At 70.3% G+C, this 57671-nt stretch carries 46 protein-coding genes and 1 riboswitch (1 of these 47 running past the window's edge); of the genes, 33 read left to right on the top strand and 13 right to left on the bottom strand.

Going from position 1 to position 57671, the window contains the following annotated elements; genetic code table 11:
- Positions 1–518, top strand: partial view of a type IIA DNA topoisomerase subunit B gene (locus BGM09_RS36640; RefSeq protein WP_188286080.1) — the 3' portion only. The gene continues 1603 nt to the left of window position 1, outside the view; only the last 518 of its 2121 coding nucleotides appear in the window; its start codon lies beyond the left edge, outside the window; it ends in the stop codon at positions 516–518.
- Between the two features lie 94 nt (positions 519–612).
- Here BGM09_RS36640 and BGM09_RS36635 read toward each other — a convergent pair whose 3' ends face one another.
- Together BGM09_RS36635 and BGM09_RS36630 are read right to left on the bottom strand one after the other, a co-directional pair.
- The gene (locus BGM09_RS36635; RefSeq protein ID WP_188286079.1) at positions 613–1728 is read right to left on the bottom strand and encodes a tyrosine-type recombinase/integrase; all 1116 of its coding nucleotides are present in this window, start codon (positions 1726–1728) and stop codon (positions 613–615) included.
- Between the two features lie 21 nt (positions 1729–1749).
- Entirely contained in the window at positions 1750–2244 is a 495-nt protein-coding gene (locus BGM09_RS36630; RefSeq protein ID WP_188286078.1) for a helix-turn-helix domain-containing protein, read from the bottom strand.
- Between the two features lie 137 nt (positions 2245–2381).
- On the opposite strand from BGM09_RS36630, the gene BGM09_RS36625 reads away from it, so the two are divergent.
- The 6 genes from BGM09_RS36625 to BGM09_RS36600 all read left to right on the top strand — a co-directional run bounded on the left by BGM09_RS36625 (position 2382) and on the right by BGM09_RS36600 (position 9083).
- A complete protein-coding gene (locus BGM09_RS36625) occupies positions 2382–2588 on the top strand; it encodes a helix-turn-helix transcriptional regulator (protein ID WP_188286077.1) in 207 nt (68 codons plus the stop codon).
- 139 nt (positions 2589–2727) lie between these two features.
- The gene (locus BGM09_RS36620; RefSeq protein ID WP_188286076.1) at positions 2728–4005 is read left to right on the top strand and encodes a DUF3631 domain-containing protein; all 1278 of its coding nucleotides are present in this window, start codon (positions 2728–2730) and stop codon (positions 4003–4005) included.
- Between the two features lie 397 nt (positions 4006–4402).
- Positions 4403–5221, top strand: a complete 819-nt coding sequence (locus tag BGM09_RS36615; protein WP_188286075.1) for a DUF2637 domain-containing protein — start codon at positions 4403–4405, stop codon at positions 5219–5221.
- A 380-nt stretch (positions 5222–5601) separates the two neighbouring features.
- Positions 5602–6273 carry a plasmid mobilization relaxosome protein MobC gene (mobC, locus tag BGM09_RS39080; protein WP_188286146.1) on the top strand — a complete coding sequence of 224 codons (672 nt, stop codon included), beginning with the start codon at positions 5602–5604 and terminating at the stop codon, positions 6271–6273.
- Positions 6270–8000: a mobilization protein gene (locus tag BGM09_RS36605; RefSeq protein ID WP_188286074.1), complete on the top strand. Its 1731-nt coding sequence runs from the start codon at positions 6270–6272 to the stop codon at positions 7998–8000. The genes mobC and BGM09_RS36605 overlap by 4 nt, the downstream gene beginning before the upstream one ends.
- A gap of 162 nt (positions 8001–8162) precedes the next feature.
- Positions 8163–9083, top strand: a complete 921-nt coding sequence (locus tag BGM09_RS36600) for a phosphotransferase enzyme family protein (protein WP_188286073.1) — start codon at positions 8163–8165, stop codon at positions 9081–9083.
- 8 nt (positions 9084–9091) lie between these two features.
- Here BGM09_RS36600 and BGM09_RS36595 read toward each other — a convergent pair whose 3' ends face one another.
- Complete coding sequence (locus BGM09_RS36595; protein WP_188286072.1) at positions 9092–10465, bottom strand: sporulation protein; 1374 nt, start codon at positions 10463–10465, stop codon at positions 9092–9094.
- 233 nt (positions 10466–10698) lie between these two features.
- Between BGM09_RS36595 and BGM09_RS36590 the strand changes: the two genes are divergently transcribed.
- The 7 genes from BGM09_RS36590 (at position 10699) to BGM09_RS36560 (ending at position 16213) form a co-directional block, all read left to right on the top strand.
- Positions 10699–11226 (top strand): ATP-binding protein, encoded by a 528-nt coding sequence (locus tag BGM09_RS36590; protein WP_188286071.1) that lies wholly within the window; start codon positions 10699–10701, stop codon positions 11224–11226.
- A gap of 117 nt (positions 11227–11343) precedes the next feature.
- On the top strand, positions 11344–11724 hold the full coding sequence (locus BGM09_RS36585; protein ID WP_188286070.1) for a hypothetical protein: 381 nt from the start codon (positions 11344–11346) through the stop codon (positions 11722–11724).
- A 182-nt stretch (positions 11725–11906) separates the two neighbouring features.
- Positions 11907–12350 carry a DUF6907 domain-containing protein gene (locus BGM09_RS36580; RefSeq protein ID WP_188286069.1) on the top strand — a complete coding sequence of 148 codons (444 nt, stop codon included), beginning with the start codon at positions 11907–11909 and terminating at the stop codon, positions 12348–12350.
- 17 nt (positions 12351–12367) lie between these two features.
- Positions 12368–13165: a diaminopimelate epimerase gene (dapF, locus tag BGM09_RS36575; protein ID WP_188286068.1), complete on the top strand. Its 798-nt coding sequence runs from the start codon at positions 12368–12370 to the stop codon at positions 13163–13165.
- Entirely contained in the window at positions 13162–14250 is a 1089-nt protein-coding gene (locus BGM09_RS36570) for an ATP-grasp domain-containing protein (protein WP_223188105.1), read from the top strand. Before dapF ends, BGM09_RS36570 begins: the two co-directional genes overlap by 4 nt.
- 23 nt (positions 14251–14273) lie before the next feature.
- A complete protein-coding gene (locus BGM09_RS36565) occupies positions 14274–14807 on the top strand; it encodes a C39 family peptidase (protein ID WP_317453033.1) in 534 nt (177 codons plus the stop codon).
- A gap of 14 nt (positions 14808–14821) precedes the next feature.
- Entirely contained in the window at positions 14822–16213 is a 1392-nt protein-coding gene (locus BGM09_RS36560; protein ID WP_188286067.1) for a UDP-N-acetylmuramoyl-tripeptide--D-alanyl-D-alanine ligase, read from the top strand.
- Positions 16214–16940: 727 nt separating this feature from the next.
- Here the strand turns inward: BGM09_RS36560 and BGM09_RS39075 are convergent.
- A complete protein-coding gene (locus BGM09_RS39075) occupies positions 16941–18311 on the bottom strand; it encodes a Shedu anti-phage system protein SduA domain-containing protein (RefSeq protein WP_188286066.1) in 1371 nt (456 codons plus the stop codon).
- A 239-nt stretch (positions 18312–18550) separates the two neighbouring features.
- Here BGM09_RS39075 and BGM09_RS36550 point away from each other — a divergent pair, with 239 nt between their 5' ends.
- The 8 genes from BGM09_RS36550 (at position 18551) to BGM09_RS36515 (ending at position 30566) form a co-directional block, all read left to right on the top strand.
- Positions 18551–20317: a hypothetical protein gene (locus tag BGM09_RS36550; RefSeq protein ID WP_188286065.1), complete on the top strand. Its 1767-nt coding sequence runs from the start codon at positions 18551–18553 to the stop codon at positions 20315–20317.
- Between the two features lie 415 nt (positions 20318–20732).
- The gene (locus BGM09_RS36545; protein ID WP_223188104.1) at positions 20733–22697 is read left to right on the top strand and encodes an ATP-dependent nuclease; all 1965 of its coding nucleotides are present in this window, start codon (positions 20733–20735) and stop codon (positions 22695–22697) included.
- Positions 22698–22702: 5 nt separating this feature from the next.
- On the top strand, positions 22703–24454 hold the full coding sequence (locus BGM09_RS36540; protein ID WP_188286063.1) for a UvrD-helicase domain-containing protein: 1752 nt from the start codon (positions 22703–22705) through the stop codon (positions 24452–24454).
- Between the two features lie 1463 nt (positions 24455–25917).
- The gene (locus tag BGM09_RS36535; protein WP_188286062.1) at positions 25918–26397 is read left to right on the top strand and encodes a DUF1453 family protein; all 480 of its coding nucleotides are present in this window, start codon (positions 25918–25920) and stop codon (positions 26395–26397) included.
- A gap of 8 nt (positions 26398–26405) precedes the next feature.
- Entirely contained in the window at positions 26406–27548 is a 1143-nt protein-coding gene (locus tag BGM09_RS36530) for a sensor histidine kinase (RefSeq protein ID WP_223188103.1), read from the top strand.
- Entirely contained in the window at positions 27545–28255 is a 711-nt protein-coding gene (locus BGM09_RS36525) for a response regulator transcription factor (RefSeq protein ID WP_317453032.1), read from the top strand. Before BGM09_RS36530 ends, BGM09_RS36525 begins: the two co-directional genes overlap by 4 nt.
- A gap of 95 nt (positions 28256–28350) precedes the next feature.
- Positions 28351–28848, top strand: a complete 498-nt coding sequence (locus tag BGM09_RS36520) for a DUF485 domain-containing protein (protein ID WP_188286060.1) — start codon at positions 28351–28353, stop codon at positions 28846–28848.
- Positions 28845–30566, top strand: coding sequence for a cation acetate symporter (locus tag BGM09_RS36515; protein ID WP_223188102.1), 1722 nt, complete (start codon positions 28845–28847; stop codon positions 30564–30566). Before BGM09_RS36520 ends, BGM09_RS36515 begins: the two co-directional genes overlap by 4 nt.
- Before the next feature lie 7 nt (positions 30567–30573).
- Here the strand turns inward: BGM09_RS36515 and BGM09_RS36510 are convergent, their stop codons facing one another.
- Together BGM09_RS36510 and BGM09_RS36505 are read right to left on the bottom strand one after the other, a co-directional pair.
- Positions 30574–31266: a response regulator gene (locus BGM09_RS36510; RefSeq protein WP_188286059.1), complete on the bottom strand. Its 693-nt coding sequence runs from the start codon at positions 31264–31266 to the stop codon at positions 30574–30576.
- Positions 31263–32990, bottom strand: coding sequence for a sensor histidine kinase (locus BGM09_RS36505; protein WP_188286058.1), 1728 nt, complete (start codon positions 32988–32990; stop codon positions 31263–31265). The genes BGM09_RS36510 and BGM09_RS36505 overlap by 4 nt, the downstream gene beginning before the upstream one ends.
- A 251-nt stretch (positions 32991–33241) precedes the next feature.
- On the opposite strand from BGM09_RS36505, the gene BGM09_RS36500 reads away from it, so the two are divergent.
- The 3 genes from BGM09_RS36500 (at position 33242) to BGM09_RS36490 (ending at position 36133) form a co-directional block, all read left to right on the top strand.
- Complete coding sequence (locus BGM09_RS36500) at positions 33242–34057, top strand: ABC transporter ATP-binding protein (protein WP_188286057.1); 816 nt, start codon at positions 33242–33244, stop codon at positions 34055–34057.
- Positions 34047–34952 carry an ABC transporter permease gene (locus BGM09_RS36495; protein ID WP_188286056.1) on the top strand — a complete coding sequence of 302 codons (906 nt, stop codon included), beginning with the start codon at positions 34047–34049 and terminating at the stop codon, positions 34950–34952. The genes BGM09_RS36500 and BGM09_RS36495 overlap by 11 nt, the downstream gene beginning before the upstream one ends.
- Positions 34953–35050: 98 nt before the next feature.
- Positions 35051–36133, top strand: a complete 1083-nt coding sequence (locus tag BGM09_RS36490; protein WP_188286055.1) for an ABC transporter substrate-binding protein — start codon at positions 35051–35053, stop codon at positions 36131–36133.
- 16 nt (positions 36134–36149) lie between these two features.
- On the opposite strand, the gene BGM09_RS36485 is transcribed toward BGM09_RS36490, so the two are convergent.
- Both BGM09_RS36485 and BGM09_RS36480 read right to left on the bottom strand, forming a co-directional pair.
- Complete coding sequence (locus BGM09_RS36485; RefSeq protein WP_188286054.1) at positions 36150–37094, bottom strand: sucrase ferredoxin; 945 nt, start codon at positions 37092–37094, stop codon at positions 36150–36152.
- 167 nt (positions 37095–37261) lie between these two features.
- Complete coding sequence (locus BGM09_RS36480) at positions 37262–39706, bottom strand: DNA topoisomerase (ATP-hydrolyzing) subunit A (RefSeq protein WP_188286053.1); 2445 nt, start codon at positions 39704–39706, stop codon at positions 37262–37264.
- A gap of 265 nt (positions 39707–39971) precedes the next feature.
- Here BGM09_RS36480 and BGM09_RS36475 point away from each other — a divergent pair, with 265 nt between their 5' ends.
- From BGM09_RS36475 to BGM09_RS36460, 4 genes are all read left to right on the top strand, one after another.
- Positions 39972–41348, top strand: coding sequence for a M16 family metallopeptidase (locus BGM09_RS36475; RefSeq protein ID WP_188286052.1), 1377 nt, complete (start codon positions 39972–39974; stop codon positions 41346–41348).
- On the top strand, positions 41345–42730 hold the full coding sequence (locus BGM09_RS36470; protein WP_188286051.1) for a M16 family metallopeptidase: 1386 nt from the start codon (positions 41345–41347) through the stop codon (positions 42728–42730). Before BGM09_RS36475 ends, BGM09_RS36470 begins: the two co-directional genes overlap by 4 nt.
- A gap of 244 nt (positions 42731–42974) precedes the next feature.
- Positions 42975–43142: riboswitch (cyclic di-AMP (ydaO/yuaA leader) on the top strand.
- Between the two features lie 15 nt (positions 43143–43157).
- A complete protein-coding gene (locus BGM09_RS36465; protein WP_188286050.1) occupies positions 43158–44021 on the top strand; it encodes a M23 family metallopeptidase in 864 nt (287 codons plus the stop codon).
- A gap of 192 nt (positions 44022–44213) precedes the next feature.
- On the top strand, positions 44214–44915 hold the full coding sequence (locus BGM09_RS36460) for a GntR family transcriptional regulator (protein ID WP_188286049.1): 702 nt from the start codon (positions 44214–44216) through the stop codon (positions 44913–44915).
- Between the two features lie 124 nt (positions 44916–45039).
- On the opposite strand, the gene BGM09_RS36455 is transcribed toward BGM09_RS36460, so the two are convergent.
- Positions 45040–45321 carry an HPr family phosphocarrier protein gene (locus BGM09_RS36455; protein WP_188286048.1) on the bottom strand — a complete coding sequence of 94 codons (282 nt, stop codon included), beginning with the start codon at positions 45319–45321 and terminating at the stop codon, positions 45040–45042.
- A 161-nt stretch (positions 45322–45482) separates the two neighbouring features.
- On the opposite strand from BGM09_RS36455, the gene BGM09_RS36450 reads away from it, so the two are divergent.
- The 4 genes from BGM09_RS36450 to BGM09_RS36435 all read left to right on the top strand — a co-directional run bounded on the left by BGM09_RS36450 (position 45483) and on the right by BGM09_RS36435 (position 50848).
- Positions 45483–48251, top strand: a complete 2769-nt coding sequence (locus BGM09_RS36450) for a GNAT family N-acetyltransferase (protein WP_188286047.1) — start codon at positions 45483–45485, stop codon at positions 48249–48251.
- 76 nt (positions 48252–48327) lie between these two features.
- Entirely contained in the window at positions 48328–48921 is a 594-nt protein-coding gene (locus BGM09_RS36445; protein ID WP_188286046.1) for a DUF5998 family protein, read from the top strand.
- Positions 48921–50114, top strand: coding sequence for an alkaline phosphatase family protein (locus BGM09_RS36440; RefSeq protein ID WP_188286045.1), 1194 nt, complete (start codon positions 48921–48923; stop codon positions 50112–50114). Before BGM09_RS36445 ends, BGM09_RS36440 begins: the two co-directional genes overlap by 1 nt.
- Positions 50115–50200: 86 nt before the next feature.
- Positions 50201–50848, top strand: a complete 648-nt coding sequence (locus BGM09_RS36435; RefSeq protein WP_188286044.1) for a thymidine kinase — start codon at positions 50201–50203, stop codon at positions 50846–50848.
- A 74-nt stretch (positions 50849–50922) separates the two neighbouring features.
- Here BGM09_RS36435 and BGM09_RS36430 read toward each other — a convergent pair whose 3' ends face one another.
- From BGM09_RS36430 to BGM09_RS36415, 4 genes are all read right to left on the bottom strand, one after another.
- Positions 50923–54843 (bottom strand): discoidin domain-containing protein, encoded by a 3921-nt coding sequence (locus tag BGM09_RS36430; protein WP_188286043.1) that lies wholly within the window; start codon positions 54841–54843, stop codon positions 50923–50925.
- 163 nt (positions 54844–55006) lie between these two features.
- Positions 55007–55876, bottom strand: a complete 870-nt coding sequence (locus BGM09_RS36425) for an NAD-dependent epimerase/dehydratase family protein (protein ID WP_188286042.1) — start codon at positions 55874–55876, stop codon at positions 55007–55009.
- Entirely contained in the window at positions 55876–56766 is an 891-nt protein-coding gene (locus BGM09_RS36420) for a carbohydrate ABC transporter permease (protein ID WP_188286041.1), read from the bottom strand. Before BGM09_RS36420 ends, BGM09_RS36425 begins: the two co-directional genes overlap by 1 nt.
- A partial coding sequence (locus BGM09_RS36415) for a carbohydrate ABC transporter permease (protein WP_188286040.1) occupies positions 56763–57671 on the bottom strand: 909 nt, incomplete at its 5' end. The genes BGM09_RS36420 and BGM09_RS36415, both read right to left, overlap by 4 nt.

Genomic DNA, 57671 nt, shown 5'->3' with positions numbered 1-57671 from the left:
TAGGAGCCGGGTCCGGCCGCACCTTCGACATCGACCAGGCCCGCTACGGCAAGGTCATCTTCCTGGCCGACGCCGACGTCGACGGCGCCCACATCCGCTGCCTCCTGCTCACCCTTTTCCAGCGCTATATGCGCCCGATGGTCGAACAGGGCCGGGTCTTCTCCGCCGTCCCCCCGCTCCACCGCATCGAACTCGTCCAGCCCAAGAAGGGCCAGGACAAGTACGTCTACACCTACTCGGACAACGAGTTGCGCCAGACCCTCCTCGACCTCCAGCGCCGCAACGTCCGCTATAAGGACAGCATTCAGCGCTACAAGGGCCTCGGTGAGATGGACGCCAACCAGTTGGCCGAAACCACCATGGACCCCCGCCACCGCACCCTGCGCCGCATCAACATCAGCGACCTCGAATCCGCCGAGCAGGCCTTCGACCTCCTGATGGGCAACGAGGTCGCCCCCCGCAAGGAGTTCATCACCAACTCGGCCTCGACCTTGGACAGGGCCAGGATCGACGTCTGACCTGCGGCGGAGCCAGCGGACTGCCGTGCGGGTGCCCCAGCGGTCCGCACCCAGTCCGCAGCCGCACTGACAGGACGTCAGTGCGGGGGAGTGGCTACGTCTCCTCTGGGGGCGGCGTGTTGCCGTCGTCGGGGCTGTCCGTGTATGCCTTGTCGATGGCGGCCCGGGTGCGCTCTTCGGAGTCGGGCCACAGGTGGGTGTAGATGTTCAGCGTCATGGCCGCGTTGGTGTGGCCGAGGCGCTCGGAGACGGTCTTCACGGACTCGCCGTGCTTGATGAGCAGGCTGGCGTAGTGGTGCCGTAGGGCGTGCGGGCCGATGCCGTCCGGTATGCCTGCCTTCCGGCACGCGGGGCGCCAGACCCGCTTCATGAACTCGTTGTATGCCACAGCGCCGCCTTGGGGCGCCGTGAACAGCCAGTCCTGCGGCCCCGGCGCCGGGAAGACTTTGAGATGTGCCTTCATGGCGTCGGCGGCCATCTTCGGGAGCGGCACGACGCGGTAGGAGCGGTCGGTCTTGGGCGGGCCCACGAACACGCCGTGCTTGGTCTGCTGGACCTGCTGGTCGACGGTGAGGGCCGCCTGGGACAGGTCCAGGTGCCGGCGCTGGAGACCGAACACCTCGCCTGGCCGCAGCCCGGTGGCTGCCGTCAGGAGGACGAGGCCCTTGTAGGGCGGGGCTATCTGCCCGGCGAGGTTGCGCACCTGGGGGACGGTCAGCGGCACGATCCGCTTCCTCGGCACTGTCGGCAGCTTGGCGCCGGTGCAGGGGTTGTTGGAGATCATGCGGTCGCGGACGGCCGCGGTGAAGACGGCGTTGACGGTGTTGAACACCGTACGTGCCGTGCTGGCGGCGAGGCCGTGGGTCGTCGTCAGGCCGGTGATCCAGCTCTGGATGTCGCCGGGCTTGATGCCTCCCAGGGTCCGGCCATCCCAGGCCGGGTAGGCGTGACACCGGAGGTGCTGCTCAACCGCTCGCGCTGTTGAAGGGCGGTGGGGCTGGCTGGAGCGCCACTGCTCGGCGTACTCCTTGAACGGCCTTTTCGCAGACTTCGGGTCGACGTACTGGCCGGTGAGGACACTTGCAGTGACTTCGTCGAGCCACCGCTGGGCGTCGACCTTGCGGTCGAAGTGGCGGGAGTGCTCCTTGCCGTTGGGGTCGCGGTAGCGGGCGCGCCACTTGCCGTTGGGGCGCTTCTGGATGTTGGCCAAGTCAGGCTCTCTTCCTGTGGGTCAGTAATAGCTCCCGCCCTCGATGTACTCGGACAGGGCACGTGCGTCGCGCTCCTCGCCCATGAGGCGGAGGGCTTGCTGGTGGACAGCGGTGGAGCTGTCCGGATGGGCTTTCAGATAGGCGGCGATGGTGGTGACGGCTCTGTGCAGGTGGTCCTGGGCGTCGCGGCATTCGTAAAACGCTTCGACGGCCTCCTGGACGAAGCGCCGCCCTTCGAGGTCGATGCCGTCCAACGGCGGCGACATGAGCTCTTCCAGAGGTAGTTCGAAGACGCGGGCGAAGCCGAGGGCTTCGTCCAGGGTGATCTTGCGGCGGGGCTTGCCGTTCTCCATGCGCCACACGGCGGTCTGGTTCATCGGGATGCCGGCCTTGGTCATACGGGCTGCCAGTTCGGTGGTGCTCCAGCCTCTCGTCTCGCGTTCCAGGGCGATGCGTGCGGCAGCGTTGCCTTCGCTGTACAGCAGCGGGGCGCTGCCGTGGTCGGTCCCGGTCATCGTTCGTGTCTCCTCTCCGGCGTGGTCGGGTTCCCCAGGGTCTAGTCAAAATGTACCACGGATTATGCGGTTTGCATAACGGCACTTCATGTGGGACGATTATTCAAAACCGCTAGCTACCTAGTCGAAGAGGAGAGATGGACCGCTACCTGACCACCGCCGAGGTGGCCGAGCGCTACCGGACGGCTGACAGCACCGTGCGGTACTGGCGCCACATCGGCTACGGGCCCAAGGGGGTGAGGATCGGCCGCCGCGTCCTGTACAGCGAGGCCGAACTCACCCTCTTCGAGCAGCGCCTGGCCCAGCAGAGCCCCAGCCGCGACGACTGGACCCTGGGGGCCTGATGCGCGCAGCCCCGGAAAACGAAACGACCCCCGGCGCTACCAACACCGAGGGTCTCGTGAACATCCCAGCAACCGAGCTATCGATTCACCACAGTGAAGGCGGGCCTGCCAGCCACAGCCTCACCGAGAGGAGTTCAGCATGAATGGTACGCCCCCGACTCCCGACGGCGCATCCCCGCTGCCTCCGTGGCCACCGGTCGCCGTGCCTGGCCAGCAGATCCGACAGGCGCCCGCCGAGGCAGCCGAGCAGGCCGAAGCGCAGGTGGAGGTACCGCCTCTCGCGGCGCCGAAGCCCCTGGACTGGGGTACTGCCGAGGGCTCGCGGCTGCTGGGCGCACTGCGCTCGCAGATAGCCCGCTTCGTCATCCTGCCTTCCACGCACGCGCTTGACGCGGCCACGCTGTGGGTAGCGGCCACGCACCTGCAGGCCGCCTGGCAGCACGCCCCGCGCCTGGCAGTAGTCGGCCCGGCCAAGCGGTGCGGCAAGTCCCGTCTGCTGGACGTGCTGACCGAGACGGTTCACGAGCCGATGCTGACGGTCAACACGACGCCGGCCGCGGTCTTCCGGTCCATCGGTGATCAGCCGCCGACCCTTCTGGTGGACGAAGCCGACACGATCTTCGGCAGCGTGAAGGTCGCGGAGAAGAACGAGGAGCTGCGCGGCCTGCTCAACGCCGGTCACCAGCGCAATCGTTACGTCACCCGCGTGGTCGGCAACGACCACACCCCGCACCGGTTCGCCACCTTCGCCATGGCCGCCCTCGCCGGGATCGGCGACCTCCCCGACACGATCATGGACCGGTCGGTGGTGATCCGGATGCGCCGCCGGGCCGAGGGCGAGCGGGTCCACCCGTTCCGGTCCAAGCGTGACACCCCCGCTCTGCACGCCCTGCGGGAGCGCATCGTCTCCTGGTCTGGATCGCTAGTGGACACGGCCGCGGACCTGGAGCCGGAGCTGCCGGTGGAGGACCGCGCCGCCGACACGTGGGAGCCGCTGGTCATCGTCGCCGACCTCGCAGGCGGACCGTGGCCGGACCTGGCCCGGCAGGCATGCGTTCGGATGGTCGCCGCCGAAGCACAGGCGGAGGAGGACAACCCCGGCGGCGCTAGGGTCCTGTCGGACATCCGGCGGATCTTCTTCGCCCGCCGCGAGCCGGACAGCCTGACCACCACCGACCTCCTCGCCGAACTCCGCGCGGACCCCGAGGCGCCGTGGGGGGAGTGGGGGAGGGCCGGACTGTCCGCACGAGACCTCGGCTCGCTGCTGCGGGAGTTCGGGATCGTCTCGGGCAATGTCCGTATCGCCGACGGCACCCAGCGCAAGGGCTACACGCGCGGCAAGTTCCTCGACCCATGGCGCCGCTACTGCCCCACGGTCCACCCCGCCGCTGGCAGCCCAGCATCCGGTACGGGCTGAGCCCAGCCGCCCCCCGGGCTGCCGTCCTTGCCGTCCCTGCCGTAACACCGCAGGCCAACAAGGGTCTTCGCGAGACGGCAACCGGGCCCAAGACGGCAACGCGATCATCGCGCGGTCGCGTTGCCGCCCTGGGACGGCGCCCGTACCCGTCCCGTGCCGTCTTGGCCGTCCCCGCCGTACCGCCGCAGGTCACACATGGTGCGGCTGGGACGGCAGCACTGAACCTCGCCGTCCTAGCACGCCGCCGTCCCGGCGAGCAGTTCCGTGACGGCGGCCTGCCGTGCCCAAGACGGCACCGTCGGCCCACTGCCGTCCCTGCCCTGACCTGCGGCTGCAACGGCCAAGACGGCAAGACGGATCTTCCAGCAAGCTCACGTCCGTAAGGATGTTCTCCCGCATGCCCAGCACACCACCGAACGCCGACCCGGTCGCCACGGGCGCGTTCGCCCGCACGACGATCACTGTCGTGATGGCGGTCATCGCCGCACTCGCCTTCGTCTTCTCCTTCGGTAACGTCTGGGCCCTGGCCCTGCGACTCGGCGTGCCCCGCCCGATCGCGCCGCTGATCGCCCCGATGGTCGACCTGTCCGTGGTCGGCCTCCTCGTCGCCCTGCACCACCTGGCCGCCCACGGCACCGACCCCGCCCACCTGCGCTCAGCCACGAGGCTGATGCACCTGTGCGGCCTGCTCACCGTTGCCCTGAACACCGCCCAGCCCCTGCTGGCCAGGCAATACGGCCGCGCCGCACTGGACACCGTCGCCCCGGCACTGCTCCTTGGCTGGGGAACCGTCGGCCCCACGCTGCTCCGCCACCTCCACACACCCACCGCCACGGACACGACCTCGACCAGCGCCAGCCGCGCACCCGACGCAGCGGTCGCGGCTCCGGTCCAGCAGCCGGAGCGCGCACAGGCCACAGCCCCGGACCGAAAACCGACACCCGCCCGTAGCCGACCGGAGAACGCCAAGCGCGCCCCGACCGGCAAACGCACCGGACGACCGCCGGCGGCAACCATGGACCAACTCATCGCGATAGTCCGCCCCGCTGTCGCCGAACACGGCCTCAGCCTGGCCGTGGTCAAGCAGGCGATAAGCGACACCGGTACACCGGTCGCCAGCTCCCGGCTGACGCAGCTGATGAAGCACCTCAAGGACGAACACGCCCCCGCCGCCGAAGCGGTGGAACCGGCGCGGACGCATCCTGCGGACGCCTGACCAAAGCTCCGGCGAGCAAGGCTCGCGCATGTCCGCGATCCGGATGTGCGGAACTCCCGCATGGGGCTTCCGCACATCCGGGCGCCGCTCCCACTACACCCCGAACCCGGCTCGGCCAAACCGCCACCCGCCCGAACCATGACCCGTGCAACGAGAGGACCCGCACCGTCATCCGCCACACCGAAAACGCCCCACTGGAGAACACCGTGAAGCCCACCCCCGACACCGGCACGAACGCTGAGGAAAGCCCCGGACCCGCCATTAAGGGCCGTAAACTGGCCGGTCTGTGGCGGCGGGCCTTCAACAACACGGCCCCGGGCGGAGCCAGTTGTACCCAGTCTCCGACTGTTGGCCGGAGTCTGGGGTCCTCCGCCCCGGGGGTGGCGGAGGAGGCCCGGCGCGAGGGCGCGCCGGACCGGGAAGCGGGCGCTGCTGGCGGCCCCGACACGCATGAACTCGATGTCGTCCAGCGCATCGTTCTTGCTGCCGCCCACGCCGACGAACACGCCACCGCGCCGCCGACCAGCGCCGCCGGTCAGCCCCGTGAGGCGGACGCAGCGTTCATTCACGTCGACGTTCCCGCTCTCGATGTGCCGCCGCTCGCCACCCCCGCCAATGCCCAGGTGATGCCGAAGGGCAGGATCCGCCGGTTCAACGGCAAGCGCCGCAGGCTGCGCGTCGGGCCGGTGGGCCTCACGGAGTCTGAGCACGCCGAGCTGCTGGACGCGGCCGGGCGGCATGGCTACGAGGGCACGTTGTCGGGGTACCTGGCGGATATCGCGCTGGCGTTCATCCGGGGCGCGTTCACCGTCGATCTTCCGCTGCACACCGACCGGCAGGCGGTGCAGGAGTTCCGCGCCCAGATCCGGTACGAGATCAACCGGATCGGCGTCAACATCAACCAGATGGTGCACGTGCTGCACCGCGACGACCGGATCGAGCCCGACATCCGCGAACGCCTGGAGCATCTGGATCTGCTGCTGACCCGTATCGCCCGCGCCCTGCTCCTGCCCACCGAACCCACCGCGCCCAGCGACGGGGAGGACGCGTGATTCCTTCGGTGAAGAAGCCCGGCGGGAACACCCGCGGGCTGCTGGCCTACCTCTACGGGCCCGGCCGGCACGACGAACACCACGACCCGCACATCGTCGCCTCCTTCAGCCCCCGCGGCCTGCCCGACCCCGGCCGCGACCAAGAGGCCACCCTCACCGCCCTCGGCCAGATCCTCGACGCCCCCGTCCGCCTCCGCAACGAAGGCTTCGGCAAACCCGTCACCGACCACGTGTGGCACTGCCCCGTCCGCGCCGCCCCCGGCGACCGGTACCTGTCGGACGCCGAGTGGGGTGAGATCGCCCGCCGCATCGTCCACGCCGCCGGCATCGCCCCCGACGGCGACCCCCTGGCCTGCCGGTGGATCGCCGTACGCCACGCGGACGACCACCTCCACATCCTGGCCACCACCGTCCGCGAGGACGGCCGCCGCCCCAAACTCCACAACTGCGGCATGCGCGCCCAGGCCGAAGCCCGCCTCATCGAGACCGAACTCGGCCTCCACCAAGTCGCCCCCGGCGACCGGACCGGCGACCATAGCCCGACCCAGGCCGAGATGCACAAGGCCGACCGGCTCGGCTGGGAGCAGACCAGCCGCGCCTGGCTGCAGGAGCGCATCCGGGCCGCCATCCCGCACGCCGCGTCCGTGGAGGAGCTGTTCGCCTACCTTGAGGCCGACGGTGTCGAGGTCAAGGTCCGCCGGCTGCCTTCCGGCGACCTCCAGGGCTACAGCGTCGGCCGCCCCGGCGACCTGAAAGCCGACGGCACCCAGCTCTACATCCCCGGCGGGAAAATCGCCCCCGACCTGACCCTCCCCAAGCTCCGTGACCGCCTCGCGGGGAGCGCGCCTGAGGAGCAGCCGACGGCCCGCCGCGACCGGCCCGCTACCTGTTGGCAGCGCACCACCAGCGCTCTCGACACCCTCCATGACCGTCTCACCCAGCACCCGGACGCCTGGGACGACGCGCGGGCGCAGGCGCAGATCACCGCGCTCGGCGAGATCATCGACGCCACCGCCCAGACCGGACCCGCCGAACTGCGCAGCCAACTGCGCTCCGCCAGCCGGGAGTTCGCCCGCGCCCAGCGCTCCCGCATCCGCGCCGACCACCACACCGCAGCGGGACTGCGCCAGGCCGCCCGTGACATCGCCCACGCCGGCGACGGCCCCGACGGCAGCACCTTCGCCGTCCTGCTCACCGCCCTGGTCTGGTCAGCGATCCTCGTCGCCCGCTGGCACCAGGCCCGCGGCCACCGCCAGCAGGCCGAAGCCGCCCGTACCGCGGTGATCCATCTGCAAGCCGCCTACGACCAGGCCGCCGCCCCCCACCTCGCAGCCCTCACCCACCGGCAGCCCACCATGGAGATCACCCACACCCTCGCCGCACAAGTCCGCGCCGCCGTCCCCGACCACGCCGACCGCATCCTCACCGACCCCCACTGGCCCGCCCTCGCAACCGTCCTCGCCGACGCCCAAGCCGCCGGCCACCCACCCCGCACCCTCCTGACCGAAGCCGCCGCCCGCCGCGAACTTGACTCAGCCCACCACCCCGCCCAAGTCCTCCTCGGCCGCATCCAACACACCACCCGCAACCCCGCACCCAACCCCCGCGCCGAAGCAGCCCGCCTCCGCTCTCAAGCGGTGTCTCCAGGGTTCCCTTCGGTGACGGCCGCTCCACCGATCTCCTCACCTCCCGCCCCGTCTCCGGACCGCGCCCGGTCTCATCGGTAGTCGCACAGCCACGACCATGACCATCCGACGCCCGTCCAAGTACGAGCCTGGGCTCGCGCTTCTATACCGTCGGGATGGCAGGCGCAGTCCGCCGTGTATGGCATGGCGGCTTGGCTGCCGTCCGTGGTGTGCCTTTGATCGAAGCTGGGGAGTGGTCGCGTAATGCCGATGTCCGGTGCTGGGCGCGGTCACGAGGGCTTCACCTCGTCGCGCGCCCGCCAGGTCATGGTGGAGGCATGTGGAGCGGCGGGCTTGGACTCCGGGGGAGTGCGGCTGATCCGCCTCGGCGAGAACGCCTTGTTCCGGCTGGAACGCCAGCCCGTGATCGTACGGATCGCGCGCTCGGAGGAGTACCTGGATTCCGCGCGCCGGGAAGTAGGAGTGTCGCGGTGGCTGGCGGACGAGGGTTTCCCGGCGGCACAGGTCGTGGAGGACATTGAGCAGGCGGTCGTTGTGTCCGGTCACCCGGTGACATTCTGGCGTCGGATCGAGGAGAGTGGTCGGGCGGCGACGTATGGCGAGCTCGGTTCGATCCTGCGCGAACTGCACGCGCTGCGGATGCCGGAGACGCTGGTCCTTCCGAGGTTCGAGCCGATGGGCCGGTCGGTCCTGAGGATCGAGAAGGCGACCGGCATTTCCGAGTCCGACCGGAAATTCCTGCGGGAACGCCACCGGCAACTGGAACGTGAGATCGGGCAGTTGTCGTTCGCCTCCCCGGTCGGTCCCGTCCACGGCGACGCACACGTCCAGAACCTGATGGTGGACCGCTCCGACCGTGTGATCCTCATCGACTTCGAAGTCTTCTGCCGCGACCATCCCGAATGGGATCTGATGGTGACGGCCACGGAGCACGACAGCCTGGGCTGGCAGACGCCCGACCAGTACGCGGAGTTCGTCGGCGCGTACGGGCGCGATCTGCGCGACTGGCCGGGCTTTCCGACGCTGCGAGCGGTCCAGGAATTCAAGATGACCACCTGGCTCATGCAGAACGTCGGTGAGAGCGACGAGGTCGCCAGAGAGTACGCGCGCCGTATCGCCTCGCTCCGCGACGATCAGGCGCCCCGTGACTGGCATCCCGGCTGACGTCGCCGCTACTGGTCGTCCAGGCCGGAGAGCGCCGTCCGTACGTGGTCGTTGAACTGCTGCACTTCTGGGTTGCCGGCGTGCACCGAGACCTCGCGCTGGAAGTCCAGGACATAGCGCTGGAAGCGGGCCGATTGAAGAGCGTCCCCCGCCGTCACCGCGAGACCCGCGGTCGTGACGGCCGCTTCAAGTTGCCCGTCCAGGAGTTGGCTCTGCGCGAGCACCATCCGGCAGAAACCCAGCGACCGGGCGTACTTCGGATCGGTGAGCGCGACCGCCTGCTCGGCGTAGCTGACGGACTGGGCCGATGCGCCGAGGTCACGGAAGCAGTGGCAGAACTCGCCCACGAGCTCGGCTTCGTCCATGTAGGCAAGCCAGGGCGGATCACCTCCTTCACCCACATGAGCTAGGTGGTTCTCGGCTTCGAGCATGGCGCGCTGCGCGCCTTTCGCGTCCCGGGCCGTCGCAAGGGCGCGCGCCTCGTGAGCCGAATACATCGCCATCGCGCGCGGTGTTGCCCGACCGTTGCTACCGCCCTCGACCGCGGCCCTCGCCAGCCGAACCGCTCGCGGCACCTGCCCGAGGTAATTTGCCTGGTGGCTCATGTTGGCGAGGATGCGCGACCCCATCATCCGGTCGCCGGTCACCTGCGTCAGCCTGAGCGTCGACAGGAGGTACCGGTCCGCGAGGCGGTGGTGGCCGCTGTCATAGGCGGTCCACGCGAGGAGTTGGGAAATCTCGGCTGCGGCGTTGAAGAGGGCGGAGCCGACGCGCTCGCTGTAATCGGCGTCCAGCAACGGCAGGACCTCGTGCCGGAAGTAGTGACGCAGCGCCTTGTGACCGTGACCTCCCCCGTAGAGAAAGTCCAAGTGCATGAACATCTCCGCCGCGGTCCGGACGGCGGCGACATCTCGCATTCCGATGCGATGGGACGCGGCCCGGTCAGAGGGAACCCCGTCCGGTCGTGTTACGAGCCAGGACAGCACGGCGGTGTTGACCTCGTTGTCGTGCAGCAACTCGACAGCCGGTGGCTTGTCCTCGGGCCGCAGCTGCGTCAGGCCGTCGAGTACGCCCAAGGCCTCGGCGAGAGTCGCCGCGTAGGTCGTACCGTTCGGAGCGGGGCTGATCGTCGGGCTGGAGAAGCCGCAGTCGGCGGGGGTGATCCTGCGGCCTAACCTGGCGCCGAGCGCTTCTGCCACAAACGCCGCGTTCTCGGCCTGGATGCCGGCGCCGTCGAGCCACCGCTGTACTGACACGTGGGTGGTGCCGACTCGGACGCCGTGCCGCAGCGCAACATCGCGGACGCGTCGGGCCAGGCCCTTGTTGGACGCTCCGACCTCGGCCATCAACGCGGCGAGGCGGCGGTTGGGCTCTCTGTCCATGGTCCCCCTGCCATCGGTCGATGACGGCGAGTGGCAATCCTGTCACGCTCCGGTCGGCTGAGGCAGGGGGTTCATGGGTGAACCCCCTCGACGCACGGTGAACCTCCCGTACTCGCGAACTCCCCGGTGAACGCTGCCGCTCTCCTCGCCGCCGCCGTTGACTGGCGAGCACACCCGGTGGAGCGGCTGACAGGCCGGCTCCGTGGTGCATGTCGCAGCAGGGAGGTGAAGCGATGATTTCCGCAACGGCGGTTCTTCACAGTCGACTCGATCTCGGGCACGAGCTGGTTGGCGTCAGCGACGCCCGGCGTTACGCGCGGGATGTTCTCGGCGAGTGGGGCATGCCTGATGAGGTGCTGGACGACGCGCTGAGCATCGTGACGGAGCTGGTCGCCAACGCCATCCGGCACGCCGAGACCGGGGAGTCGCGCCCGTGTCACCCGCCGCTGTCTTCCGTTCTGGAGCTGCGGGTCGTCGTTGGCCACCTCTACGTAGTGGTGCACGACGCGAGCCGGCGGGCGCCGATCCTCCGGCCTCCGTCCGAGGAGGCGGAGAACGGACGCGGGTTGTTGCTCGTCTCGGCTCTGACCGAAGGTGCCTGGGGCTTCGCCTACGCCACTCACGGCGCGGGGAAACTCGTCTGGGCCCGGCTCTCCCTGCCCCGCGCGGCAGCGGGCGAGGCGGCGCCGGGCGGTGCGCCTGCCGCCGATCAAGCTGACCAGTCGCCGCGGTCCGTCGTTGCTGTCGGAGCTGGGACATGACGCTGCTGTCCCACCGCGCCGCCCCCGGCGGGTGCCGGTCGCCATGACCGCGAGCCGGCCGCCGCCCCGCCCGTACGCCGCCGAAAGCGGCCCCATTCACCGAAGGAACACGAATTCATGCCCGGTGCCCAGGAGGAACGGCTCATCTGTGGCCGGCGGGTGGTCTCACCGCCGTCGCTGGTCAGGGCCGCACTCAGCATGGCCAACGCCCTCATGCCGGGGACGTATTCGGACGACGACGCCCAGCAGGAACTCGTCTGCGCGATCAGCCACGACAACTCGGAGCACCAGGCGCTTGTTCTGGGCCTCCGGGGTCCGCACGCAGGGTCTCTGTGGACGGTGTGGTGTGACGGCGTGGAGCCGAGCACCGTCGTCGAGTTGCCGGACTGCCCGGCCGTACGGCTCGGGGAAGCGTGCAGCGAGTTCGAGGGCCACCCGGGCGGCCACAGCTGGGAGTTGGCCGACGCGCGCCTCCTTGCGTCCGAGGTCTCCGCCTGATCGCCGTAGGACTGACGCCCGATTGGGCGCCGCCTTGGCTCTCCCGTATGCCACCCCACGAAGGACTCACTGTCATGCCCCCTGCCGCCACGGCCACGCTGGGCCGTAGCTCCGCACCTAAAACGCTCGACGCTCCCACTTCGCCCTCTGCATCGGAGACGATCCCGGCCTCCAACCGTTGGATGATCACCGCGGACGACGGCTCCGTCGTCGCGGGCCACTTGCCCGACTGGGCGCAGGAGGACCCCACCACCCACGGTGTCCCCGCCGATCAACTTCCGGCCCGCATGGCCGACATCACGCACTGGGCGGACTTCGAGGGAGCCTCCCTCCGCGTGCACGCCGCCGGGACGGGCGGAGCCATCGGGCTGCTGGAGGAGGTCATGATCTTCGCCAGCAGCATCATGTGCCACCCCTTCCCGGACTCCGCCGAGCCGCGCCTCCCCTTCGCAGAGGTCCAGATCACCCCCGACTGCTGGATGACCGGACTCGACCCGGACGCGCTCGTCGCCCTCGCCGCCACCCTGCGCACCCTCGCCGATCGCATCGAGAACGATGTGCGGCCCCTCCTGCTCAGCGCCCGCACGGACTGGGCGGCCCACCACCCCTCGCCCGTCCGCATTTGAAGGAGAGAGGCACACCCGTGTCCTTCCAGAAGCTCCACGGCGCCGGCAACGACTTCGTCCTGCTCGCGCGCCCCCTCCCCGACCTACACCGGGACTGGTCCGCGACGGCGCGGCAGCTATGCGCCCGCCGCACCGGCATCGGGGCGGACGGCCTCGTACTCACCGCCGTGACGAGCACCGACCCTCTGGTCCTCGACGTGGCGTGCTTCAATGCCGACGGCTCCGCGGCCAGCATGTGCGGCAACGCCCTTCGCTGCGTCGCCTGGTCCGCGGCCGAGAAGTACGACTGCCGGACGCTGGCCTTGACGATGGCCGGCGTGAAGCACGAAGCGCTGGTCGACGGCGACGACGTCTGGGTGACGGCCGAGGTCGGCGCGACATCGCTCCGGCAGGTCGAGGGCGTGATCGACGGCCGTGCGTTCTGGTACGACCTCGCGCACACCGGCACCGAGCACGTTGTGGCCGTCGTGAAGGACGTCGACTCGGTCGACGCCGACCGCTGCGGCCGGATGATGCGCCATCACCCACAGCTCGCCCCGACGGGCACCAACGTCAACTTCGTCCAGGTCACCGGCCGCCAGGAGTTGCGCGTCCGCACCTACGAGCGCGGCGTGGAGGCCGAGACGCTGTCGTGCGGCAGCGGTGCCGTCGCGTCAGTCGTGATCGCCCAGCAGCGCGGCCTCGTCGGGGACGAGCAGGTCACCGTCCACAACCGCTCGGGAACGCCGCTGAAGGTGCGCCCGCACACCGAAGGCCGAAGCGCCTTCTGGGTTGGCGGCCCGGTCAACCAGGTCTACCGAGGAGAGCTCACATGATGCCCGTGATCGACATCGGCGACCGCGCCGCCGTGAACCGCGAGACCGAGGCGCTACGGCGATGGCAAGACGGCCTCGCCGACCCGCCGAAGGTGGCGCTGCTCTACGGCGGCCTGTCGGCCGAGGATCGGCTCTACCTGGCGCACTGCCCGCCCGAACAGCGCTCGGACACGGCGCTCAGCAGGTCCCTGACGCAGATCGGCGCGGACTTCGCCGTCCTCGACCCCTGCGAACCGGGCTTCGTACGGTCACTGCCCGCCTTCGACGTCGCGCTGCCGAACCTGCACGGCCCCTATGGCGAGGACGGTCGGCTCCAAGGACTGCTGGACTACCTGCGCGTGCCCTTCTGCGGCAGCGACGTCGCCGCGTCCGCGATCTGCGCGGACAAACTGCTGTGCAAGCGGTTCATGCGGAGCATGGGCGTGCCTACGCCTGACTGGCAGGTGTGGTGGCCGGGCCAGAAGACGGAGTGGCGCGATCGCCCGGTGATGGCCAAGCCCGTGCTCGGCGGGTCCAGCCTCGGCATGAGCCTGGTGCGGGACGAGGCCGCGCTCGCGCCCGCGCTGGAGTACGCGTGGGCGTGCGACCCCTCCCACGTCCTGGTCGAGGAGTACGTCGTCGGCCTGCCCGTGACCGTCGGTCTGCTCCAGTTGCCGGGCGGCCTTCTGGTGTCCCCGCCACTGGCCACCGAGGCGATCGGAGCGGAGTTCTACGACGCCGAGGCCAAGCTCGACGCCGATGGGCGCGGGGACGTCTCCGTCACCACGGCGGACCTGCCCGCCGGCGTCCAGGCCGACCTCGTATGTCACGCCCTGGCTCTGTGGAAGGGGCTCGGCTGCCGCGGTTGGGCACGGATCGACTTCATCGTCACTGAGGCCGGCCAGCCGTACGCCCTGGAGGTGAACACCACGCCCGGCATGTCGGCGGCGTCGAACTTCGCCGTCGGGGCCGGCCTGGCCGGGCTGAGCCACGTGGACGTCGTACGGGCGATCCTCCACGAGGCATTGACGCGCCAACCGTACGATGTCCCCCTGCCCACTCCCGTGCTCGGCGCTGCGACGGACGCGGGGGAGACCGCTGCCTGACGCGCCCTCGGGAGCCCGCCACCGTGCCCCATCTCCACGACGTGCCCATGTGCCGCCAGCTGATCGCGCCGGAGGAGTGGGAGGAGCACGGCGGGTGGGAACTCGGTGACCGGGAGAAGTGGTCCGACCGAGCTTGTGGGCTGGCCTCTTTGAGGATGATCCTGCTGGCGTACGGCCGCCAGGCACCGACCGTTACCGAGTTGCTGAAACTCGCGTTCAAGAACGAGGTCATGACGCCGCGCGGCGCACTGCACGCGGGCCTCGCGGAGTTGGCGGCCTCGTATGGAGTACCCGGCCGCGCCGAGCCCGTCGCGGTGGAGGACCTGCTCGTGCGGGCGGCCGAAGCGCCGCTGATCGTCTCCATCACGGAGCAGTTCCCCGACGACGGTCGTCGCGGCGGCCACCTGATCGTGGTGCGCGGCTATGACGACAGCCCCGACCCCGCGGTCTTCATCCGTGACCCATCCCGATGGGGCCAGACCCACGACCGCGTACCGCTCAGCCAGGTCGCGGCCTCGTACTCCGGCCGCGCGATCACCTTCCCGCCCCTGCACTGAGAAAGGCCCTGCCCGTGATCACACTGACGCTTGCCGAGATCGCCGAAGCCACCGGGGGAACTGTCCACGACGCTCCCGACCCGGAGCAGGTACGCGTCACGGGCCAGAGCGCCAGCGACTCACGGCAGGTCGGGCCGGGCGGCATGTTCGTCGCGGTGACGGGCGCGCGGGTGGATGGCCACGACTTCGCCGAGCAGGCCGTGGCCGGCGGCGCCGTCTGCGTCCTGGCCTCCCGCCCGGTGGGCGTGCCCGCAGTCGTCGTACCGGACGTGACGGCCGCGCTCGGGCGGTTGGCGCAGTACGCGCTGACGCGTACGGGGGCGCAGGTTGTCGCCCTGACTGGCTCGGCCGGCAAAACCACGACGAAGGATCTTCTCGCGCAGGTGCTGGCCCGCCACGGGCGTACGGTCGCCACGCCCGGCAGCTTCAACACCCAGATCGGCCTGCCCCTGACTGTACTGTCCGCCGACGAGGACACCCGCTTCCTGGTGCTGGAGATGGGCGCCCGCCACGTCGGCGACATCGCCTACCTCGCGGGCCTCACCCCGCCGCGCATCGGCATCGTCCTTAACGTCGGCTCCGCGCACGTCGGCGAATTCGGCAGCCGCGAGGCCATCGCCGAGGCGAAGAGCGAACTCGTGCAAGCGCTCCCGCCCGCCTCCGAGGGCGGCGTGGCCATCCTCAACGCCGACGACGATCTGGTCGCGGCGATGGCCGACCGTACGAAGGCCGCCGTCACGTACTACGGCACGAGCGAGCAGGCTTCCATCCGCGCAACGGACGTCGAACTCACCGTCGGCCGCGCCGCCTTCCGCCTCCACACCCCCGACGGCAACGCCTCGGTCACCCTCCAACTCCTCGGCGCCCACCAGGTCCACAATGCCCTGGCCGTCGCAGCCACCGCCCACACCCTGGGCATGTCGACGTCAGCGATCGCGGAGGCCCTATCCTCCGCAGCACCGATTTCGGCCGCCCGCCTGGAAATCCTCGAACGCGCCGACGGCGTCACCATCATCAACGACGCCTTCAACGCCAACCCCGAATCCACCCGCGCAGCCCTGGAGACCCTCGTGTCGCTGGCACAGGGCCGTCGTACGGTCGCCGTCTTGGGCGAGATGAAGGAACTCGGCCCCACCGCCACCGAGGCTCACCAAACGATCGGCCAGTTCGTATCGAGCCTGGGAATCCACATCCTGGTCACGGTCGGCACATCTTCCGAGATCACCGCCCTCGGTGAAACCGCCCGCACCGCCAACCCGGCCCTCGCGACAGCTGCGGCGGAGCACGCCGCCAGTCTCCTTGGTGCCCTCACCCCCCTCCTGACTCCTGGCGACGTCGTCCTCATCAAGGCCAGCCGCTCAGTCGGCCTCGAACACCTCGCTGGCGTCTTGCTGGACGAGGAATGAACGATCAAGTAGTGATACGAATAATTCGATTATAAATTTGATATCTTGTCGCGTATTCTATAGTCGAATCTCAGATGCTGGAGCCTCGCCGCCCGGGAAAGGTGTTTGGGTAAGTGCGCTTTGGTTGGGGCTTTAGTGCCAGACGACGGTATAAGAATTATTAATTTCGAGTTCCTGATTGCCTCCTCGACTTCTCCGGATACCCAGCTTTGCGCTGTAGAAGAGCTGCAATCCCCAGGTTCGACTGTTTCGCACCGCATTTCCGCGTGGTGCCTCGCTGGCGCGACGACCGTATGACCTTTCATTGGCCGACGGGTGCGGCGGAGGATGGCCCAGCTTAAGATCAGACCCTTATCATAATTCAGAGAGCTTTCTCGAGCGCACCTAGTAAAGTTCCACCCGAGGACTGCCGACAACATCTGTCGTCATGCAAGCAGTGGCAACTCGCATGTCACAAGCCTCGTCCTTATCTAAGTCGTGGCTGCTTCCGATCGTGACCCTGCCCAATGGTTATGCGATCACCAATAAGTCATTTTTGGTTGGGCTGATCGGATGTCTGGCCGTACACACCTTCGGCGTCTTTGATGCCAAGTCGGCGGGCTGCCGAGCGGTTCCAGGTCTCACCGTCCACCGCCCAGCGGCTCGATTGAGGACCTCATTCGAGCCGCTGAGCAGGAGGGTGCGCCTCTGACTCTGTGATGATGAAGAAGTGGACGCTCGCTCCGTGCTATGCGGATCCATCGCCCTGGTTGCCGTCTTCTTCGAAGGCCAGGGCGCGCTCGGCTGCGTCGATCAGGTCGGCGTATGTCAGGACTTGGATCCGAGAGAGGTGGGCGTTGTAAGTACGGATCGTTTGGTCAATTTGTTCGCGCGTTGCCAACCCGTGCGCGGTGCGCCCTGGGTAGCCGATGACTACCGTTGCGCGAGCCCGCCGGTAGTCGTAGTTCAAGTTCAGGTCATTCTGATGCAGTGTTCCGAGCGCCGCCCCCATTTCGTCGAGGGTCCTGAGGTAATTCATGCATTGCCCGACTGCTTCGTGAACGGCACCGGACGGGATGAGGTGGTTATCTCGTGGGCGTCGCGTGAGGGGGGCTTCGGGGCCCTTGAGTTCGATGATATTCAGGCTCCGATCGGCGTACACGAGCGGAATGTCATGCTGGTGTAGGTTCATGAGATCGCGTCGGACGGCAACCCCGATATATTGACCGCCAAAGATCCAGTACTGTCCTTCCAGCGCCTTTTGCATGCGCGTCTCGTTGGTATTTTCGGCGAGGGCGAGCTTGCGTAGGTCGGCCAGCAGTGCTCGGCGTCGGCGAATGACGGCCGCCTCGGCGGCGAGCATCCCTGTCGGCGTGGAGGTGAGTCCGGTCAGAACTTCGTGGATGTCGCTTCGGTGCGACAGCATCTCACCGAATGTGACCGCAGTGATGCCGGTCGTTCCATGCGTTTCAGCGAGGGATGCGACTTTCCCGGCGAAGTTCTTGACGAACTCCTCGATTGACATCTCTGATCGTGGTTCTTCTAGCGACGTATTATTTTCCCCGCCGGAGGACACGTAGCAGACCTTGTCGTACAGGCCATCTTCGCAAAATTGCTCGAACGCTTCCCCCAATCTCTCCTTGTATGAGAGGCCGTCCCCGGTCCTTGCGTAGGTATCATTCGGCTTGCGCGCCGGGATATTGATGCGCTCATCTTCGCGCAGAATGAAGAAGAGTCCAAGGCATGGCTGTAGCTGGTTCAGCTCGTGACTGCGGTATTGCCGTCGAACATCAAACGCGATGGACGTCAGTTCCTGGAGCCGATTGTTGTAATTATTGCGATACGAGGAACCGCCGAGGGATTTCAGGATGATTGCACCGAGCGGAATTCCGTCCTTGATCACCGCCAGGTCCCACGCTGAGCGCCCCAGGCCGTAGGCACCCGGCAGCGTTGCGGAGCGCCCGGCCTGAATCCAGGACCGCTCGATGCCGCGCTCGGCAAGCGAGTCAACCAGAGCGGTCAGGATCTCCTCGTCGTGACGGCCGCCTCTGACGCCTGGGGGGTCGCCGGACCCTCTGTCGTCGGGCTGAGACCAGTAGTTTCTGACTGATTCCCTCACCGACGCCACTCTCGGCTGCCCCCTTCAGTGTTGATCGTCTGCCGGGCCAGACGCTACAGGCCGACAGTGACAGTGTGAGCCGACCGTTTCAGCGGCCCGTCAGAGCGACGGCAGTGGGTTCGGGAGCGCACCCGGAATCCCATAGACCGACGAAAAGGTGGTAGCTAGGCTCATGCGGACACAGCGGGCACCGCCGCCCGTGAGGGAAGCTACGGAGCGCGGACAGTTGAGGGAGCGACGTGGACGAGCGCGACACCAGCGACGGAAGTCGACCGGACGGCCGGGTGTCGAGCGAGGCCACACTGAGGTTGCGGAGCGCGACCCGCGCTTTGCGACTCCACCTTCGCGAGTTGCCGTGCGTGGTGCACTACGGACGGGAGGCAGACCTCTTCTTGGCGGAGGCGGCCTTCCCCTTCGCCCGGTTCTGCTACGAGAGCGCCGAGTCGCTCATCGGCGCCGGCTTCGGCGGCACCGTTCTGGGCGCTCTTGCGCGGAGCGTATTCGTCGACGGCCTGCGATGGCAGTGGATCGGCGAGGCCCCCGCCGAGAGACGGACAGCGCTGCTGGGCAGCATGGTGGAGGAGCGCAACGGGATCTTGGACCGGCTGGAGCGGCACGATGTGACGTGCCCCATTCTGCCGCGCTGGTTCGCTCCGCTGCTCGGTGTGACCGATCTGACGGGTGCCTCGCCGCGGTGGTGGCAGGCACCGTCGATGCCTGACGAGAAGGAACTCCTGGACACCTTCTTGTCCCGGCCCCAGGAGGCCGCATCGGCGACTTCAGACGAAGAAGGCGATGTACGGGAACTCTTGGCCTCGGCACGGCAGTTGCTCGGCCTGGCGGGCCTGCGGGGTGCGGTCATGGTTCTGGCACACGCTGGGCACGGGAACCTTCTCGGACTGCAGAGCAGTCTGGCCGAGGACGGAGTACCCGGTCACGATCTTCGCCCGGACCATGAGGCTCTGTTCATGCATGCCGCTGCAGTGGGCGTGACGGTGACCCTGCTCGGAGTGTGCGTGGCAGCGCCGGAGGGCTGGCCGGCCGAGGTCGACCAGAAGTCCTTCCTGGCGAAGGCGCTTGAGCTGACCGGCGAGGTCGCGGCCGCAGCCACGGCGCTGCACGGTTTGAGCGCGGCCTCTGCTCCGGCCGGAGGGGGGCAGAAGATCCGCTCAAACACTGCTCGGCGGCCGATAATGCGCGGCTCGGTAGTGCTGCCCGCCGAGGACTCGATGCCCGATTGCAACGATGCGGCGCCCGTCCTCGCCGCCGCCGAGCGGTACGAGAAGCACGCGCACAGCTGGTACACGAGCCCCTATGCGAAGAAGGATCCCAAGCTCGCCTCCGTGCTGGCGTACGGCGGAGGCCACTCCACCTTCCAAGCGGTCATGACGAACGTCGACAACGCGCCTGTGGCCGCGATGTTCGGGGCGCGGATGCTCCTGGAGGAGGCAGCCCGATTCCGTTGGCTCACCTCCGAGACCAGCAAAAGCGAGTTCATGGCACGGTCGAAGCGCTACTTCGACGAGTTCCGCTCGCGCAAGAAGAAGACGATCTCCCTGCTCACGAGCAACGGAGTGCCTATCCCAGTCGCGCGCAAGCTCTTGGCATTGCCGAGCAATGTCTTCGAAGGACCCGACGACATCGCGAAGGGCCGCGAGCGCTTCCCGTCGATCGAAGACATGCTGCTGGTCCTGGGCGAGCCCTACGCGGAGCCCGGTTGGCTCAGCGTGGCGTACAGCCTCCTGAGCCAGGTCACCCACAGCACCCCCATGGGCGTCCTGCACCTGGTCACCCTCCGCGAGGAGACCGTGCATCTGGGCGAAGCCACTCCCGAGATGCTCGGGCTCGCGTTGGATGTCGCCTGCCTGGGCAGCGCCCACCTCCTGGGACTGGGGGCGGTGTTCCTCACGCACGGCAGTCCGGAGGCATTCGCGTACAGCAACGAACTGCACCGTCTGGCCGCAGCCGTGCACCACGCCGCCCGCTGGACCCACGGGCTGGATTAAACGCTCCGTCCGCCGGCGCCGACGGCCGACGGCCGAAGCGCTCCTGCACGAGCCGCCCGGCCATCCTCCGCCCACCTACTCCGCGACGCCCACGTGCTCCGAAGAACCACCTCCACCGCGCCCTTGACCCTGAATTCTGCCGCGGACCGCTGGGCGGAGGCAGTGGCCCCTGAGGCAACTACGTCGGGCCGAGCACCGTCAGATCCGCCTGACACAGGTCACCATTCCGGATTCGCCCACTGGACACGGTGGCCAGGCAGACACACAACGTGACGGAACCCACTCCGTGTTACCGGTCGGTTCGTCTGAAAACTGCGTTGATCATGTGCAAAAGTACCCTCCACCGCATTGTGCGGTAGTTGGCACAGATGGCTGCTTTTGGTTGGGGCGGCTTCACGACTGTAGCGGGGGCGCGTTGTTGGACACGAAAAATCCGACGTCAGGCATGTACCTGCGGAAAATCGGTATCAAGAACTTCCGGTCATGCTACGACGTCGAGGTTGAATTCTGCCCCGGCATCACGTTGCTCGTTGGTGAGAACAATTCTGGAAAGTCCAACGTCATCGAATCACTCAGGCTGGCCACCACCCCCCTGAATCGCCGTTCCACACGCTGGTTCGACGAGTCCGACCTCGCACACGGCCGGGAAGGAACGGAAGCCCGGTTCCGTGCGACGTACGACGGCCTGACCGCGGCGCAGCGTGCCCACTACATCACCGCTCTTGACGTGGAAACCAACGAGGCTTCCTACACCACGACGTACGCGCGCGATGAAGCCCGGCAACAGATGCGTCCGAGCGTGTCCGCAGGGCCAGTGGACGGCCCAGACGCTGAACCCGACAAGCGCGACCAGATCGCGCATGTCTACTTGGCGCCGCTGCGGGACGCACAGCGTGAGCTGGACTCCTCCGACGGGAACCGCCTGCTGCGGATCATCCGCTACCTCACCGAGGAAGAAGAACAGGAAGCCTTCCGGACACAGGCCAACGAGTCCTTCACCAAGCTCAAGGACCACCCCGTCCTGACCTCAACGACCAAAGAGATCCAGGGTCATCTGGGCGAACTGACCGACTCCGTCCGAGGGCAGACCGTGGAGGTCACCTTCGCCGAGTATGAGCTGCACCGACTCGCCCGGAGCCTGCGGGTGAAGATGGCCGAGGCCGGCATCCCGCCGGCTGACCTCAGCGAGTCCGGCCTCGGCTACGCCAACCTGCTCTTCATCGCGACGGTCATCCTGGAACTGCGCAGGGCACAGCACATGGAACTGACGCTCTTCCTCGTTGAGGAGCCCGAGGCCCATCTCCACCCCCAGCTCCAAGCGGTCCTGCTCGACTACCTGCGCGAACAAGCCGCAGCATCCCTCAAGGACGACACCCAGGGCCCGGCCGGCCGCATCCAGGTCATTGCCAGTACCCACTCGCCGAACCTCGCCAGCAGCGTCGGCATCGAGAGCGTCGTGGCGCTGCGCACGCAAGTCCACAAGGAGACGATCCAAGACGACCAAGGGCGGGAGAAGGAGATATCACGGCGCAAGACCCGCGCCCTTCCTCTGGCCAGGCTCCCCCTCGCTGAGGATGAGCGCCGGAAGATCAACCAGTACCTCGACGCCACCCGGGCCGGTCTGCTCTTCGCGCGCCGCGTCGTCCTGGTGGAAGGGATCGCCGAAGCAGTCCTTCTCCCCGTGATCGCCCGCCACAGCGTCTTCGGCGGCCAGGACCAGGCCAGACAGCGCCGCGACTTCCACGGAGTCACGATCATCACTGTGGGAAGCGTCGACTTCGCCCCATACATCACGCTGCTGCTCGCCACCGTCAACGGCTGCCGCCTGCTGGACAAGTTGACCGTCATCACGGACGGCGACCCGGAGATCCCGAAGGACAAACAGGCCGAGGGGGATCAGCCCGCGGACGGTCCAAGCAGCGTCGGCGAGGCCTCGGCCCCGGTCCCGGCTGGGAGCGCCTCCGGAGAGGATGACGAGCCGGACGACGATGACGACACCGTGGTGGACAACCGCAAAGACCGGCTGAAAACTCACGCTCACTCGATCGGGGCCGCGGACCACCTTTTCGTCGCTGAAGCCCCGCACACCCTGGAAGCCGACCTCCTCGGCCCCAAGGTCAACGAGCCGGTACTCCAGGCGGCCTTCCTGAAGCAGCGACCGCGCTCCAAGAAGAAGTGGCAGGAGATCGTCGGCAACGAGCGGAGCCGCGAGTGGGGCTTCTACCTGAAGCTCCGTAAACACAAGAAGTTCATCGGGAAGGGCGAGTTCGCGCACGACGTGGCCCTGGCCATCGAGAACGGCGCGGCCTTCGAAGCACCGCCGTACCTGGCCGACGCCATCAAGGGCGTCCTGCACGACCTGCCCGGTGACGAAGGTTGAGCGGCATGGACCTGACCGACGACCAGCAAGCGCTCGTCGACGCCGAGGAGAGCTTGTTTGCGGCTGCCTGTCCCGGGGCCGGGAAGACACGGGCCATGGTCGCCCGCTTCCAGAAGCGGACCGCCGAGGAAAACCGTCGAGGAATCGCCCTGATCTCCTTCACCAACGCCGCAGTGGACGAGGTCCGGCGCCGATACACGAACCAGTCAGAAGCCCTGCGTACGCCACACTTCGTCGGCACATTCGACACCTTCATCCACCGATTCATTGTCACCCCGTGGTACGTCAAGGCGTACGGCCGGAAGCCCAACTACGTGCAGTCATGGCAAGAAATTGCCAGTACGAGCTTCCGCCTGAGCGACATGGGGAGAACGAAGAACCTGGAGATGAATTGGTTCGACTTCGATCCAGATGGTCGAGCGCACCTGAGGTTGAGTCGCATTCCGAGAGACTTCGGCGACGCTACGGCACACCGCATGCTGGCGCAGCGCAAGCAAGACGCGGAAAACTACGCTTCCAACATCTTCGGGCGGCTTCTCCGGGCCGGAACGGTCACCTGCGAGGCCGCACGCCTCCTGGCCGAGTTCTGGCTCAACAGCAGCAAAGAGCGGGCAGCGCTCGGAGCACTACTCAAAGCGCGCTTCGCTGAAGTGATCGTGGATGAAGCACAAGACTGCGGCCGGGAAGAGCTTCAGATCCTGCGGTTCCTCCGAGATTGCGGGGTCCACGTCGTCATGGTCGGCGACCTCGACCAGTCGATCTACGATTTCCGCAGCGCGACTCCTGCCGCCGTAACTGAGTTCGCCGCCACCCTGCCCGGTCAGATCACGCTCGGAGACAACTGGCGGAGCACCCCGGCCATCTGCGCATTCAACAGTGGCCTCAGATCCGGGCACTTGATCGAGACCGCTCGAGGCGAGAACTCCATCCTTCAGACTCCAGTGCATTTGATGCAGTTCTCGAATCTTGACCAGATCGTTCCCCTAGCACTGGACGTCGCTGAGTCGTACAAGCTGTCAGCACAGGACCTCGTACTCCTCTCCCACGCTGAGGCCCACGGCATGAAAGCCGTCGGCATGAGCCCGGCGAGCGTTGGCAGCAACCGTGTGTTCGCCATCGCCAACGCCGGGCTGAAACTCCGATCAACGCAAACGGAGCCCAAGGTTCGCAGGAGGGCCGTCGAGCAGGTCCAGCGGGCCATCCTCGCCGCACTCACCGTGGGTCGAGCCACACCGCATTACAGCTTCGATGCCGTCTGCGAGGACATCGGCGTCGATCCACGCTGGCTGGAGACCCTCGCAGTACGGATGGCCCTGGGACTCAATGCGAACGGCATGACTCGGCAAGCCTTCGCCGCCGACGTACGCGATTTCTTGAAGGCAGCCGAATGGCCTCGTGCAACCGCCCCCACCACTAGCAATCTTGGCAATCTATTCAAGGCACCGTCGGAGAGCGATTGGGCCAGCATCTCTAGCTCCAGGCCCGGTCCGTCAATGCGCTTCTCCACAGTCCATGGTGTCAAGGGGATGGAATTCCGTGGAGTCGTCCTCGTCCTGCCGGACAGACTCCGGGTGGACGCAGCAACCGAGCGGAGTGTGTTGGATGACTGGGAGGGCGGCCATGACACTGAATCTCGACGAGTCCTCTACGTGGCAGGGTCACGCGCGCAGGAGCTCCTAATTTTCGCGGTTCACCGGAGACACACTGCCCGGGTAGGGGCTTTGCTGGACGGCAAAGGCGTCCCCTACGTGACATAGGGGTGGAGAGTGTGACGCGTCATGGCCCCTGCCGATTCCAGCAGGGTCCCACGGTGTAGAGGGTTGCGGAGGACTGGGGCTTGTCCTTCTCGTTGAGCTGTACCTCGGCCGACGTCAGCCAGCGTCTGCTGCCGACCTGACGGTGCGGTGAACTACTCTATCCCTGCTGGTGCGGGGAGGGCATGGTGGGCGCGGCGCGATTGGCGCAGCCTCGGCCGGGCGGCTGTCCCGAAGCAGGCCCGCCGCCCGCGGGCAGGCGCGTGAGGACTACGCGCTGGAGACCGTCTGTTGGGACGCCTGTAACGCCCGCGACTCCACAGTCGTGGCGTGCCCCGGCTCCTCAAAGCGGTCACGGACGCAGAGAGGCAGGGGAGGCCCGGCAGGCGGAGCGGGACGCCCGATACGACGACTTGGCGGACCAGGCCGCTTGCCTGGTTCTCGCTGGGCAGAAGTCCAAGGATGTGTCTCGGTAGCTCAAGCACGAAGAGGACGGCGGCTTCTTCTCCTGGGGGAGATCATGGGGCGGGCGCGAAAGATCGGCAGGGCGCAGCGGTAGGCGTCGGCGTAAGCGTCGATTGGCGGAAAGCAGTCCGCAAACAGTCCGCAGCGCAGTCGAAAAAGGCCATCGGAGACCAACGCCAGCCGACGCTAAATGCCTGGTCAGCATGAGAGCGGACTGCTCCGCCGCAGGTCAGGAGCTTGCCGGATTGGTTCATCACCAACTCGGCCTCGACGCTTGACCGGGCCAGGATCGACGTCTGATCTACTGCCGGGCCGGGCGTCAGGGGATGTGGGGTCCTGGAGGAGGGCGGTGACGACCCTGCCAGCGCTCGGCCAGCGACTCCTGCGCGAGCGGTCGGCGAGACGGGTCTTGGCCCGTCCGCCCGGCGCGCACAGGCACTGCACGGCGAGCGGGCCGCCGCCGTCGCGCCAGCGCCGTCCGGTGAACTCCACGACGCGGAAACGCGCGTTGAGCATCGGGCTCGGCATGTTCAGCAGAATGCCGTCGTCCGGCAGGACCGGCGGCTGCCAGTGTTGGAGCGGGTAGACCGGGGCGCCGTCGCCGAACACGTGGGATGTCCGCGCCCACGACCCCGTTGGTGAAACCGCTCTCGGCGCGTACGGAATGGCTCACGCTCCCGCCTCCCCACCGCGCGGTGTCCGGCGCTCCACTTCCAGTTGGCCGAGATCCGACACGGTGGCCTCCCCGTTGTCCGACGAACTGGTCGCTGGTCGCCGGAAGAGCGTACGCAGGGCATCCGCTCACCGGGCGGGCGCTCGGACCGGTGCCGGACCGGCCCGATCGCCTGGGGCGCGGGGGCGTCGGTGGAGGGGGCTCCACCCGGGGGTGGAGTCGGAGGTTCAACCCCCGGTTTGATCCGCTGAGCTGGAGGTTTCCGTAGATTCTGAGTTGTCGGCAAACCCGCCGGCCTCGTGGGAGTCGCTTTACGGAGGCGTCCGTCATGTCCGGTCTGATCGATGCGCTGGTGATCGTGGCGGTCATCGGTGTGGTGGTCACCCGCCAGTTGCGGCCGAGGAAGGTCACGGGCGGCCGGCGGTGGTGGCTGATACCGGCGGTGCTGGTGTTCATGGCGCTGCGGCAGCACGGGCTGATCGACCCGGAGCACCGGCAGACGGCGGTCGCGCTGCTGGCCGTGGAGTTGGTGGTCGCTGTGGTGATGGGGTTGGCATGGGCGTGGACCACGCGGTTGTGGACCGAGAAGGACGGGACGGTCTGGGCGCAGGGAGGGAAGGTCACCGTCGCGGTCTGGGCGGCGGGGGTCGCGGTGCGGATCGGGCTGTACGGGGTGGGCGCGGCGATGGGGGTTCACCAGGACAGCGGCTCGTTCCTGATAGCTCTCGCGGCCACGCTGCTGATACGCACCGGGGTGCTCGCCTGGCGGGCCCAGAGCGTGGCGCCGTCGTACGGTACGGCCTCATGATCGGCTGGATGTCCTGGCCTTCGAAGGAGGCGCTTTCCCGGGAGAACCGGTCGTCCGCGCGGCGGGCGTTCGGCCGGGGAGTGCGGCTGCTCTTCGCCGCCGCCGCGCTCTGGGGGATCCTGGCCCGCACGGACCTCAACGGATGGCTGACCGCGGCGTCCGTGCTGGGGCTGGCGGTGGCGGCCGTCGTGGTGCGGGCGTTCTTCCGGTTCACGCTTGAGCACCGGACGGCGCCGTCCGTCGCGCTGATCGCATTGATGCTGGGCGCCGCCTTCGGGCTGCACGCGGTGGGCGCCGATGTGCCCGCGACGCTGCTGTGGTGCGGCTGCGCGGTGCTCGGGATGGAGCGGCTGCCGCTGGCCGCGGCGGCGCCCCTCACCGGTACGGCGCTGGCCGCCTACGCACTGGTCGGCGGTTCCGGCGGCTGGCTGGTCACGTCGCTGACGGTGGCGGGGCTGGGGCTGATCGGGTACGTCGTGCGGCTGGATGCCGAGGCGCGGGGGAACACGCAGCGGCTGCTGGTCCAGGAGCGGGCGGCGCGGGCGGCGGAGGCCGAGTCGGCGGCGCTGGCGGAGCGGGCCCGGATCGCGCGGGAGATCCACGATGTGCTGGCGCACAGCCTGTCGGCGCAGACGGTGCACCTGGAGGCGACGCGGCTGCTGATCGAGCGGGGTGTCGAGCGGGACGTGGTGCTGGGGCGGGTGATCGCGGCCCGGCAGATGGCGCGGGAGGGGCTGGCCGAGACGCGGCAGGCGCTGTCGGCGCTGCGTGGGGAGATGGCACCGGTGGAGGACTTCCTTCGGGAGTTGGTCGCCTCGGAGGGGGCTGATCTGGAGGTGGAAGGGGCGGCGCGGTATCTGCCCGCGGAGGCGGGGTTGGCGGTGCGGCGGGTGGCACAGGAGGCGATGACGAATGTGCGCAAGCACGCGCCGGGGGCGAAGGTCGCGCTGCGGCTGGAGTACCGGAGCGAGGAGGTGGAGTTGGAGTTCCGGGACTTCGGGGGCAGGACGCCTGTGGATAACTCTTTGAGGGCATCCGGATCGGGCTACGGTCTTCTGGGGATGCGGGAGCGCGCGGAGCTGCTGGGCGGCGCGCTCGACGCCGGACCGGCCGAGGAGGGCTTCGTGGTGCGCTTGCGGGTGCCCGCGTGACGCGGGTGGTGGTCGCGGACGACCAGACGGTGGTGCGTGAGGGAATTGTGCTGCTGCTGGGGCTGCTGCCCGACATCGAGGTGGTGGGAGCGGCGGCGGACGGGGAGGAGGCGGTACGGCTGGTGGGGGAACACCGGCCGGAGGTGGTGCTGATGGACCTGCGGATGCCGCGCTGCGACGGGGTGGAGGCCACGCGGCGGATTCGGTCGCGGTATCCGGGGACGCAGGTGGTGGTGCTGACGACGTTCGCGGACGACGGCTCGCTCTTCCCCGCGCTGCGGGCGGGGGCGCGGGGATATCTGACCAAGGACGCGGGAGGGGAGGAGATCGCGCGGGCCATCGCGGAGGTGACCGCCGGGCGGGCGGGCCTGTCGCCCGCGGTGCAGGGCCGGATGCTGGACGCGCTGACCGGGGCGGGCCCCGAGCGGCGGCCGGAGGGACGGGGGAGCGGACCGGGCGGACCGGCCGGGGCGGGAGCGTTGGGCCACGGGGCAGAAGGACGGGGGGAGTTGCCGGACGGGCTGACGGTCCGGGAGGCGCAAGTGCTGGCCCTGGTGGCCGAAGGTCTGTCCAACGCCGAGATCACCGCGCGGCTGCACGTGAGCATGGCGACGGTGAAGACCCACATCAACAACCTGTTCGCCAAAACCGGGGCGCGGGACCGCGCACAGGCGGTCGGATATGCCTACCGGCACGGCATCACCTGATGGGGTGAAGGTTTCTACTTGTTCGTTCTGGATCTTCCCGCTCTGTCCATGATTGGGCGCATCGGCCGATCGGCCGATGGAACGAGGAGTGTTCGGTGGACAAGCACGACGGGGGCGACCCCGGGGCGCTGCGGGTGAACGACCCGTGGCAGGACGCGGCGGACGCCGGTCTCTGGGTCCCGGATCAGACGGCCCCCGAGCCCGCGCCGGGGCGGACCCGGCCCGAGGGCACACCGCAGGCGGGCCAGGACGGACAGCCGGTGGACCGGTCGGCGGTGTATCTGGAGGTGCAGGGCAGCGCGGCGTTCCAGGAGGTGCGCGACCGGTACCGGAGCTTCACCTTCCCGGTGGTGGCGGGCTTCCTTGCCTGGTACCTGCTGTACGTGGTGGCGGCCACCACGGCGCCGGGCCTGATGGGACATCAGGTCGCGGGTGACGTGAATGTGGCGATGGTGGCGGGGCTGGCGCAGTTCGCCACAACGTTCCTGCTGACGTGGGCCTACGCCCGGCACGCGCGGCTGCGCAGGGACCGTGCGGCGCTCGATCTGCGCTGGACGCTGGCGACCAGGACCGGGCAGGAGCGGGTGCGTTGAACAGCGGTCGGTTCAGTGGCGGGTATCTGGCGGATTCGGCCGGGGAGCATCAGGGCCTCGCGATCGTCCTGTTCACGATCTTCGTGTCGGTGACGCTGGCGATCACGGCGTGGGCGGGACGGCGGCGGAGCTCGTCGGTGGAGTTCTTCGCCGGGGGACGGCTGTTCACCCCGATGGAGAACGGCCTGGCCATCGCGGGCGACTACATGTCGGCGGCGTCGTTCCTCGGAATCTCCGGGCTCATCGCGCTCTTCGGGTACGACGGCCTGCTGTACTCGGTCGGGTTCTTCGTCGCGTGGCTCGTCGTCCTCATGCTGGTCGCCGAGTTGGTGCGCAACTGCGGGCGGTACACGCTCGCCGATGTGCTCTCCGCACGGATGAGACAGCGGCCGGTGCGGATCGCGGCGGGCACGTCGTCCGTGGTGGTGTCGATCCTGTACCTGGTGGCGCAGATGGTCGGCGCCGGGAGCCTGGTCGGGCTGCTGCTCGGCGGGCACGGCGCGGCGCGCACCTGGACGGTGGTCGGGGTCGGGGCGCTGATGGTGTTCTACGTGTCCTTCGGCGGGATGCGGGCGACGACGTGGATCCAGATCGTCAAGACGGTGCTGCTGATCGGCGGCACGGTGACGCTCACCGTGATGGTCCTGGTCCGCTTCCACGGCAATCCGGGGAGTCTGCTGCACGCCGCCGCGGCGGGCAGCGGGCACGGCAACGCCTTCCTGGCTCCCGGGCTGAAGTACGGCGGGAGTTGGGCGTCGAAGCTGGACTTCATCAGCCTCGGCCTGGCGCTGGTGCTCGGGACGGCGGGCCTGCCGCACATCCTGTCCCGCTTCTACACGGTGCCCACGGCACGCTCCGCGCGGCGGTCGGTGGTCTGGGCGATCGGGCTGATCGGCGCCTTCTACCTGATGACGATCGTGCTCGGCTTCGGAGCGGCGGCGGTCGTCGGCACCGACACCGTCCGCTCGTCCAACGCCGCGGGCAACACCGCGGTGCCGCTGCTCGCCGAGATCCTGGGCGGCGGGGAGGGGACGACAGGAGGCACCGTGCTGTTCGCGGTGGTCGGCGCGGTGGCCTTCGCGACGATCCTGGCCGTGGTCGCGGGCATCACCCTGGCGTCGTCGGCCTCCGTGGCCCATGACCTCTATGCCACGCTGCGCCGCCGCCCCGTCGCGGAGACGCAGGCACGGCAGAGCAGGCGCGCCAAGCGCGAGGCCGCGGTCCCCGGTGCCGCGCGGGTCACTGCCGACGCGGTGGAGGAAGGGGCGATGGAGGAGGACGAGGTACGGGTGGCACGGTTCGCGGCCGTCGGGATCGGCGCGGTCGCGATCGGGCTCAGCCTCTTCGCGCAGGACCAGAACATCGCCTTCCTGGTCGGCCTCGCCTTCGCCGTCGCCGCGTCCGCGAATCTGCCCGCCCTGCTCTACTCCCTGTTCTGGCACCGGTTCACCACGCGCGGCGCGGTCTGGTCGATCTACGGCGGCCTCGTACCGGCCCTGCTCCTGGTGGTGTTCTCGCCCGTCATCTCCGGCAGGCCCGACGCGCTGTTCCCCGGCGTCGACTTCCACCTCTTCCCGCTGGAGAACCCGGGCCTGATCTCCATCCCGCTCGGCTTCCTCGCGGGCTGGCTCGGCACCCTGCTGTCGCCGGAGGAGGCGGACGCGGGGAAGTACGCGGAGACGGAGGTGCGTTCGCTCACCGGCGCCGGGGCCGCGTAACGGCGGTTCATCCGGTCGCGGCCCAGGCGTAGCGGTGTTCGGGACGGCCCGTGTCGCCGTATTTGAGGGTGAGGCTGAGCCGCCCCGCCTGCTCCAGGTACTTCAGGTAGCGCTGGGCGGTGGAGCGGCTGAGCCCGGCGCGTTCGGCGACCTCGTGGGCGGACAGCGGGCGGCCCGCCTCGTGCAGGACGCGGCGGATCAGGTCGGCGGTCGGCGCGGAGTGGCCCTTGGGCAGTTCGGCCGAGGACGCGCCCGCCGTACGCAGGGCGCCGAAGATCCGGTCGACCTGTTCCTGCCCGGCCTCGCCGCGCCCGCCCACCCCCTCCAGGGTGCGGCGCAGCGCCGCGTAACCGTCCAGCTTGGCCCGCAGACCCGCGAAGCTGAACGGCTTCACCAGGTACTGCAACGCGCCGAGCCGCATCGCCGCCTGCACGGTGGCGACATCACGCGCCGCCGTCACCATGATCACGTCCGCGTGGTGCCCGTGCTGCCGCATCCGGCGGACCAGCGTCAGACCCGTCTCGTCCGGCAGGTAGTGGTCGAGCAGCACCAGGTCGATCCGGGTGCGCTCCAGTACCGCCAGCGCGTGCGCCGCGGTGTGGGCCCGCCCGGCCACCCGGAAGCCCGGCACCTTGCCCACATAGGCCGAGTTGATCTCCGCCACCCGGAAGTCGTCGTCCACCACCAGTACGTCGATCATCGCGCCGCCTCCCCAGCCGCCGAAAGCACGCCTCCGGCCAGTGCCCCTCCGGCCAGTGCCCCTCCGGCCAGTGCCCCTCCGGCCAGTGCCCCTGCGGCCAGCACTCCTTCGGCCAGCGCCTCGGGCAGCACCACCGTGAACACCGCGCCACCGCCCGCCCGCGCCGTCACCCGCGCCAGCCCCCCGTACCGCTCGGCGAGCCTGCGCACCAGCGCGAGGCCCAGGCCACGCCCCCGGTGCGGCGGACGTTCCTTCGTCGACCAGCCCTCGGTGAAGATCAGTTCGCGCGCCTCCGGCGGCACTCCAGGCCCCGTGTCCGACACCCGCAGCAGCAGGGTCGTGTCGTCCTCGGCGCGCAACTCGACCTCCACGAAAGGCGCGGCGGACATCGCCGGGGACACCCGGTGCCCGGCGGCGGCGTCCAGCGCGTTGTCGATGAGATTGCCCAGCACCGTCACCAGATCGCGCGGGTCCACCACCCGGTCGGGCAGCAGCGTGCTCTGCGCGACCCGCAGCGACACCCCGCGCTCCGCCGCGATGGCGGCCTTGCCGACCAGCAGCGCCGACACCAGCGGATCGTGCACCCGGTCCGCGATCACCTCGGCCGACGCCCGATGGGTGTCGGCGACCTCCGCGACATAGCCCACCGCCTCCTCGTGCAGGCCCAGTTCCAGCAGCCCCAGCACGGTGTGCAGCCGGTTGGCGTGCTCGTGGTCCTGGGCGCGCAGCGCGTCCAGCAGTCCGTGGGTGGAGTCCAGTTCACGGCCGAGCAGTTCCAGTTCCGTACGGTCCCGCAGCGTCACCACGGCTCCGCCGTCACCGGTCGGCATCCGGTTGGCGACCAGCACCCGGCCGCCGCTGACCGTCAGCAGATCCGCGCCGCCGACCCGCCCCGCCAGCACGTCCGTCGTACGGCCCGGCGGCAGCAACTCGTCCAGCAGCAGCCCGGTGGCCGCGCCGTCACCGGCGCCGTCGAGACCGAGCAGCCGCTGCGCCTCGTCGTTGACCAGCCGCACCCGCCCCTGCCGGTCCAGTGCGACGACGCCCTCGCGGACGCCGTGCAGCATCGCCTCCCGCTCGTCGAGCAGCGCCGATATGTCGGCGAAGGCCAGCCCGTGCGTGGCCCGCTGCAACCGCCGCGAACCCCACACCGCCGCCAGTACGCCCACGCCGAGCGCCGCGCCCGCGTACATCAGCAGACCCGGCACCAGGCCGATCGCCCGGTTGAGGATGCCGTCGTACGCGATACCCACCGACACCGCGCCCACGATCCGGTGCGAGGAGTCGTACAGCGGCACCTTGCCGCGGGTGCTACGCCCCAGCGTGCCGCGGTCGATCTGCATGACCTCGTCACCGGCAAGTGCCAGCTTGGGGTCGGTCGAGACGTGCTCGCCGATCCGCTCGGGGTCGGTGTGCGACCACCGGGTGCCGTGGGTGTCCATCACCACGATGTAGAGCGCCTTCGTGGCGATCCGGACGCGCTCCGCCTCCGCCTGCACCGGACCGTCCGGCGTCGGCCGGGACGAGACCACGGCCCGTGCCACCTCGGGGTCGACGGCCACCGTCTCCGCGATGGCCAGCGCCCTGTGCATCGCCTCTTCGTCGAGCTGGTGGCTGAGCGGCGCCAGGAAGAGCCCGGTGGCGAGCGCCGTGACGCCCGCGGTGATCGCCAACTGCACCAACAGGACCTGCGCCGAGACGCGGCGCGGCCATCCGATCCGCATCGTGGGGCTCCTCCGCATCCAGCCGGTCCGCCGACAGTCGCGGCGGCCGACCCGCGTCCCCACCACACGCGTACGTCGACAGCCCTGTCGTCAACGCAAGGTAAACCCCGCAGAGCCGGATGGGCAGACTCCGTTTCGCTTTCGTTGTGCGCGGGCGAGCAAAACGAGCAGAAGACCGGCTTGCGCGCAGAAGGCTCCTTGCGCCCACAAGACTGCCGCCGCCGCGGTGGTCGCTCCTAGCCTCCACCGCCATGAGCAGCGAAACGAGCCCCGCCATCGAGCTGCGGGGGGCGAGCAAGGCGTTCAGGACCCCGTCCGGCGCCCTGCACACCGCCGTGAGAGACCTGGACCTGACCGTGGAAAGGGGGGAGTTCGTCGCGGTCGTCGGACCGACCGGCTGCGGCAAATCGACGACGCTGACCCTGGTCAGCGGCCTGGAGGAGCCCACGGAAGGCGAGGTGCTGGTCTCGGGAGAGACCGTGAAAGGCATCAACCCCGGCGTCGGCTTTGTCTTCCAGCAGGACGCCGTCTTCCCCTGGCGGACCGTGCTGTCCAACGTCATGGCCGGGCCGCGCTTTCGCGGTGTCGGCAAGGCCGAGGCCAAGGAGCGGGCCCGCGACTGGCTGGCCCGCGTGGGCCTGACCGCCTTCGAGGACCGCTATCCGCACCAGCTCTCCGGCGGCCAGCGCAAGCGCGTCGCGCTCGCCGCGACCTTCGTCAACGACCCCGACATCCTGCTGATGGACGAGCCGTTCTCCGCGCTCGACGTGCAGACCAGGGCCCTGATGTCCGACGAACTCCTGGAGCTGTGGTCCGGTACCGGGTCCTCGGTGGTGTTCGTCACCCACGACCTGGAGGAGTCCATCGCGCTGGCCGACAAGGTCGTCGTGATGACCGCGGGGCCCGCCACCGTCAAGGAGGTCTTCACGATCGACCTGCCGCGGCCCCGCAAGGTCGAGGAGGTCCGGCTGGAGCCGCGCTTCCTGGAGATCTACCGCGAGATCTGGTCGTCGCTGGGCGAAGAGGTCCGCATCACCCGCGAGAGGAGCGTCGGACATGCCGCCTGAGTCCGCAGCCCCGGCCACCGCTGGGACCGGGGCCACCCCCGAGGACGCCGTCCCGGTCAAGCCCGGCGTCGACACCCCACGCACCAAGGCCCGCGCCCGCGCCGTCCGCAACCGCGCCCTCCTGGTGTACTCCAGCCGCCTCGCCGTCCTCGTCCTCGTGCTCGGCCTGTGGGAGTGGGCGGCCCGCACCGGGGTCATCGACCCGTTCAACTTCTCCATGCCGTCCAAGATCTGGGACCAGATCCGGCAGTGGACGATGCACGGCACACCGCAGGGCCCCCTGGGCGAGCAGATCTGGTACACGCTCTACGAGGCGCTGTACGGCTGGGTCATCGGTGTCGCCGGCGGTGTGGTGCTGGGCATCGCGCTCGGCCGGATCCCCTTCCTCGCGGACGTCTTCGGACCGTATGTGAAGGTGCTCAACGCGATGCCGCGCATCGTGCTGGCGCCGATCTTCCTCATCTGGTTCGGCCTCGGCCCGGCCTCCAAGGTGGCCTCCGCCGTCGTCCTGGTCTTCTTCCCGGTGTTCTTCAACGCCTTTCAGGGCGCCCGCGAGGTCGACCGCAATCTGGTCGCCAACGCCCGCGTCCTCGGCGCGAGCAACCGCCGCGTCACCCTCCAGGTCGTGATCCCGGCCGCCACGTCGTGGATCTTCACCAGCCTGCACGTCAGCTTCGGCTTCGCGCTGATCGGCGCGATCGTCGGCGAGTACATCGGCGCGACCAAGGGCATCGGCCTGCTGGTCTCCGCCTCGCAGGGCACTTTCAACGCCGCCGGGGTCTACGCGGCCATGGTGATCCTCGCCGTCGTCGCCCTCATCGCCGAGGGCCTGCTGACCTTCCTGGAGAAGCGGCTCTTCCGCTGGAAGCCCGCCCAGCCAGGCGCCGAACGCTGAGCCGGCCCGCAACCCCTCGCCCGCAACCCCCCCGGCCCCTGCCCCCTCGCCCGCAACCCCCCGCCCGTAACCCGTTCCCCGCTCACAAGGACGTGACCATGCGCCAGTACGCCAAGCTCCCGGCATTCGCCCTCGCCGGAGCCCTCGCCCTCACCACACTCACCGCCTGTGCCAACGACGCCGCGTCCGGTTCCGGGTCCGGCTCGGATTCCACCGGGGACGCGGGCTCCACGGCCACCCCGGCCAAGAACGCCGAGAAGGTCAAGATCATGGTCGGCGGCCTGGACAAGGTCATCTACCTGCCCGCCATGCTCACCCAGAGACTCGGCTTCTTCCAGGCCGAGGGCCTCGACGTGACGCTGCTGAGCGAACCGGCCGGTGTGCAGGCCACCACGGCGCTGGTCTCCGGCGACGTACAGGGCGCCGTCGGCTTCTACGACCACACCCTCGACCTCCAGACCAAGAACAAGATGATCGAGTCGGTCGTGCAGTTCGCACAGGCGCCGGGCGAGGTCGAGGTGGTCTCCACCAAGGCCGCGGGCGACATCGCCTCCGCCAAGGACTTCAAGGGCAAGAAGCTCGGCGTGACCGGCCTCGGCTCGTCCACCGACTTCCTCACCAAGTACCTCGCGGTGCACAACGGCCTCAAGGTCAGCGACTTCACGCCCGTCACCGTCGGCGCGGGCCAGACCTTCATCGCCGCCCTCCAACAGGGCTCCATCCAGGCCGGTATGACCACCGACCCGACGGTCGCGCAGATCCTGGACAAGGGCATCGGCAAGGTGCTGTACGACATGCGCACGCCCGAGGGCTCGCGGGAGGCGCTCGGCGGTCTCTACCCGTCCTCCAGCCTCTACATGAACACCGACTGGGTGAACGGCCACAAGGAGACCGTGCAGAAGCTGGCCAACGCCTTCGTGAAGACCCTCAAGTGGATGTCCACGCACACCCCCGAGGAGATCGCCGCGAAGATGCCCTCCGACTACGCGCAGGGCGGCGCCAAGCTGTACGCCGACTCCATCAAGGCCACGCTGCCGATGTTCACCACCGACGGCGTGATGCCCCCCGACGGCCCGGCCACGGTGGAGGCGGTCCTGAAGTCCTTCAACCCGAACCTCAAGGACAAGACGGTCGACCTGGAGAAGACCTACACCACGGAGTTCGTCAAGAACGTCACGTAACGCCCGGCAAAGAGCCCTACGACCCGCGGCCCCCGGCCACCCGCTCGATCCCCGTGACCTCCATCCGGGCGGGTGTGCCGAGGGCCGCGCCGCAGCTCTCCGGGCGCGGCGGCAGCGACGCGGCCTGCGCGACCGTCACCTCCCACACTCGTCCGTCGGCGTGCGCCACCCGCACCGCCCAGTCGCCGTCGCCGGAACCCGAGGGAGCCGGGTCCGTACGCTCCACGGCCTCCACCGCCACGGCCGCCGTACGGTCCTCACCGGTCAGCTCCCGTACGGCCAGATCCGCCGCCTGTCCAGGACGGTCCCACGCCGAGCGGCCCCGGCAGCCGTCCAGCACCATCCGCCCGGAGCGCGCCGCCTCCAGCACGTCCTTCGCGTGGTGCGCGTCCACCCGGCCGTACGTGTAGCCGTAGGGCAGTACGAGCATGGTCGGCGCGAAACGGTGTCCGCCGAGGTGGGTGATCTCCCAGACCTCGCTGCCGCCCGAGGCGGCCAGTTCCGCGGCGAGCGGCCGGCCGCGCACCGCGCAGCAGCGGTCCCGCTTGCCGTTGGTGCACACCAGGGCGAGGGGCGCGCCGTCGTACGCGTCGCCGAATCCGTTGTGCGCGCCCGCGCCCAGCGCGGTGAAGTCCAGCGCGGTCAGCTCCGCCGGGTCGGTGACCTCGGCGGTACGGACCCAGGAGGCGCCCGGCGCGGTGTGCGCGAGGTAGACCCGGTGCCGACGCGGAAGGTGCAGGTCGGCGTGTCTGCCGGGGCGGCGGATCAGGGCGACGCGGGTGCCCGTGCCGTCGGCGAGCCGTTCCAGCTCGCGGCCGGTCGCCGGGTCCAGCCGGCTCGCCCCCAGCGCCTTCGCCCCCCACGGGCCCGGCTGCTCGATCAGCAGCCACGTCCGTGCGGTGGCCGCGGTGGCGGCCACCGGTTCGGCGAGGGACGCCGAGGCGCTGGTGCAGGTGCTCACCCGGCTGAGCCTATTGCCTCCCGGCGGCCCCCGATTCCCGGGGCGCGGCGGCCCCCGCCACCGCGCCCGTATCCAGCGACCGTACAACAGCCCGTACGACCGGCTGTACGACACCCGGTACGACAAGCCGCACGCGCCCGTACGACCGGCCCGCGTACGGGCCGGCGCTACACCGGTCCCGCCACCACCGCGACCGGCTTGACCAGCGGCACACCCGAGCCGTCGCGGCGCGGGTCCTTCGGCGGCAGCTCGGCGGGCGTGCCGGCGGGCGTGGCGGCGCGGGCGGGCGCGGGACCTGCCCAGGCCAGCGCGAGACCGACCTCGCCGCGCAGGAACCGCTGGCAGCGCACACCGCCGGTGGCGCGCCCCTTGCGCGGATACTGCTCGAACGGCGTCAGCTTCGCGGTGCCCTCGGTCGTGTCGTCCAGCGTGCCCTCGGCGCGCGCGACGGTGAACACCACCGCGTCCACGGCGGGATCGACGGCGGTGAAGGAGATCACCTTGGCGCCGTCGGCGAGCTTGACGCCCGCCATGCCGCCGGCGGGCCGCCCCTGCGGGCGTACCTGCGCGGCCGGGTAGCGCAGCAGTTGCGCGTCGTCGGTGATGAAGACCAGGTCCTCCTCGCCGGTGCGCAGCTCCATCGCGCCGACCACCCGGTCACCGTCCTTGAGACCGATGACCTCCAAGTCGTCCTTGTTCGACGGGTAGTCGGGCACGACGCGCTTGACGACGCCCTGCTCGGTGCCGAGCGCGAGGCCGGGCGAGGACTCGTCGAGCGTGGTCAGGCACAGCACCCGCTCGCCGTCCTCCAGGGTGAGGAACTCCGACAGCGCGGCGCCGCCCGCCAGCGACGGCGCGCCCGCCGTGTCCGGCAGCATCGGCAGATCGATCACGGTCAGCCGCAGCAGCCGCCCGGCGGACGTCACCGCGCCGATGTCGGCGCGCGCCGTGGTCGGCACCGCGGAGACGATCACGTCGTGCTTGGCGCGCTTGGCACCGCCGTCGCTGAAGTCCTCGCCGTTGGTCGTACGGGCCAGCAGCCCGGTCGAGGAGAGCAGCACACGGCACGGGTCGTCGGCCACTTCGAGCGGCACCGAGGACAGCGGCGCGCCCGCCGACTCCAGCAGGACCGTACGGCGCTCGGTGCCGTACTGCTTGGCGACCGCGGCCAGTTCGGCCGAGACCAGCTTGCGCAGTTCCGCGTCCGAGTCGAGGATCCGGGTCAGCTCGGCGATCTCCGCGTTCAGCCGGTCGCGCTCGGACTCCAGCTCGATCCGGTCGAAGCGGGTGAGGCGGCGCAGCGGGGTGTCCAGGATGTACTGCGTCTGGATCTCGGAGAGCCCGAAGCGCTCCATCAGACCGTCCTTGGCCGCCGACGAGTTGTCGCTGGCCCGGATGATCGCGATGACCTCGTCGATGTCGATGAGGGCCACCAGCAGACCGTCCACCAGGTGCAGCCGGTCGCGGCGCTTGGTGCGGCGGAATTCGCTGCGGCGGCGTACGACCTCGAAGCGGTGGTCGACGTACACCTGGAGCAGTTCGCGCAGGCCCAGGGTGAGCGGCTGCCCGTCCACCAGGCACACGTTGTTGATGCCGAAGGAGTCCTCCATCGGCGTCAGCTTGTAGAGCTGCTCCAGCACGGCCTCGGGGTTGAAGCCGTTCTTGATCTCGATGACCAGCCGCAGGCCGTGCTCGCGGTCGGTGAGGTCCTTGACGTCGGCGATGCCCTGGAGCTTCTTCGCGTTGACCATGTCCTTGATCTTCGCGATCACCTTCTCCGGGCCGACGGTGAAGGGCAGTTCGGTGACGACCAGGCCCTTGCGGCGCGGCGTCACGTCGTCCACCGCGACCGTCGCGCGGATCTTGAAGGTGCCCCGGCCCGACTCGTACGCGTCCCGGATGCCGGTCAGTCCGATGATCCGGCCGCCGGTCGGCAGGTCGGGGCCCGGCACGAAGCGCATCAGCGTGTCGAGGTCGGCGTTCGGGTGCTTGATGAGGTGGCGCGCGGCGGCGATGACCTCGCCCAGGTTGTGCGGCGGCATGTTGGTGGCCATGCCGACGGCGATTCCGGAGGCGCCGTTGACCAGCAGGTTGGGGTACGCGGACGGCAGGACCGCGGGCTCCTGCTCCTGGCCGTCGTAGTTGGGGGCGAAGTCGACGGTGTCCTCGTCGATCGACTCCACCATGAGCTGGGCCGGGCCGGACATCCGGGCCTCGGTGTAACGCATCGCCGCGGGCATGTCGTCCAGCGAGCCGAAGTTGCCGTGTCCGTCGACCAGCGGCAGCCGCTGCGAGAACGGCTGGGCCATCCGCACCATGGCGTCGTAGATCGACGCGTCCCCGTGCGGGTGAAGCTTGCCCATCACCTCGCCGACCACGCGGGCACACTTGACGAAGCCGCGGTCGGGCCGCAGCCCCATCTCGTTCATCTGGTAGACGATGCGGCGGTGTACCGGCTTCATCCCGTCACGGGCGTCGGGAAGCGCCCGCGAGTAGATCACCGAGTAGGCGTACTCGAGGTAGGAGGCCTGCATCTCGTCCACGACGTCGATGTCGAGGATGCGCTCCTCGAAATCGTCGGGCGGCGGGGTCTTCGCGGTGCGGCGGGCCATCTCGGCGGCTGCTCCTTCATCTGGACGGGCACAAGGCTCGGACGGGCACAAGGCTCGGGTGGGACGCCGACCATTGTGGACCGCACTACCGACATCGCGGACCACCACCCGGTACGAGCGTGCCGTGGACGGCACGTTCACCCATGACGCGGCGGGCACGTTCACCCACGGCGTGACCGGGAACTTCGCGGACGGTCGGCTCCCTTGCCTAGAGTGGCAGCACTCTACGCAGTCACGCAGCAGCGACCGGAAGGACAGCTTGCCCATGGGTCACACGGCCACGCCGGAGGCACACTCCAGCGGCCTGACAGCCACCGAGCACCGCCTGGCGAACGGCCTGCGGGTGGTGCTCTCCGAGGACCACCTCACTCCGGTCGCGGCCGTCTGCCTCTGGTACGACGTCGGTTCCCGCCACGAGGTCAAGGGCCGTACCGGCCTCGCCCACCTCTTCGAGCACCTGATGTTCCAGGGCTCCGCCAGCGTCAAGGGCAACGGGCACTTCGAACTGGTGCAGGGCGCGGGCGGCTCGCTGAACGGCACCACCAGCTTCGAGCGCACCAACTACTTCGAGACCATGCCCGCCCACCAGGTCGAACTGGCCCTGTGGCTGGAGGCCGACCGGATGGGCAGCCTGCTCACCGCGCTCGACCTGGAGAGCCTGGACAACCAGCGCGACGTGGTGAAGAACGAGCGCCGCCAGCGGTACGACAACGTCCCCTACGGCACGGCCTTCGAGCGGCTGACCGCGCTGGCCTACCCCGAGGGGCACCCGTACCACCACACCCCGATCGGCTCGATGGCCGACCTGGACGCGGCGTCGCTGGAGGACGCGCAGGCGTTCTTCCGTACGTACTACGCGCCCGGCAACGCGGTACTGGCCGTGGTCGGCGACATCGACCCCGAGCAGACGCTGGCGTGGGTCGAGAAGTACTTCGGCAGTATCCCGGCGCACGACGGCAAGCCCGCACCGCGCGACGGCTCGCTGCCCGAGGTGATGGGCGGCCAGCTCCGCGAGGTGATCGAGGAGGACGTGCCCTCGCGCGCGCTGATGGCGGCCTACCGGCTGCCGGAGGACGGGACCGCCGACGGCGACGCGGCCGACCTGGCGCTGACCATGCTCGGCGGCGGCGAGTCGTCCCGGCTGCACAACCGGCTGGTACGGCGCGACCGCAGCGCTGTCGCCGCGGGCTTCGGCCTGCTGCGCCTCGCGGGCGCGCCGTCGCTCGGCTGGCTGGACATCAAGGCGTCCAGCGGGGTCGAACTGCCCGCCATCGAGGCCGCGGTGGACGAGGAGCTGGCCCGCTTCGCCGAGGAGGGCCCGAGCCCCGAGGAGATGGAGCGCGCCCAGGCGCAGATCGAGCGCGAGTGGCTCGACCGGCTCGCCACCGTGGGCGGCCGGGCCGACGAGCTGTGCCGTTACGCGGTGCTGTTCGGCGACCCGCAGCTCGCCCTCACCGCCGTCCAGCGCGTGCTGGCCGTCACCCCCGAGCAGGTGCGGGCCGTGGCCGCCGCGCGGCTGCGCCCCGACAACCGCGCGGTCCTCGTCTACGAGCCCACCGGCGGCGACGCGGCGGATGACACCACCGACGAAGCGACCGACGAAGCGACCGACGAAGCCACCGAGCAGGAGGGCGAGCTGTGAGCGAGACCGCGGCCGTCATGACGTTCCACCCGCAGCCGCAGGCAGGGGAGCCCCGGCCGTGGGCGTTCCCCGCCCCCGACCGCGGCACCCTGGGCAACGGCCTGACGGTGCTGACCAGCCACCGCCCGGGACAGCGGGTCGTCGCCGTCGAGGTGCTGCTCGACGCGCCGCTGGACGCCGAGCCCGAGGGCCTGGACGGCGTCGGCACCATCATGGCCAGGGCGCTGTCGGAGGGCACCGAGCAGCACACCGCCGAGGAGTTCGCGGCCGAGCTGGAGCGCTGCGGCGCCACGCTGGACGCGCACGCCGACCACCCCGGTGTGCGGGTCTCCCTCGAAGTGCCCGCCTCCCGCCTCGACAAGGCGCTCGCCCTGCTCGCCGAGGCGCTGCTGACCCCGGCCTTCCCCGAGGACGAGATCAAGCGGCTGGTCGCCAACCGGCTCGACGAGATCCCGCACGAGCTGGCCAACCCCGCCCGCAGGGCCGCGATGGCGCTGTCCAAGGAGCTGTTCGCACCGGAGCTGCGCTGCTCCCGGCCGCGCCAGGGCACCGAGGAGACCGTCCGCGGGATCGACGCGGCGGCCGTACGCGCCTTCTACCGCGCTCATGTCCGCCCGTCCACCGCGACCGCCGTGGTGGTCGGCGATCTCACCGGCATCGACCTGCCGCGGCTGCTCGACGACACCCTGGGCGGCTGGACCGGCTCCGCCGCCAAGCCCCGCCCGCGCCCGGCGATCACCTCGGACGACACCGCGCGCGTGGTCATCGTGGACCGGCCGGGCGCGGTGCAGACCCAGCTCCTCATCGGCCGTACCGGCGCCGACCGGCACGACCCGGTGTGGGCGGCCCGCGTGATCGGCACCTACTGCCTGGGCGGCACCCTGACCTCCCGCCTGGACCGCGTGCTGCGCGAGGAGAAGGGCTACACCTACGGCGTACGCGCCTTCGGGCAGGTGCTGCTCGGCTCCGCCGACGGTACGGGCGCCGCGCTGCTGGGCATCAGCGGCTCGGTGGCCACCGAGGTCACCGGGCCCGCGCTCGCCGACACCTGGCAGGTCGTCAGGACGCTGGGCGAGGGCGGCCTGACCGACGAGGAGCGTGACGTCGCCGTACAGAATCTGGTCGGTGTGGCGCCGCTGCGCTACGAGACGTCGGCGGCCGTCGCGGCCACGCTGACCGACCAGGTCGAGCAGCAGCTCGCGGACGACTACCAGGCCGAGCTCTACGCGCGGCTGGCGGCCACGGGCACGGTGGAGGCGACCGCCGCGGTCGTCAACGCCTTCCCGCTCGACCGGCTCGTGGTGGTCCTGGTCGGGGACGCGTCCGTCATCGCCGGGCCGGTGGGCGAGTTGGGCATCGGACCGGTGAACATCATCACGTAGTACCGCTCGGGCCACTCGGCCCGGCCTTGTGGAAGCGCGCGACCCCGGAACCCCGGCAGCCCCTGTGGCGCCGGGGTTCCGGGCGTTTTGGAGCGCCGCGCGGGAGTTGAGGAGGACTTGCGGGGGAGTGTCAGCGAAGTGTGGCGTACGCAACAAATCAGCTGATCTGTTTGGCGGATGGGCGAGAGCGCGGTTAGCGTCTTCGCTCGTTGCCCGTCAGCAGCGGCCGCGTCCGGCGGCTCGCGGGCACACATCGCCGAGTCCCCGTCAGGGGAGCCGGGGACCCAGCCCTCTCGCGAGGGAGCAGTCCCTGGGGTGAATCGGGACCGACCGCCGAGCGGCGGGCGGACCCGTAGGAGACCTTCCTGCTCCGAACCCGTCAGCTAACCCGGTAGGCGAGAAGGAAGGAAAGGAGCGACGCCTCTTCATGGCGTTCACCGTTCTGCCCGCGCCCAGCGGGAAGCACCGCCGTCCCCGCCGTGGCGCCGCACGCACCGTCCGCGGTGGCGGCACGCTCGCCGGAGTCGCGGTGCTCACCGCGACCGGAGCGTTCGGCGCCACCTCGATGACCGCCACGGCCCACGCCGAGAGCGCGCACGACGCCGTCGCGAACACCGTCTTCGCCCGTACCGCCGATGTGACCGGCTCGCTCGCCGACTCCCTGGCCGCGCAGGCGGAGGCCCAGCACAAGGCCGCCGAGGCGGCGAAGGCCAAGGCGGAGGCCGACCGCAAGCAGGCGGAGGCCGCGGCCCGCGCCAAGGCGGCCAAGGCCAAGGCCGACGCGGCAGCCGCGAAGGCCAAGGCGGAGGCCGCGGCCAAGGCGCAGGCCGCCCGCGAGGCCAAGGCCCGCGCCGACCGCGCCGCCGCCGAACGCAAGCGCCTCGGCTCCTTCGTCCTGCCGGTCGGCGACTCCTACGTCTCCACCGCCTACCGCGCCTCCAGCGGTCTGTGGTCCTCCGGTTACCACACCGGCATCGACTTCCACGCGGCCAGCGGCACCACCGTGCACGCGGTCGGCTCCGGCACCGTGGTCGAGGCCGGCTGGGGCGGCTCGTACGGCAACAACATCGTGATCCGGATGTCCGACGGGATGTACACCCAGTACGGCCACCTGTCCTCGATCCAGGTCTCGGTCGGCCAGAGCGTCACGCCCGGCCAGCGGATCGCCCTGTCCGGCGCGACCGGCAACGTCACCGGGCCGCACCTGCACTTCGAGGCCCGTACCGGACCCGACTACGGCTCCGACGTCGACCCCGTCGCCTACCTGCGCAAGCACGGCGTCTCGGTCTGACCCTCAGGAACCACCGCACCGCCCCCTCAGCACGAAGGCCCCGGCTCCCCCCGCCGGGGCCTTCGTCCGTCCCGCGTCCGTCCCACGTCCGTCTCACGTCCGTCCCGCGCACCAAAAGAAGTCCCATATTCGGGACTGTGATCGGAATCCCTGGTGTGCTGGAATAGGGTTACCGCAGAATGCGCGGAAAGAATGGGGTCCTGCGATGCGGAATCGGATGTGAACGGGACGGACGGCACGGGGCGGCGTATCTCCGCCCAGGTGGTGTGTACGGCCATCCGCGACGACATCGTCAGCGGCTTCTTCCCGCCGGGCGGCCGGCTGACGGAGGAACTGCTCGCACAGCGGTACGGGGTGTCGCGCGTGCCGGTCCGCGAGGCGCTGCGCACCTTGGAGTCCGAGGGCTTCGTCCGCACCCGCAGGCACGCCGGCGCGTCGGTGGCCGAGCCGACCGAGCAGGAGGCGGCCGACCTTCTCGAACTGCGCGGCCTGTTGGAGCCGCTGGGCGCCGCGCGTGCCGCCCAGCGCCGTACCGACGCGCATCTGAAGGTGCTGCGCGGGCTCGTACGCCTAGGTCAGGAGCGCGCGGTCCAGGGCCAGTTGTCCGACCTGCCGTCGCTCGGCGGCTGGTTCCACGAGACCCTGGCGCAGGCGTCGGGCAGTCCCACGCTGGCCGCGCTGCTCACGCAACTGCGCCACAAGATCGCCTGGGTGTACGGCGGCGAGGTGCCCACCCGCGCGGTGGAGTCGTGGGAGGAGCACGCGGCGCTCGTGGACGCGGTGGCGCGCGGTGACGCCGAGCGGGCCCGCAGACTGGCCGCCGGGCATGTGGAGCGCAGCGCCGCGGTGAGGATCCTGAAACATCCCGTCAACGCGGTGCGCCGCCGCAATTAACAATCGCACCGTATACAAGTGCGTAGAATTGCGGCACCCGTAAATGCAATAAAGCGGGACCGGTGCAATCCGGGTGGATTGTCCGGCCCCGCTGAATTCACCTGTCCCAAATCCCCGGCCGCGCTCAGACGGTCTCGGGGAGCTCTTCCAGGCCCTCGGCGACGAGCTTCGCCAGCCGGTCGAGCGCGGCGTCGGCGCCGTCGGCCTCGGAGGCGAGCACGATCTCCTCGCCGCCCTGCGCGCCGAGGCTGAGCACGGCCAGCATGGACGCGGCGTTGACCGGGTTGCCGTCGGCCTTCGCGATCGTCACGGGGACGCCCGCGGCCATGGCCGCGCGGACGAAGATGGACGCGGGGCGGGCGTGCAGGCCCTCCGCCCAGCCGACGTTGACACGGCGCTCAACCATGGTGCTGCCCTTCGGGTCGTTCCAGTTGTCTAGACCAGTTTCGCACGGCCGGAGCGCTGCTCCGGCACGTCGGCACGATCGCGGCCCCCACCAGACTGCCCCCTGCGCGTCGGCTCCGCGAGTGTGACGCGCCCGCCGGGCCACCCGCTTACGCTGAGGCCATGAGCGAGCAGACGGCGCATCCGTACCCCGTCCACTGGGAGGCGGACGTCGTACTGCGGGACGGCGGGATCGCCCACATCAGGCCGATCGGGCCCGACGACGCGGGACGGCTCGTCGACTTCTACGAGCAGGTCTCCGACGAGTCGAAGTACTACCGCTTCTTCGCGCCCTACCCCCGGCTGTCCGACCGGGACGTGCACCGCTTCACGCACCACGACTACGACGACCGCGTGGGCCTCGCCGCCACCGTCGGCGGCGACTTCATCGCCACCGTCCGCTACGACCGCACCGACGACGCGGGCCGGGCCGTCTCCGCCGACAAGGGCACCACCGGGACCCGCGCCGAGGTCGCCTTCCTCGTCCAGGACGCCCACCAGGGCCGCGGCGTCGCCTCCGCGCTGCTCGAACACATCGCCGCCGTCGCCCGCGAGCGCGGCATCCTGCACTTCACCGCCGAAGTCCTGCCCGCCAACCGCAAGATGGTCAAGGTCTTCACCGACGCGGGCTTCACCCAGCAGCGCAGCTTCACCGACGGCGTCGTCCACCTCGAACTCGACCTGGAACCCACCGAGCAGTCCGTCCAGGTCATGCGGGCCCGCGAGCACCGCGCCGAGGCCCGCTCCGTCCAGCGGCTGCTGCGCCCCGGCTCGGTCGCCGTCGTCGGCACCGGGCGCAGGCCGGGCGGCGTCGGCCGTACGCTGCTGCGCAACATCGTCGCGGGCGGCTTCACCGGCCACGTCTACGCCGTCAACCGCTCCTTCCCCTCCCTCCCGGACGGCGGAACCGACATCGACGGCGTGCCCGGCCACCGCTCCGTCCTCGGCATCGGCGCCCCCGTCGACCTCGCCGTGATCGCCGTGCCCGCCGACCGCGTTCCCGAGGCCGTCGCCGACTGCGGCGCCGCGGGCGTCCAGGGCCTGGTGGTGGTCGCCGCCGGATACTCCGAGACCGGCGAGGAGGGCAGGGCGCGCCAGCGCGAGCTGGTCCGGCAGGCCAGGAGCCACGGCATGCGGGTGATCGGCCCGAACGCCTTCGGCGTCCTCAACACCGCCGCCGGGATCCGGCTCAACGCCTCCCTGTCGCCCGAGATGCCGCGCAGCGGACGCCTCGGCCTGTTCACCCAGTCCGGCTCGATCGGCATCGCCCTGCTCTCCGGACTGCACCGCCGCGGCGCGGGCCCGTCCTCCTTCGTCTCCGCGGGCAACCGCGCCGACGTCTCGGGCAACGACCTCCTCCAGTACTGGCAGGACGACCCCGACACCGACGCCGTCCTGATGTACCTCGAATCCTTCGGCAACCCGCGCAAATTCACCCGGCTCGCCCGCCGCACCGCCGCCGCCAAACCGGTGGTCGTCGTCAAGGGCGCCCTGCACTCCGGCTCCGTCCCGGCCGGACACGCCGTGCCCGCCACCCGTATCCCCGACTCCACCGTCTCCGCGCTCTTCCGGCAGGCCGGGGTGATCCGCGTGGACACCGTCACCGAACTGCTGGACGCCGGACTCTTCCTGGCCCTCCAGCCGCTGCCCGCGGGCGACCGGATCGCCGTCCTCGGCAACTCCGAATCGCTCGGCCTGCTCACCTACGACGCCGCGCTCACCGCGGGACTGCGGCCCGCCGCGCCCCTCGACCTCACCACCGCGGCCACCCCCGACGACTTCGCCGCCGCCCTCGGCGCCGCGCTCGCCGACCCCGGCAGCGACGCCGTCGTCGTCACCGCGATCCCGCGCGTCGGCTCCGAGGACGCCCCGGACCCCGAGTCCGGCGACGACCCGGCGCTCGCCGAGGCGCTGCGCCGTACGACCGCCGCCGCGGGCGGCGGCAAGCCCGTGGTGGTCGCCCACCTCGCCCTGGAGACCATGGCCGACCGGCTTGGCGCGCCCGGCGACGAGGCCGCCTCCCGTATCCCCGCCTACTCCGCGCCCGACCGGGCCGTGCGCGCGCTCGCCGAGGCCGCCGCCTACGCGGCCTGGCGCGCCGGATCGGCGGACCCCGGCCGGATCCCGCAGTTCGACGACATCCAGGAGGCCGCGGCGGCCGACGACGTACGCCGCCTGCTGCCGACCGGTCAGGCGCCCGAGGGCGGGATCGCGCTCGGCGACGCGGACACCGCCACGCTGCTCGGCCGGTACGGCATCCAGGTGCGCGGCGCGCTGCCCGCGCCCGACGCCGACACCGCGGTAGCCGCCGCCGCCCGGCTCGGCTACCCCGTCGCGCTCAAGACCACCGCCCCCCACCTGCGGCACCGCGCCGACCTCGGCGGCGTACGCCTGGACCTGGCGGACGAGGGCGACCTGCGGCGGGCCTACGACGAGCTGACCGCGCGGCTCGGCACCCCGCGCGAGCTGCTGCCCGTCGTGCAGGCGATGGCGCCGCGCGGTGTGGACACGGTGGTACGGGCGGGCGTCGACCCGGCCGCGGGCGCCGTCCTGTCGTTCGGCCTGGCGGGCGCGCCCTCGGAACTGCTCGGCGACACCGCCCACCGGCTCGTCCCCGCCACCGACCGGGACGCGGCCGAACTGGTCCGCTCCATCAAGGCCGCGCCGCTGCTGTTCGGCTGGCGCGGCGCCGAGCCGGTCGACACCGACGCGCTGGAGGAGTTGCTGCTGCGCGTGTCGCTGCTGACCGCCGATCTCCCGGAGGTCGTCGCGGTCGACCTGGAACCGGTGGTGGTCTCCTCGCACGGCCTGACCGTCCTCGGCGCGTCCGTCCGCCTGGCCAGGCCGCCCGCCCGCACCGATCTCGGGCCGCGGGCGCTGTCCTCGTTCTGACCCGGAGCCCGCTCCCGCGCCCGCCCGCACGCCGGGTCGCGCTCCGAGCACGTCGCGGTCGTACCTGGCCCTTAGGATGGTCGGCATGGCGAAGACCGGTACTACGACTCAGGGCCTGCGCACGGCCATCGAGCGCAGCGGCTACTACCCCACCCTCGTGGCGGAGGCCGTCGAGGCGGCGGTCGGACGCGAGCCGGTCTCCTCCTACCTGGTCCACCAGGAGACCAGCTTCGACGCCAACGAGGTCCGTCGTCATGTGACCGTGCTGGTGCTCACCGACAGCCGCTTCATCGTCAGCCACACCGACGAGCAGGCCGCCGACGACACCTCGCCGACGCCGTACGCCACCACCTCCACCGAATCGGTGAAGATCGGCCGGATCTCCTCGGTCGTGGTCAGCCGGGTGGTCGCGAACCCGGAGTCGTACACGCCCGGCACGCTGCCCCGCGAAGTGGTGCTCACCATCGGCTGGGGCGCGGTCTCGCGGCTCGACCTGGAGCCCGCCGCCTGCGGCGACCCCAACTGCGAGGCCGACCACGGCTACACCGGCTCCTCGACCGCCGACGACCTGTCGCTGCGGGTCAGCGAGGCGGGCGACGGCCCGGACACCGTCCGCCAGACCCTGGCCTTCGCGCAGGCGCTCTCCGAGGCGACAGCGGCCACTGACTGATGGCCCAGCCGCTGCACGGCGGGTACGGTTCCGCGCCGCTCGATCCGCGTACCGCTCCCGTACCCGACTACGGCACCGGCGCGCTCTGTGACGTCATCCCGGCCGCCGTCGCCGGATTCGCCGTCCCCGGCATGCCGGCCACCGGTCTGGAACTGACGCCCGCCGACCGGGTCTGCGTCTTCCTGGTGGACGGCCTCGGCTGGGAGCTGATCCGGGCCCACCCCGACGAGGCGCCGTACCTCACCTCGCTGCTGCCGACCTCGCGCGGCGGCACCGGCCGCCCGCTGACCGCCGGATTCCCGGCGACGACCGCGACCTCGCTCGGCTCGGTCGGCACCGGGCTGCCGCCCTCCGCGCACGGCCTGGCGGGCTACACCACGCTCAATCCGGCCACCGGCGAGCTGATGAACCAACTGCGCTGGCAGCCCTGGACCGCGCCGCACGTCTGGCAGCCGCACCCCACCGTCTTCCAGCTCGCCGACGCCGCCGGGATCGCCACCTGCCAGGTCTCCTCGCCGACCTTCGTCAACACCCCGCTGACCAAGGTCGCGCTGTCCGGCGGCACCTTCCACGGGCGCCTCACCGGCGAGGAGCGGATGGACCTGGCCGCCGACCGGCTCGGCGCCGCCGACCGCACGCTGGTCTACACGTACTACAGCGAACTGGACGGCATGGGGCACCGGCACGGCGTCGACTCCGACGCCTGGCGCGGCCAGCTCATGATGGTCGACCGGCTGGCGCAGCGGCTCGCCGAGCAACTGCCGCCGCGCAGCGCCCTGTACGTCACCGCCGACCACGGCATGATCGACATCCCCTTCGACGAGGGGTCCCGGATCGACTTCGACGAGGACTGGGAACTGCGTGCAGGGGTCGCGGTGCTCGGCGGCGAGGCCCGCGCCCGGCACGTCTACGCGGTGCCCGGCGCCGCGGGTGACGTGCACGCGGTGTGGAGCGAGGTCCTCGGCGAGCAGATGTGGGTGGCGACCAGGGCCGAGGCGATCGAGGCGGGCTGGTTCGGACCGCCGCCGGACGAGCGGGTGTCCGGCCGGATCGGCGATGTCGTGGCCGTCGCCCGCGACGACATCGCGATCGTCGCCCACCGCACGGAATCGGGGGAGTCGAAGATGGTCGGCCTGCACGGCTCGATGGTGGCCGCCGAGCAGCTCGTACCGCTGCTCGAAGTACGCTCCTGAGGCCCGCCCGCCGCCGCACTCTCCCGTCCCCGTCAGACCCATATCCGCCCCCCATCCGCTCCCATCGAGAGGCCGTCGTCCTTCCCATGCCCGAACTGGTCTTCTTCTCCGGAACGATGGACTGCGGCAAAAGCACTCTCGCCCTCCAGATCGTCCACAACCGCACCGCTCGCGGCCTCCAGTCGGTGATCTTCACCAGGGACGACCGCGCGGGCGAGGGCAAGCTCTCCTCGCGGCTCGGCCTGGTCACCGACGCCGTCGAGGTCGCGGACGGCATGGACCTGTACGGCCATGTGATCGGCGTGCTCAGCCGCGGCGGCCGGGTGGACTACGTGATCGTGGACGAGGCGCAGTTCCTCGCGCCCGAGCAGATCGACCAGTTGGCGCGGGTGGTCGACGAACTCGACCTGGACGTGCACGCGTTCGGCATCACCACCGACTTCCGCACCCGGCTCTTCCCCGGTTCGCAGCGGCTCATCGAGCTCGCCGACCGCGTCGAGGCCCTTCAGGTCGAGGCGCTGTGCTGGTGCGGTGAGCGCGCCACCCACAACGCCCGTACGGTCGACGGCGTGATGGTCGTCGAGGGCGCGCAGGTGGTGATCGGCGACGTCGACCGCTCCGGCGAGGTCGGCTACGAGGTGCTGTGCCGCCGTCACCACCGCCGCCGGATGACCAGCGCGACCGCGGGCGCGGGCACGCTCTCGCCCGACGTGCTGCCGGTCACCCACTCCTGACGGCAGCGGTCGCCCGCCCATGACGACGGGCCCGGACGGCCGCGCGGCGGCGGTCGACCGGGCCCGCCCGCCGGTCAGTTGACGCCGACCGGCCCGAAACGCGCCACGACCGTACGGTCCCCGGTCACCGGCACGGTGATCGTCCGCCCGCTGCCGGGCAGTCGGGCGCCGTCGAGCGTCCAGCCCAGCAGGCGGAAGCCGGACGCCGGTACGGCCGTCACGGTCGCGGTGCCGCCGCGCTCGAAGCGGCCCGGCTCCGTCTGGTTCCCGCCGACGGTGACCTTCCCGCCGCTCGCGGGCTCGGCCGTGGCCGTCACCGACTGCTGCACCATGTTGATCGCCATGATGCCCAGCAGCTTGGCGGGACCGGTGGACGTCGCGCCGTTGTAGCGCAGCACGTTGACCGCCGTGACGTCGGCCGAGGCACCCGCCTTCACGGTGTACCCGCCGTCGCCGAGGTTGTCAGTGCCCAGGTTGAAGGCGCGGACGTCACCGGAGGTGACCACCAGACCGTTGTGCATGCCGTAGCCGAAGACGTCCGAGACCGTCAGGCCGCGGGCGCCGTCCACATGCACCAGGTCGGTGTTCTCGCGGGTGAACCCGTCGATGGTCTGCGCGAACAGATCACTGCCGAGGCCCCAGCCGGGAACGCCGAAGCCGGTGCGGTTCACCGCGTTGCCGTTGCTGAGCACCCCGTCGACCAGGCCGCCGCGGCCCGCGCGCGCCGTGACGCCCCGGTTGAGGAAGACCCCGGTCACCTTGTGCACCACGAAGCCGTCGTCGCCCTCGTCGACGGCGTTCCACGCGTTGGTCAGACCGACATCGACCACATACGTGCCGCGGCCGGTGCCACGGATGTCGTACGGGTAGGGGACGTAGCCGGTCGCGGGGTTGTTCTCCGGGTGGAAGACCCGCAGGCCGCGCACCCCCGAGCCGTTTCCGGCGAGCGTGACGAAGGCGGCGGCGGTGTCGGCCTTCGCGGTGTTCCGGCCCGCGTAGGCGAACAGCACGGTGCCGCCGCTGGCGCCGTCCTCGTCGCGGTTCGGCGAGGACGAGGCTCCCCGCAGTTCGACCCCGGCCGGGACCCGCAGCCGGCCCTCGACCCGGTACCAGCCCGCGGGCAGGTACACGGTGCCGCCGCCCTGCGCGCCCGCCCGGTCCAGCAGCCGCTGGATGCCCGCGGTGGCGTCGGCGGCGGGCTGGTATCCCACGCCGTGCGGGACGGCGCCCGCCGCGTAGAGCGCGTGCCTGCGGGGCGCGGGCAGGGCGGGTGCGGCGGCCTGGACCGGTACGGGGCCTGGCATCGTCACGACCGTGCCGGAGGCCGGGCCGTCCAGCGTCGTGCCGGTGACCTTCACGAATCCCTTGGTGGTGTTGCGGACCGACGCGAGGCTGCCCTGAAGCGTGCCCCCGGCCATCGTCATGCCCCAGCGGGTGTCGATGTCGTCCACCTGGAGGGCCACATCGGTGCGCACCACCCGGGTCTGCCGGAACGCGCCGACGAAGGCCGCCCGTTGGCCCTTCGCGACCTGGATGCCGGTGCGGTAGTCGGACAGCGAGATCCGGGAGAACTGGTCCCACTCCAGGTCACCGAGGACAAGTCCCGTGCCGTTGGCCCGCGTCCACCGGTCGAGCGCCGGCCGCGCGGGCGGGTCGTACGCCGAAGGCGCGTGCGCCCAGTAGGAGTTGGAGAAGGTGATGTCGCTCCAGGTGCCGACGTCCGAGCCGTTGTAACCGGTGGCCCCGGTGAACAGCACCGTCCCCTTGATGTCGTCGAGCGTCGCCGACTCGTGCACCTGGCCCTGCACCGCGGGCCTGCCGCGGTCATCGGTCTTGGTGGAGACGCCGACGCCCTTGTACGAGTTGAGCATCGTGACGTGCGCGACCGTGCTCATCATGAAATTCGCGTCGCTCTGCCAGGCCGAACCCGGAATCTCGAAGGTGTTGTTGTACGGCACCGGGTGGGCCGCGTTCTGCCGCGGGTAGTAGGTGGTCAGGCCCTGGACGCTGGCGCTGCCGCCGATCCGGAAGAGCACCGGCCCGTCGGCGCCCGGCGGCAGGTCGGCGCGGATCACCGTGCCGTAGCCGCCGGACCCGCGGTCCGGGTCGCGCCGGTCGCCGGTCAGCGAGCAGAAGGCCGGGACCTCCACGGTGCTGGTGAGGCGGTAGGTGCCCGCGCCCAGCCACACCGTGCCGCCGCCCGCGTCCTGGCAGTCGTAGAGCGCGGACTGCACGGCGGCGGTCGCGTCCCTCTTCCCCGTCGTGTCGACGCCGTAGTCACGGAGGTCGAAGTCGGCGACGACCGGAGCGCCGGTCGAGTAGCGGGGGGTGACCAGCTTCGGGTGCGGTGTGACGACCCGCTGGTCGCGGACCTCAAGAACGGCGAGGCCCACCGTGGTCTGGCCCGCGCTGTACCCGTGGATCGCCAGCCGGACGTACCGGGCGGTCGTCGGCGCGAAGGCGGTGGTGAACACCGAGCCGCCGACGGCCCCGGTGCGGCCCACGTCCGTGAAGCGCGTCCCGTCCGTGGACACCTGGACGGTGTAGTCGCGGGAGAAGGCGCCGGTCCAGCCCGCCTTGACCTGGTTGAAGCGCTTGGCGGCGCCCAGGTCCACGGTGAAGGTCTCGCCCGTCCCGCCGTCCCCGCTGACCCACGCGCTGCCGCCGTTCCCGTCGATCGCCGCGGCCGGGGCGGACCCGGCGGCGGTGGACGAGGCGGTGGCGGTGCCCAGGTGCGCCAGATCGGTGTTCACGGCGGCGGCGTGGAAGACGTCGAGCGCGGTGGCCAGCGCGTGGAAGGCGGTACGCGCCTGCTCGTCGGTGACGCCGGCGCCGTCCGCGACCGCGCGGGCCGCGTCGGCGGCCTTCCGGAGCGCGGCCTTCGCGCCCGCCGGGTACTGCCCGTCGCGGGTGCCCTCGCGGGCCGCCAGGTAGGCCAGATCGGCCTGCGCCACAAGCTGCCTGAGGCCGGTCGTCGGGTCGAGCACGCTCGGCAGCGCGGTCACCGAGACGCGGGCGACCTTCAGTTCTGCCGGGCTGCCGCCGGTGGTGACGCGGAAGTCCGAGCCGTTGGAGCGGTTGGTGAGGATCGCGTCGTCCAGCAGGAAGGTGTGGGTCTTCCAGGTCCCCGAGTCGCCGTAGGCGAAGACCGGCGAGTTCTTGAACATCTCCGGGATGGTGTCGCCGGGGGAGTCGTACTGGAGCTGGATCGCTCCGTTGCCCCGGTCGAAGTAGTCGACGGTGACCGCGACCGGGTCGCGGTTGTCGTACAGCGCGGTGTCGTCCACGTTCATGTAGAAGAAGCCGGTCTCGGCGCCCGGTCGGCTCTGGTCGGTGCCCCAGTAGCCGCGGCCCGCCTCCGTGCCGGTCACGAGGTGCGTGTCGTTGTCGCCCGCCCGCGGCGAGATGCCGTGCGCGTTGACCGCGGCGCCGAGATCCACGGACTGGCCCGCGGCGACCCGCACCGACGCCACCGTCACGTCGGCGGGCGCCCCGTCCTTCGTCCCCGACAGCCGCAGCTCACGGCCCGCCTCCGTCCCGAAGTCCGCCGGTACGGTGAAGGCTTCCGTCGTCCACCCGGCCGCTCCGGTGAGCGGCACACTGCCGACGAGATCGCTCGCGCCGCGCGTCAGCCGAAGCGTCGTCCCGCCGGGCTCGTCGTCGTACGTCACCGCCACGGTGACCTGGCCGGCGCCGCCGACGGTGTCGGTCCACTCCCGGTCCAGCGCCAGCTTGATGTAGTCCGTGCCGGTCGCCACATCGGTCCGCCAGTACGGCTTTCCGTTCTTCTCACCGGTGCGCGGGCCGTCGGCGGAGTCGCCCGCGCTCGCCGTCAGGCCCAGCGTGACCGGTTTCGGGCCGAGGTCGGCGCCGACGCCCAGCGGATACAGGGCCGCCGCGGCGGCCCGGGACGACGGAGGGAGCAGCAGGGCCGCGAGCAGCAGCAGTGCTAACGCGGCGGGGGGCCGCAGCCATGTCACGAGGGTGGGTCTCATGTCGGCCTCTCCTCAGGGAGGTCGGTTCCAATGGGGTGGTCGCGCTGTTCCTCGGGCTCACAGCCGGTGGCCGGTTGCTCGCGCCCGGGTGGATCAAGAGAGGGCGGGACGGACCGCCTGCGCGAGGAATCCGGTGATCCGCTCTTCGACGATGTGCCGGTCGTCACGCACCGTTGCGTTTCCTTCTGCCGTGGGCGGCCGTACGCCAGGTGCGCCGGGGCGTGAAGCCCAGTAGCCGCGTGCAGGCGGCCGTGTCGAAGAGCGAGGAGTGGTCCGGGAGGCCGGCGCGCAGCGGCACCTTTGGATGGTGACGGGCCATCAGTTCCGCGGACGGCAGCGCGGATGTCGTGTCGGGGGCCGTGACGTTGACGACGTGACACCCGGTCAGCTCGGCCTCCAGCGCGCGCCGTACCGCCTCGGCCGCGTCCCGGGTGTGCAGCCAGCCCCACAGGTCGTGCCGCTGACCGGCCGGGTCGGCCGCGCAGGCGTCCAGGAAGCGGCCGAGCCGGTCGCCGGTCCCGGTGAAGGGCAGCCGCAGGCAGACCGCGTCCAGGCCCCAGCGGCGGTGCGCGGTGCGCGCCACCTCCTCCAGCGCGGCCTTCGACAGGCCGTACGGGTCGCGCAGCAGGCTCGGATGGGCCTCGTCCAGCGGGACGTAGGACGGCGAGACCGGCACCGGTGACCAGGCCAGGCCCACCGCGGCCATGCTGGAGGCGGCCACCACCCGGCGCACCCCGGCCCGGCCCGCCTCCTCGAACACCCGGTGCGCGGTGAGGCAGTTGTGCGCGAACAGCGTGCTCGGGTCGGTGTCGTTCGGGTGCGGGATCGCCCCGAGGTGCACCACCGCCTGCGCGCCCGCCATGGCCTCGCGCACCAGCTCCGGGTCCTGGAGGTCGCCGGTGTGCACGCGCGCGGCGCGCGGCTCGGTCACTGGCAGCAGATCGGTGAGCACCAGTTCGTGCCCGGCGGCCAGCAGCGCCGCGCTGACATGGCCGCCGATGTGGCCGGCGGCCCCTGTGACCAGGACGCGCATCAGCCCTTCACCGCCCCGACCAGGCCGTTGACGAAGTAGCGCTGGAGGCTCAGGAACAGCAGCGCCACCGGGATAACGACGATCAGCGCGCCCGCCATCAGGTTGTTGTAGTGCGGCACGTTCGACGAGGCGAGCGTCTGGAGGCCGAGCGGCAGCGTGTACGCGCTCTCGTCGTTGAGCGAGACCCGGGTCAGCAGGTACTCGTTCCAGGTGGGGATCGCGGTGAGCAGCGCCACCGTGATCAGCGCGGGCCGGGCCAGCGGCAGGTGGATCCGGGTGAAGATGTGGAATTCGTTGGCGCCGTCGACCCGCGCCGACTCCCGCAGCTCCCGGGGCACGGCGCTGAAGGCGCCGGTCATCAGCAGCACCGACAGCGGGGCGCCACCGTTGACGAAGGGCAGCACCAGACCGATGTGCGTGCCCAGGACGCCCATCGTGTTCTCCAGCAGCACGATCGGCAGCATCACCGTGATGCCGGGCACGAACAGCAGCGCGACGAAGAGCTTCTGGAGCAGGCCGCGGCCGGGGAAGTCCAGCACGGCGAAGGCGTAACCGGCCGCCGCGTACACCCCGAGCGTCAGCACCACGGTGAGCGCGGTGACCTGAAGGCTGTTCAGGAAGTAGTGGAAGAAGTGCAGTTGGTTCCAGGTGTGGATCAGCGTGTCCAGCGTCGGGTGGTGCGGGATCAGATGGCCGCCGCGTACCACCTCGGCCTGGTCCTTGAAAGCGGCCGAGACCATCCACAGGAAGGGGTAGACGCTGACCAGGCCGTAGAGCGTCAGCAGGATGCCGACGGTCCAGCGCGCGGCGGCGCGTGAGACGGCCGCCCTGGCCGGCGAGGTGGGTCCCGGAGTGCGCGAGGAGCCCGCGCCGGAGATGTCCGTCGTCATGTTCTGCTCCGCATGACTCGCAGGTTGACCAGGGCCAGCACCACGGCGGCGGCGAACAGCAGCCAGCCGAGGGCGCTCGCCAGGCCGAGCGTCGGCGCCAGGTCCTTGAGGAAGGCCAGCCGGTACGCCTCCAGGCCGAGGACGTTGGTGTGGTCTCCGGGACCGCCGTTGGTCATCACCAGGAAGGTCTGGAAGCCCTGGAGGGAGTCGCGGAGATTGAGCAGCACGACGATCGAGGTGATCGGCCGGACCAGCGGCCACACCACCGACGCGTTCGTCCGCCACCACCCGGCGCCGTCGAGCTGCGCGGCCTCCATCACGCTGCGGTCGATGGTCTGGAGACCGGTGAGGTACATCAGCATCGCGACCGGCACCGCCCCCCACACGGTGACCACGATCATCGTGGGCAGCGCGGTGTTCGGGTTGCCGAGCCAGCCCTGCGGCTGCGCGAGCGAGCCCATGCCGACGCTGCTGAGCAGGGTGTTGACCGCGCCGTCCGGCTGGAGAATGTACTGCCAGGCGAAAAAGACGGCGATGCCGCTGGTGACGTACGGCACGAAGTAGACCGAACGCAGCACGCCCTGCATCCGCTTGGCGGAGTTGAGCAGGATCGCCAGCGGGAAGGACACCGCGACGGTCAGCAGCGGGACGGCGATCATCACGTACAGGGTGTGGACCGCCGCGTGGTGCAGCCGGGGCGCGTAGGCCGGATTCTGCCAGAGCAGGTCCTTGTAGTTCTGGAGGCCGACCCAGTCCCAGTGCGGCGCGAAGCCGTTCCAGCGGGCGAAGCTCAGCAGGAAGCCGTAGCCGACGGTGTACAGGCCCATGACCGCGAAGAGCACGACGGCGGGGGCGACGAACAGGTAACCGGAGACGGCCTCGTAGCCGCGGCGGCGCGGGGGGCG

The organism is Streptomyces sp. CBMA29, assembly GCF_014596445.1.
In the GTDB taxonomy this organism is placed as follows: Bacteria; Actinomycetota; Actinomycetes; order Streptomycetales; family Streptomycetaceae; genus Actinacidiphila.
This window is presented reverse-complemented; position numbering and strand designations above follow the sequence as displayed.

Coding starts and splice junctions, on each gene's coding strand:
- BGM09_RS36585 (WP_188286070.1), top strand. CDS start 11,344: ATGCCCGGTGCCCAGGAGGAACGGCTCATCTGTGGCCGGCGGGTGGTC.
- BGM09_RS36475 (WP_188286052.1), top strand. CDS start 39,972: ATGGGTCACACGGCCACGCCGGAGGCACACTCCAGCGGCCTGACAGCC.
- BGM09_RS36455 (WP_188286048.1), bottom strand. CDS start 45,321: ATGGTTGAGCGCCGTGTCAACGTCGGCTGGGCGGAGGGCCTGCACGCC.
- BGM09_RS36490 (WP_188286055.1), top strand. CDS start 35,051: ATGCGCCAGTACGCCAAGCTCCCGGCATTCGCCCTCGCCGGAGCCCTC.
- BGM09_RS36540 (WP_188286063.1), top strand. CDS start 22,703: ATGGACCTGACCGACGACCAGCAAGCGCTCGTCGACGCCGAGGAGAGC.
- BGM09_RS36510 (WP_188286059.1), bottom strand. CDS start 31,266: ATGATCGACGTACTGGTGGTGGACGACGACTTCCGGGTGGCGGAGATC.
- BGM09_RS36450 (WP_188286047.1), top strand. CDS start 45,483: ATGAGCGAGCAGACGGCGCATCCGTACCCCGTCCACTGGGAGGCGGAC.
- BGM09_RS36580 (WP_188286069.1), top strand. CDS start 11,907: ATGATCACCGCGGACGACGGCTCCGTCGTCGCGGGCCACTTGCCCGAC.
- BGM09_RS36535 (WP_188286062.1), top strand. CDS start 25,918: ATGTCCGGTCTGATCGATGCGCTGGTGATCGTGGCGGTCATCGGTGTG.
- BGM09_RS36615 (WP_188286075.1), top strand. CDS start 4,403: ATGCCCAGCACACCACCGAACGCCGACCCGGTCGCCACGGGCGCGTTC.
- BGM09_RS36590 (WP_188286071.1), top strand. CDS start 10,699: ATGATTTCCGCAACGGCGGTTCTTCACAGTCGACTCGATCTCGGGCAC.
- BGM09_RS36570 (WP_223188105.1), top strand. CDS start 13,162: ATGATGCCCGTGATCGACATCGGCGACCGCGCCGCCGTGAACCGCGAG.
- BGM09_RS36430 (WP_188286043.1), bottom strand. CDS start 54,843: ATGAGACCCACCCTCGTGACATGGCTGCGGCCCCCCGCCGCGTTAGCA.
- BGM09_RS36480 (WP_188286053.1), bottom strand. CDS start 39,706: ATGGCCCGCCGCACCGCGAAGACCCCGCCGCCCGACGATTTCGAGGAG.
- BGM09_RS36595 (WP_188286072.1), bottom strand. CDS start 10,465: ATGGACAGAGAGCCCAACCGCCGCCTCGCCGCGTTGATGGCCGAGGTC.
- BGM09_RS36440 (WP_188286045.1), top strand. CDS start 48,921: ATGGCCCAGCCGCTGCACGGCGGGTACGGTTCCGCGCCGCTCGATCCG.
- BGM09_RS36460 (WP_188286049.1), top strand. CDS start 44,214: ATGGGGTCCTGCGATGCGGAATCGGATGTGAACGGGACGGACGGCACG.
- BGM09_RS36630 (WP_188286078.1), bottom strand. CDS start 2,244: ATGACCGGGACCGACCACGGCAGCGCCCCGCTGCTGTACAGCGAAGGC.
- BGM09_RS36435 (WP_188286044.1), top strand. CDS start 50,201: ATGCCCGAACTGGTCTTCTTCTCCGGAACGATGGACTGCGGCAAAAGC.
- BGM09_RS36620 (WP_188286076.1), top strand. CDS start 2,728: ATGAATGGTACGCCCCCGACTCCCGACGGCGCATCCCCGCTGCCTCCG.
- BGM09_RS36505 (WP_188286058.1), bottom strand. CDS start 32,990: ATGCGGATCGGATGGCCGCGCCGCGTCTCGGCGCAGGTCCTGTTGGTG.
- BGM09_RS36625 (WP_188286077.1), top strand. CDS start 2,382: ATGGACCGCTACCTGACCACCGCCGAGGTGGCCGAGCGCTACCGGACG.
- BGM09_RS36495 (WP_188286056.1), top strand. CDS start 34,047: ATGCCGCCTGAGTCCGCAGCCCCGGCCACCGCTGGGACCGGGGCCACC.
- BGM09_RS36600 (WP_188286073.1), top strand. CDS start 8,163: ATGCCGATGTCCGGTGCTGGGCGCGGTCACGAGGGCTTCACCTCGTCG.
- BGM09_RS36465 (WP_188286050.1), top strand. CDS start 43,158: ATGGCGTTCACCGTTCTGCCCGCGCCCAGCGGGAAGCACCGCCGTCCC.
- BGM09_RS36425 (WP_188286042.1), bottom strand. CDS start 55,876: ATGCGCGTCCTGGTCACAGGGGCCGCCGGCCACATCGGCGGCCATGTC.
- BGM09_RS36420 (WP_188286041.1), bottom strand. CDS start 56,766: ATGACGACGGACATCTCCGGCGCGGGCTCCTCGCGCACTCCGGGACCC.
- BGM09_RS36500 (WP_188286057.1), top strand. CDS start 33,242: ATGAGCAGCGAAACGAGCCCCGCCATCGAGCTGCGGGGGGCGAGCAAG.
- BGM09_RS36445 (WP_188286046.1), top strand. CDS start 48,328: ATGGTCGGCATGGCGAAGACCGGTACTACGACTCAGGGCCTGCGCACG.
- BGM09_RS36530 (WP_223188103.1), top strand. CDS start 26,406: ATGTCCTGGCCTTCGAAGGAGGCGCTTTCCCGGGAGAACCGGTCGTCC.